We start from the raw sequence: 57,069 nt of genomic DNA, 5'->3' as shown, positions 1-57,069 counted from the left end.
CCATCCCCGCCGCCGGTCGTGGTTTTGATCAGGTAGAAGGTCAGGCTGGTCACCGCCGGGTCGCCGAAGTACATCGGCAGCTGCGCCGGCAGCCGGGTCTGGTCGATCGTGTAGCCGGCCGGCACGTTCTCGCCAATCTCCGCCGAGCGGGTCGCGAATTCCGTGTCGTAAGCGTCCGTCAGCTTCAGCGTTTTGATCAGCGCGTTGGTCGTCGTGTCGCGGTAGTAGATCGGAATCGTCACGTCGGCCAGCTTGCTCACGTAAAACGTCAGGCTGGTGACGCTCGGGTCGCCGAAGTACAGCGGCAGCTGCTCGGGCAGTCGGGTCTGGTCGATTGTGTAGCCGGCCGGCACGTTCTCGCCGATCTCCGCCGAGCGGGTCGCGAACTCCGTGTCGTACTGGTCAGTCAACTCGAATGTTTTAATTAGCGCATCGGTCGTCGTGTCGCGGTAGTAGATTGGAATCGTCACATCGGTCAGCGGCGTGACGTAGACGATGGCCGGCTGCGCGTCGCCGAACGCGGCGGGACCGGTGGCCGGCCGCGTGGTGTCGCGCCGGTAGCCGGCGGGAATGCCGGCGGTGATGGCCTGGGCAAAAAGGTCGAACGGGTCGCCAATCGTCCCGGTGACCTGAATTCCCTCCCCGACGGTGGCCTCGGTCGTCGCGTCGACGTAGCTCACCGTCACCGTCGCCGTGGTCGCCGCCACGTACAGCTGGGCGGTGTGAGTCTCCCCGGCGACGAAAAGCAGCGAGTCGTACTCGGCGCCTTCCTGCTCGCTCAGCGGCAGCAGCCGGTACCCGGCCGGCAGCTGCGGCGTGATCGCGTCAGTGAACTGGATCGTGAACTGTCCCGCCGCCGCGTCGATCCAGGCGGTGCCGTTTTCCCCGGTCACGGTGGCCGTGCCGACCGCGGTCATCTCCGGCAGCGTGGCGCCGCTCGCCTTGTCGCGGAAGGTGACCTGCAGGGTGCCGAGCTGCTCAGCCTGGGTCGCGGCCGGGGCCGGGGTGGTGGCGGCTGTCGGGGCCTTCGGCGTGGCCGGGGCCGCGGTCTCGGTCGGGGTTGGCGCCGGGGCCGTGGTTGACGCTGACGCCGCGGTCTTGGCCGAAGCTGCCGATGCCGGGGCTGATGTCGGCGCTGCGGTCTCGGTCGCCGTGGCTGCCGGGTTGGTTGCTGTTGCGGCTGCCCGGGTGGCTGCTGCCTCGGCCGACGTGGCCGCGGTCGTTTTTCCCGTCGCTGACGTTGACGCGGCCGCCGCGGTCGCGGTCCGGCCGCTTGCGGCCACCGCCGGCGTGGCGCCGAACACTGGCCCCAGCAGCAGGACGGCCGCCGCCCCGGTGGTCACCAGGCGGCGCGTGGTTGTGGTTGCGCGATGTGTCATGAGAACTCCTCCTTTGGGTTTGCCTTGCAACTCCCAGTATAGAGAAGCGGGTTTCGCCGGCGCAAAAATGGTGCCTCGCCAAAAAGCGGCCGCCGCTCGGACCATTGTCCAAGCGCCGACCGCTTCGTCGTGCGTCGCTCTCCACCAGTCGGGCCGTCGTGCGTCGGTACACGTCGGTCGGGTCGTCATGCGTCAGTCTGCATCGGTTGGGCCGTCAGTCTGCGGCCGTGCGTGGTCGCGGCAAGTCCTTGGCCGCCTCACCGTTACGGGTGGGGCCAGACTGCGGCGAGGGCAACCAGCTCCCACCGCGATTGGTGCCGCGCGGCTCGGGCTTCATCGCGGCCGCCGTCGTACCGCCGTGGGTCCCGCCGTGCTTGCCGTCGGGCCGCGAGCCGGGTCGAGAACCAGGCCGCGAACTGGCCGGCGAACCGGACCGTGACCCCGTTCGGCGGCCGCCTTGCCACACCTTGCCCTGCAGATCCGCCATGGTCATCGCCACCGCGTCCTGGGCCGCCCGGCGGCTGCGCCGCTTGCGGCGGTGAGGTGCCTCGATCGGTGGCGAGGCCGCATCGGCGATTGGCACGGTCGCATCAGCGGCGGGTGAGGCCGCACCTGCCGGCAGCTTGCCGGTCGCCTGCAGCGCGGCAATCAAGGCGTCCAGCCGGGCCAGGTCGCGGTCGGTCAGCGGTAGGTCGGCCTCGGCGCAGATCACGAGGCGCCGGGCCGCGACCGTGGTCAGCGTTGCGAAGGCCGGACTCTGGGCAATCGCCCAGCGATTTTTCCTGCGGGGGAAGCGGGTGCCGTTGCGGAACCGCGCGAGCATCGCGTCCATCTCGCGCTGCACCCGGTTGAAGTGGCCGAAGACCTCCTGGGCGATGCCGGCGGGAATGCCGAGGTGCTGGGCAAAATGTTGCGAGCCAAGCGCCACGCGGGTGTTCTTCCCGTCAACGGACACCAGCTGGTACTGGTAGCGCAGCGGCCGGCCGCAGACACAGCGCAGGTTGGCCGACCGCTCGGGGTGGCGGTGGCGGTCGGCCCAGCCGTAGTCGACGCGAATGCCGACGAAGCGCCAGTCCGGGGCGGCGGTGAAAATGCGGTTCATCACGCGATCGGAGAAGCTCAGCTGAAGCGTCGCCGCGTAGGCCGCTCGCTGCGCCGCGGTCATCGTCGCCAGAATTGCCTCCCGCTGCTTGGCCGAATAGGTGATGTCGGCCAGCCGCCGCGGCCGTTTGCCTGTCTGTGCCATGGTTCCCTCCTTGCCGCCAATGCGCGGATTTTCAGTGTAACACCCGAGTGTCGCGAGGGGAACCAGGGGCGAATATCGCGTGGAACATTTTAATTTTGGTTTAAGGTGGAGACCGAAGCCGCCGCCCACTCGCGGGGCGGTGGTCGCCACGTTCTTCGGCACGATTTTCTCGATTTTTTTCCGGAAACACCTAGCGCTTTTGCCGCGAATTGTTGTCTTACAAGTATAGGGCCGCCACAGTGGCGGTGCCGACAAGCAAAACCCCTCCCACCGCCAGGCCGCCACGCGTCCTGCCGGCTGCAAGGGGCAGCCTGACCCTTTTTCACAACAATTCGGAGGTGTTGAACATGTCACAATTTTACCAACTGCCAAGCCAACTCGGATCACAGATTGTCGAAGGCATCACCGCAGGCTACGCCGCCTACCTCGGCGAGCGCAAGCGGCTGGCGCAGAGGCTGACCGTCAGCGCGTCTCTGGTCTGGATGCGCAGCAACTTCATCGACTCCCACGTCGCCCAGGCCATCCAGGACTACCCGGGCATCAGCTACCGCCGCATCCTGCAGGCGCGGTCGTGGGAATACCTGCTGTTCAGCTACGAGGACAACGGCGAGACGACGCTGTTCCTGGTGAAAAACTACGCAACCGCGGTCCGCAACTTCTCGGGCAATCCTAAGGCGGGGCGGCCGAAGAACTACCTGTTCCGGCTGGCGTTCCTCAATGGGGATGAGGTGCAGGAGGAGACGGCCGCGGGTGATGGGACAGAGGCTGCGGCGGATGGGGCGAGCGGCACCACGCATGAAGTAGCCTTAGCGCTTGATGCGAAGGACGAGAGCGTGGCCGCGGCGCCTCTGGTGCCTAGGGACGACGGCGATGACGCGGCTCGGGATGAGGGGGCGGCTGGGGATGACGGCGATGACGCGGCCAGGGATGAGGGTGCGACGGCAGCGGTGCCAACCGACGATCCCGAGCGGATGGTTCTCCTGGCCGAGGCCGGACAGCAGCTGGAGTTGGTGACCGCAAATCGGTTCTACCTGGTGAATTACCTTGTTGATGAGATAAGGGAGCGGGTTGTTGGCGTCGAGGTCGTGCGACCCGAGTTTATGACGATGGAGATGCGGGAGGTGCAGGGACTGAGTGAATGGATACAATGAGCTGTGAGTTTTGCTCGTGACTGCGTAATTGGCCGTAACCAAGTCACGTGTCTATTCGATCATACGTCTAACGTAAAAAACAAATCATGCATAGTGTCGGATGTTTGCAACCTCGTGATATTCTTCCCGCCTTCATGTTTTTTCGCCACACTCGAAGATATGTAGTGGCTAACGAATCGTTCTGTCTGGCCAACTATCGACCCGATCTATTACCAGAATTAAATTTGAAAGCTCTAATCCAACGACAAACATCACGAAAGCCAGGTGTCCGGCCAAAGAAGCTGATGAATATTAGAAGAATTCCCACTCCAGAAATGATTGCATAAATCAAAAATCCAAGTAAATCCCTAGGAACATATATGCCCTCAATCTGCCACAGGACGCCTATCGTAATGAAATATGCAAAATAGAATCCTAATGTTCCAACTAGATATGAACGAACCGAACTTTTGAATCCATACTTAAACAGTAAATATGGTTCATACCATGCGATTACCAAGAGCGTCGAACAAATAGTGCCTAATAAAACACCATCAATAGAGAGATCCAGAACTTTCAGGAAAAACACCGACAAGCCAAGGTTAGTCACTGACTCAAACACCGGTTTCCATCGCTGCTGCCAAAACAGGCCGAAAGCCGAAATAAATGATCTTACAGTACCCTGAAACATTAATAGGAACAAGTATAACGACATTAGAAATACAGTGTGCTTTGGTAAAAGATACTTGGATCCAACCCAAATACGGACGAAATCATTCACAAGTAGAAAAACCGCAATCGCTGTCAGGTAAGAAACCGAGGAATTGATGAACCAATACCTATGAAAGATGCGCATTGTTTTCTGCCCAGATTTTTCAGCAATCAGGTTCCCAAAACTTGCAGTTAATGAGCCAGTCGCCTGTTGAACAAGGCTCCTTAGAGCGTTCGTTAGAAGTGTATAATTTGAGTAAATGCCGACCTCAGTCAATCCCACAAATGCTGAAATCAAAATGTTATCTGATCCGGTAACGACAATAGTCCCGATTTGTGAAGAGATATTTCCGATAACGTTTTTAAATAATCCTCTGACCGTTGTTGGATCCACGTTCTCGATGTTTTTTTCTAGTAAATACGGATATTGCTTATTCGCAATAGCCGTAATTGTGAGATTTGCTGTTAGAGTACCGACGATTTGTAGGACAAGGTAACCTGTATAACTTTGCCAGATAACCAACACGGAAACCTGAAAAGCGACGGTTACAGCGAACACCAAAAAATCATTAATAATAACAACGTAGTTCTTCTGGTCAGCATTCAATAATGATCTCTTATAAGTAAAGAAATAGCTGATGACAGAGTTCGCTAAAAAAAGTAAATAGTAGAGCAGATACGGAGCGTCTATTCCTCCCTTCATCATATAAGGTAAGATCGGCATAATGATAATCCCAAGAGCCCCAATAATTATGCCAATTATTCTATACGCTTTTCGATACAAATACATCAAAGATTTAATTGCTTCGAAATTTTTATTCGCAATTGGAGAGTATAATTCAAATGCAATCGAAGTTCCAAAGCCCAATTCAGCAAGCGAAAGGAAACTAAGTATGTTCGTAAACAAACCATTCAGTCCAAGATATTCAACGCCAAGCTGATGAATGAAGAAGGTTCTGGAGACAAATCCTAGTAGTATGCGAAGAAAATACATCAGAGTTGCAGCAGTTGTGTTAACAATTGACAAGTGAGTTCGTGATCTCATTGTCTACCCCCCACGGTGTTCGGAACTTAGTTTCTGTGTCTCTGCAACTTTAACTCGCAAGACTAGCAAAATTCTCGTTATAAAATTTTGCGAACCAATCCATCTCTGAATTTCTGGAAGTTCATTATACTTATCGCTATTGCTCATGAAGTAGAGGATTGTAGATTTTGACTGATTATATAACCATATTTGGCGCTTCAGTCCGGACATGCTCAGTTTTTTTGCAATTAATACCTTCTCATTCAAGTTTCTTACAATAAAGTCAGCTGACACAGTTTTTGTAATGTTACGCTGATGAACTCTGTAACAACCGATATATGTAGCATTAAGAACTGCGTCTCCCGAAATCAACGCACGTAAATATATAACCGTGTCATTCAGCATTTTAACCTCGGAGATTCCGCTTTTATAAAGCTTTTTTTTATTGAAAACGGCAGTAAATGTTGACTTTGGTTTGGGAACATCCAACATGAAATGTTTGATATAGTATTCTTTGCTTATATGACGAGTCTCTATGAAGCCACGTCCTTTAGTCTTTTCTCCTGTACGTTGGTTATAATCATACGCATTAAAAGCAACAAAGGCAATATTCTCCTGCTGATTCTCGAGGATGGATAATGCCCGGCTCACAAAACTGGTGTCTACATAGAAATCATCGTCGTCCATAAAGACAACAAACGCCGACTTACTGGCCGACAACCCTGCCTGACGTGAATAACCAGGTCCTAGATTCTTTCGGTTTTGTATATAAACAATTTTATCGGAGTTATAGGATTCTATTATTTTACTCGTCACACTATTATTCACAGGGTCATCATCAATAACAACTATCTCAAGATTTTTCTCGTCTTGATTTAGAACCGAATCTATTGCCTCTTTCAGAAAATCCGGTCGACGAAAGGTGGGAATTATAAAACTAACACGTGGGTTAATCATAAGTAAGACTACTCCTCGCTTTAATTATTGAGAGCACGGTCAGTATATTTGAATTGTCCAGAAGACTTTTTCCTCAATACATTTACTAGCTTTGAATCCATTGTGTTAAAGTTTCTAAGATCAACGCTGTCGATATTTTCAATAAAATTTTGTGGACTGAGACTGTACTGCGACTTCCAGAGTTCCGCTCGGACATGTTCAGTTTTTAGACTGTATGGAATGACTAATTGTGGAACTCCAAATACCCAACCTAGAATCATCGAATGGTAGCGGCTTGAGAGAAGATAATCTGCGTTGGAAAAAAGTGAAAAAATCTGATCAACACTTTGATAATTTACGATAGACGTAAACTCTTTTTCTCTTTTGTCAAGCATTTCAAATATTCGATTAGCAGCTTCTTCATCATTCTCATCACTACAAAAACACAAGATGACAGCCCTGTGCCCGCTTCTCACATGCCCAGCAATAAGCCGTGCCATGCATTTCTCATATTTGCTAGCGAGTCTCTGATCCGCTAAACTCTCTCCTTTCCGTGCCAGGTCAACTGGTACGGCGATCAATAATCCTGTGCCTCCCCCCAGTTTAAATCCCAACGTCTCAGGATTAATGCCAAAAACCACATCCGGGGCGACAGAGATTTTATAGCTTGCGTCAAATAACTTTGCTGAATAGCTATCTCGAAAAACCACACCACCAGTTTTTTTAAACAGAACATTATATCCGGAAACAAATCTGTTATCTTCATACGGTCCGAAGTTACTTCCAATAACAAAATATGGAATGCTCTTCCGAGTAAAGGCATTTCTCAAACCGGAGATACCCGGCTTTCCTGGAGCCTGCATAAAGATAGAGCCGCCTATTTCAATGATAGCATCATATTTCATTGCTCCGCTTACAAATGGTATCCACGGTATGCTTGCCAATAATTTCCGTGCAATAAAAGTCTTTTTGGTTGCGTTTCTCATCTTTAAATTGCTTATTGAAGTTAAAGTTTCCTGATATTTCTTTGGAACATCCGCAACAAAGTTCACGCTAGGATAGCGGCTGGATAAAACATAAAGGAATAAATCATCCCCTACGTTTTTTCTGAAGTAGGCATTGACATAAACTTTTTTTAGTTTGGACATTTCTCGATTTCCTTTAATAGACCTTTGATGAACTAAAGTGAGCGTTGCCGATTGAGCATCGCTTAGACCCCGTCCCATAGTCTCGATATGAGTACTCTACTATACCGCTTTAATTAATGCGTCGACAGTCGTATCTGGTGATCATGCTTTCTTGATTCCCTGACATCCATATTTTAGGATTGCTTTGAACATTTTGAGACAAATTCTTCTGATACCTTTCTTATAAAAAGATATTTTTCTAGGTTAATATTCTTTAATTCTTCTGGACTAGTAAAAATTCTGACTCTTCCTGGAATATATTCAAAATACGTTAAGTTGAGCATGGATTTCCCATCTAAGTGATCAAGTTCATTCACTGCATTTCCATCCAAGGTCCTCTCTCGAAAGGGCGAGTTATATATTATCGTTTGAAAATAGGTCTCATCAGCTGGAAATACTCTTCTAAAGTAGTGATTAAGACCGCTATTCTTCTTAAAAATTTGAACAATATACGCAACACAATCACGTGTTAATGATATATGTGCCCAGCCCCAAAAGACATCCATTCGTTGACAACTATTCGAATCAAAGTAAAATCCCTTCATGTATTTAATGCCAATCTTATTTACCAGAGACAGTAGTCGGGCAATAATGGTCTTAAGCGAAATTTTTGTCCGATCAACACCGTCAAACAAGTAATACCCGGCCGATTTCATATAGCTCTTTTTTCTTGATGAAACCGTCACATCGTATGCTTTAGCAAATTCTATCTTGGAATTCTCCTCAAAGAAGTTATGTATTTCTGCGTTACTTTTTAAAGGCCAATCATTTCCTTGAAGCACTACAAACCTATCACATCCCTGTTGTAATCCCATCTCCATAAGTTTTATGGTCGCTCGAATTGAACTAAATCCTCCCCAGTAAATTTTCTCTCGATCTGTAATCATAAAAACCTGACGGTTATTGGATAATCTTTGCTTAAATGGCTCAACGTCGGTTTTCAGATCAACATGCACGATTACTAAATCATCTGTACCTTCAGTAAGCTGTTCAGCAATCTGAGCAACAACTTCGGGGTGTTGATGTGCTAACATCAAATATGCTATTTTCAATTATATTCCTCTGTTGCTTGATATGCCGATTCATCTAAAAGATTTCTTTCAAAATTGCTTTGGAAAATGTTCTGGTTATACGTTAGTGAGCTTAGTAGGATTAACCCAAGCATTGGAAAAACATTTGTTATGTTCACAATATAGGCCTCTCCAATTGATCCTACCAGTATTGCAGAGAGTAAAGCGGCTCCGATGATTTTCTGGAGATGGTTTGCCTGAACTCTCAAATGTAGCCACAGATTACCGAAAATTGCCACATATCCAATGATTCCAGAAATTCCATTTTTGTAAAATAACAAAGCTGCGGCCATTTCGCCATGTGCACCATTCATATTACTCATATTTAAATCTGCGTTACTAACCATACCGTTACCAACCAACGCGGTTAAAGGTGTCGCCTTCATAAGCCCAAAGTTTAAACGAGACATGAATGCCACATCATTTAATAAATATGATTGAACAAAATTGACAGCAACCAGAGTAACCACGGGTAAGAGAGAAATGAGTACGAATAAAAACCACTTCTTTGAAACTCTTCGCAACCATTCTAGAGCCAAGAATCCTACGAACACGATCGTTGAAAATAATGAGGTTCTTGAATCAGAAACTTTGATAATGTATACAGACTGAACAGCTATAATTAACAGTGCGTACCACTTAATCGTTCGAAATATTTTTTTCCATTGAAGTATAAGTAAAGTCAAAGCGGCAAATATTAGTATTTCAGCCAGCGAGCCGATCATATTCGGGTGCGTGAACCCCCAGAACACCCTGACACGAGTTGAATACGGACTGGCCAGCTGTTGGGCCCGCAATGACCATGTCAAGCAGATGGTCATCAGCTCAGCGGCAAACAATCCAAACGTCGCCGAGGATAAATCAGACATATTTGAAATTATCAAGTCTCCAAACTGCGTCCATGAAATCAAAATAAGGTAAAAAAATGCGGAAGAGGCCTTATCTACAATGCTTGTCTGTTGAAGCATACAGCTGAAAATTAGAGCAAGCATTATTGGAATTCCAAATTTCACCCTATCCGCGGAAAAGCTGCCTCCAGATCTGGCTAGCATTATATAGAACGTAATTAGTATCGAAACATACTTTATCGATGAAACATGAAACGATGGCACGTAGGAAATAGTTGCCAAGAAAAACGCAACGAAGAGAAGTAGGCTATATATTTTGGATCTAGTAATGTGCCTCAGCATGATTAGACTCCTCTCCAAAAAAATATGAAAGAAACTGCCCGTTCTTTCAACATCGGTCAAATACACACCCGTTCCGATACGGATTCCGCAGTAATTTGAACGGATAACCTGCGGGTATCTACAGCCTTTGTCTCAGATGACATCGAGGCCTTTGCGCTAGCCTATCTAGATATGTCAGTTTTAATCGGCGACACCGATACTCTTCCTAGCGATTCTTGAATATAAGAACCCTTTTCGCTTCGAAGAATGGGCAGCTGCCTTCATGCCTTCAAAGACATCTTCGGATCCCGTTATCTCACCCAGCACATCAGTTAACTCCGTCACACTATCCTGACGCAAGAAGACGATATTTCCGCCAAGGTCCACGTGAGTGGTACCTTCCCAATACTTGCATATCATTGGGATTCCCATGCCTGCGACTTGTTCCCAATATACCGAGTGCCTGCCTGGAAAAACAACAAGATCGGCAGCGCTGAAGAAGTCATACGCCTGCGACCCCTTCGCCCAACCAATGTACTGAATCTGATGTCCGTCACAGAGTTCATCAACCTTATCCCTAATTTCCGAGCTAATCGACCCAAACACAATTAATCGCACATTCGGATTTTTCAATGCTTTAACTGCTTTCATCAAGTTCAGAGTCTGCCACTTTGCCGAATCAATCTTGCCGCCGGTCATTATCAGAAAATCGTCTGGTCGAATCGAGTACTGTCGCCGAATGGTGTCTCGCCTACCTTCTCGCTCCACACGCTCCAATTCGTCATCGTCGGCGCCCATGACGAGTAGTTCGCACTTCGTTTGAGGTAATCCATACATGTTAACTAACCAGTCGACTCTTGCTGGTAGAACACCAAAAAACTTTGTTACGTATTTGTTTAGCTTTTTAGCGTAATGTCGCCAAATTACAGGATGTAAGATTCTCCTTGAAAGTATGTTCTGTCCACTGTTGGAATAATCTGCATGATTATCGACATATACTTGTACTTTCTTATGCATATTCAGATACTTCAGCACAGCGATAATATTCCAAAATTGCAGACCATGAATATAGAGTATATCTGGTTTCTCCTGAGCAATACACTCGTATAAACCTTTGAACCTAAGAAGCGGGTTTCCGTACTCAGCATTCCACCTAGAAGCCAACCTGATCATCTTGATTCCGTCTTGGTTGAAATAATCACTCTTTTCAAATCGGACAATCTGGCCTTTTGAGTTAAAGACAAACTGCGATGTGATAAAGGTTACATCGAACCCAAGGCGTTTCTGGTACTTCGGCAACAAATTATCTTGATACAGGAACCCGTCAGTCACCGCTCCAGTAAGACATATTTCCACAATTTTCAATTGCTCACCCCTTTACTGATTTTTTCATCTTCAAGCCACGACTGCTAACCTCCGTAAGCAACACACGATAGGCGTCTTTTCGACTCTCCACCTGTGTATCTTGTGACACAAAGTCGAACGCGCCACGCACATAAATCTTAAATTGACTTGGCTTCATATCCGCAAACCAATCAAGCCGCTTTGCATAAGTTGCATAGTCCTGCAGTCCAATCGTAAATCCCGCATGCCATGCTTCAAGATCCCGCCAAGGCGTCTTATCACTAATTAGGCATGGACAACCCGCAGCCAAAGCCTCGTGAATCACATGGCCGTAATTTTCACCCAATGTTGGGAAAAGAAATACGTCCTGCTTTCTAAGCCTATCTGCCACATCCTCCGGAAGTACGGGGCCTTCATACGACCAGCTCACATTCGAGCGTAGGTCTGCCAACTTGCTCTGGCATAATCTCCAGTACTCTTCATCTTCTATCGGCCCGATTATGTTAAAGTGTATCCTCTTCTTCGTCCTCGACAAGATCTCGATTGATCCTAATAAATTTTTTTCTCGCGAAACGCGTGAAAACCAAACGACCCTTAATGCATTTCCCTTGATTTTATCTGGGCACGTTCCAGTCACTGCCGCCGGAATGTCTCCAGCCTCAAAGACATGTGATTCATCAGTCTTCACCCTAGTCAGCAAATCAGCTTTCTCGACTGGACTGCTGACGGACCAATAAATATTCCTGAACAGTCCGATAATATTTGCTGCATGCATGAATGCCTTTTTTTTAGCGGCTTTAATCTTAAACGCGCCAGGTGAGAACAAACCCATTGATGCCACGACGACCGGTGTCTTAATTATGCCGACTCGCTTTAACAAAAGCGTTTTTATTGCGTAAAGGTTGAAGCAGCCACAAATATACGTGACATCTGCTGCATTACTCAGCTGCTGAAGAACTTTGAAATCAAAACGATTAGGGCGAACATAGAAGACTTTAGCCTTTCCGACTAAGTTCCACTCTGAAACCCGTGCATTAGGATAAGGGGCCAAATCCCCGCTGTCACGATCTGTAGCCATGATACGAAAGTCGAAGTCGTCTCCCAAGCCCTCAACCAAATTTGCTATCGAACGAACAGGCCCCCCATCTTTAAAACCGGGCAGATATCGTCCCATTATAATCTGAACTCGAACCACTAGAAACTCCCCTTATGCTCGTTGACTTCGTACATCTTTGCATCCACCAAAAATCGGTACCAATACGCCTGCAAGAAGTTAAAAATCTTGCCTTCCTTGCCGTCTAGAAATCCTAGCCTAAAGTAGTACCGGTAAATGAAGTACAGATGCGCCCTGAAGAACAGCGGCAGTCGGTAATACCCGCCATCCTTGACCTTCCGCTTCACCTCAGCCTGCTTAGACGACTGAACTTTGTCGCTTTCGAGCTCAGCGCCTAACCCAGCCAATGTCCGCTGATGATCCTGCACTTCTCTTCCGCTGTACCAGTTATGCTTGTTGATCCACCACTCCAGAGACTTCTGGTTGCGATCGATGATGTCAGCCTTGACATTAACGATCTGGCCTTCGTGAATTATCAGATGCTCATCCATAATCCGGCTTTCACACCGCGCCTTCCCGGTTCGGAAGATGCGCAGCAGGTACTCTGGGTACCTGCCGCCGTGACGAATCCAGCGACCCATGAAAATCAGACGGCGACGAATCACAATACCTGAGACATCGGAGCTGACGTGATCAAGCTCCGTCTGGATATACTGAAGCAACTCCGGGGTCAGCTCCTCATCGGAATCCATTCGCATCGTCCACTCTGTCTCAATACGAGTTTCATCAAGCCCCCAGTTGAACTGCGTTGCGTGATTCACCCAGTCATTTTCGTAGAAGTCCAGTCGGGACCCTACCTTCTGCAGCTCCACGTTCAGCTGCTCGCACAGGGCCTTCGTTCCGTCTGTGCTGCGGCTATCCACGATCACGAAGCGCTTCGCGGCACCATGGAAAGACGTCACGCACTTGCGGAGGTTCAACTCTTCGTCCTTCGTTAAGATTACGACCGTTAGATCAGCCATTCACTGCCAGCCTCCGAATCACTCGTGCCGGGTTCCCTGCGATGACGCAGTTCGCCTCGAATTTACCACTGACCACCGCGCCGGCCCCAACCACGCAGCCATCTCCAAGCTCGGTACCCTTGAGAATCAGCGCGTTGCACCCGATGAAACAGTTCTTCCCGATGTGGATCGGACGAGTGCCGATTTTGCGGGTGTCATTGGCGAGTCGCGCCTCCGCCTCAATTGGGTGGAAGTCGTTGTCGAGAACCTTGGTGTTGCCACCGATCATCGTGCCTTCACCAATCGTAATCTCTTTTCGAGCGTAGATGGTGGCGCCGGAGATGCCGACGTTATCTCCAATCGCAATTCTGGCTCCCGCGACCCGTGTGACGATGATGGTTCGCGAGTAGAGGCCAACCAGGTTTGAGAGGAACGAGCTCTTAATCGTCACGCCGCTGCCGAGGGTCAGCTCGGCACCAGATTGATTGAAAATCACCGGAACACCTTTCAGCGTCACGTTACGGCCGATTTGCACTTTAGTCAGGCGCATCACGAGTTTGAACCAATTACTAGTCATCTTTTAGATGCTCCTTCCGTTGCACGACCTTACCTGGGGAGGGCAAGGTTTCTATTAAAGTGTTGAAATAACCTCGCTGTACCGCCTGACCGACGCATCTTTGGTCAGCCCATCTTCCAGCATCGCCCGGCTGCGCTTGCCCATCTCAGGCAACTCGGCGGGTGCGACCAGCAGCTGGCGAATGTTGGCGGCGACTTGCTTGTAGTCGCCCGGGGCGGCCAGGTAGCCGCCGCGGTGTTCGCGGATCAGGCGTTCGACCTCGGCGCCGGGCTCCAGCACCGCCAGCACCGGCTTACCGGCCGCGGCGATGCCGTAGAACTTGCTGGGGCAGCTGACGCCCTTGATGCCCTTGGCGTTGACGCACCAGTGAACATCCGCGGCGTTGAGGCTGTAAATCAGGTCGCTTTTCGGCTGGTAGGGAATGAACGTCACGTTCACCATCCGGTGAGCGGCGGCGTAGTCCTTCAATTGCTGCAGGACCGAGCCGGCGCCGACGAAGGCGAAAACGACTTCGCGGCCATCCGCGGCGGTGGTGCCGGCCGGGAACTGCTCAATGACCTTAATCAAGTTCTCGAGGTCGTAGTACAGGCCGATGTTGCCGGAGTACATGACGATGAACTTGTCCTCCAAGCCGTACTTTCGCTTGAAGGCCAGCACGTGTTCGTCCGTCGCCGGCAGCGGCCGGATTGCCTGCTCGTCGATCCAGTTGTTGATCATCGCGACGCGCGGCGCCTTGCCCGGCTTGAACCGGGCGTTCAGGGTGTCGACCAGGTCGCGGCCGACGGTGATCACTAGGTCGGACTGGCGGCAGCTGAACTTGTCCAGCGCCATCATCAACTTCAGAATCAGACCATTTTTGCTGTAACCGACGGCCATGGTCTGCTCGGGGTTGAAGTCTTGGATGTTGTAGATGAACTTCGCGTGGCGCATCCACTTGCCCCAGACGCCCAGCAGGCCGCCGAGGATTGGGGGTTGTGAGATTGAGAACACGTAGTCCTGATGGCCGACCTTGAACGTCGCCCAGGCGGCGCGGAAGAAGTAGGCCAGGATGTTTCGGACGCGCGAGCCCTTGTTCTGCTTGGAAAATTCCGGCACCCGGACGCGCAACACCTTAATGCCGTTGATCACTTCGCGGTAGTACTTGCGCTGGCGATACTCGGGCGCCACCTTGCCGGAGTAGGACGGCACAACGCAGATGACGGTGATGTCGAAGCGGTCAGCCATGCCCTCGGCGAGTTCGCGGAGGATCTGGCCGGTGGAGGCGACGTCCGGCGTGTAGTAATGGGCGTAGATCAGTAGCTTCTTCTTCATGCCTAGTCCCGCTTGAAAATGTCGCGGGTGTAAACCTTACCCATCACATCGCTCAGCTCCGCCCCGACGCGGTTGGCGATGATCGAGTGGCTGCGGCGCTTGAACGTCGCCAGGTCGTTGACGACCTCGCTGCCGAAGAACGTGGTGCCGTCTTCCAGCGTCGGCTCGTAGATGATCACCTTGGCGCCTTTGGCCTTGATGCGCTTCATCACGCCCTGAATGCTGGATTGGCGGAAGTTATCCGAATTGCTCTTCATGGTCAGGCGGTAGACGCCGACGGTGATGTCCTTTTCGGCGGCCGGGTCGTACTCGTTCTTGTCGTCGTAGTCGTAGTAGCCGGCAAGCTGCAGCACCCGATCGGCGATGAAGTCCTTGCGGGTGCGGTTGGAGGCGACGATCGCCTCGATCAGGTTCTCGGGGACGTCTTGGTAATTGGCCAGCAGCTGCTTGGTGTCCTTGGGCAGGCAGTAGCCGCCGTAGCCGAACGATGGATTGTTGTAGTGGGTGCCAATGCGCGGATCCAGCGACACGCCATCGATAATCTGCTCGGTGCTGAGCCCCTTCATCTCGGCGTAGGTGTCCAGCTCGTTAAAAAACGATACGCGCAGCGCCAGGTAGGTGTTGGCGAACAGCTTGACGGCCTCGGCCTCGGTGAAGCCCATGATCAGGGTGTCGATATTTTCCTTGATCGCGCCTTCCTGCAACAGGCCGGCGAAGGTCTCGGCGGCCTGCTGCAGCCGCGCGTCTTGCAGGTCCGTGCCGACGACGATGCGCGACGGGTAGAGATTGTCGTACAACGCCTTGCTTTCCCGCAGGAATTCCGGGCTGAACAAAATGTTCTGGGTGTTGAACTGCTCGCGGATTTTGGCGGTGTAACCCACCGGAATGGTCGACTTGATCACCATGATGGCGGCCGGGTTGACCTGCAGCACCAGCTTGATCACGGCCTCCACGGCGGAGGTGTCGAAGAAGTTCTTCTGGCTGTCGTAGTTGGTCGGCGTCGCAATCACCACGTAATCGGCCTGCTTGTAGGCCGCGGCGCCGTCGAGCGTCGCGTGAAGGTCCAGGTCGTGGTTGGCCAAGAAGTCCTCGATTTCACGGTCTTGAATCGGCGACTTGCCGGCATTGATCAGGTCGACCTTTTCTTGAATGACGTCGACGGCCTCGACGTGGTGGTGCTGCGACAGCAACGTGGCAATGCTCAGGCCGACGTAACCGGTCCCGGCGACCGCAATGTGTAGTGATTCACTCATCTAATAGTTTCCCCCATAAATTATTGGTGCTGATACACCAAGGAGTCTGGCCGAGCTCCCCTGCTCGGACCAGACTCCCATCCCAGAACTGACTGTTGCTGCAACCGCGACTCCCCACGAGCCGCGGGTCGGTGCCTGGCGCCGCCGCACTGGCACCACCAGGCACCGGACTGGTTTCTCGGCACGTTCCAGATCCGGCGGTCTTGAATCAAAACCGCCTGCCGGAACGTGCTAACTCCCGGCGGCCTTGAATCGCATCCGCCTTCTCGATACGGTCTAGATCCCGGTGGCCTTGAACACAATCCCGACCGTTTTGACCAGAATCACGATGTCTTCCCACAGGCTGCGATGTTCGATGTACTCGAGGTCCAGCGCGACCATGCCTTGGAAGCCGACGTTGTTGCGGTCGCCGACCTGCCACAGCCCGGTGCAACCGGGGGTGACGGCCAGGCGCTGGCGGTCGTAGTCGGTATATTCCACGACTTCGCGGTCCAACGGCGGCCGCGGCCCGACCAAGCTCATGTCGCCGCGCAGCACGTTGTAGAGCTGCGGCAGCTCGTCGAGGCTGGTGCGGCGGATGAAGCGGCCGATCCGCGTGATGCGCGGGTCGTCTTTCATCTTGAACATGGCGCCGTCGACCTCGTTTTGGTCCAGCAGCTGCTTGAGCTTGGCCTCGGCGTCGACGCACATGGAGCGGAACTTGAACATGCGAAAATGCCGCCCGTTTTTCCCAACGCGTGGCTGACTGAAGAACACTGGACCGTGGTCGTCCTTCTTGATCAGAAAGGCGAGGACGGCAAAAAGCGGCGACAGGACAATGAGCCCCGCCGCGCTGGCGACGATGTCAAAAACCCGCTTGACGAAGCGGTAGACATACTGGTGATCGAGGTCGACCACGTTAATAAGCGCTACGTCTTGCGCGTCCTGGTGCAACTCAGGAACAGGCGCAGACGTCACGGTGGTGATGTGCTGACTGTTTTGCATAACTGGCTCCCCAATGTCGTGTCGCGATTGTTCCCCAACAATCGCGCGTTCCCCCGGTACTCGGTAATCGTTAACGCACGGAACTAAAATACGTCTAATCTCATCATAAAGAAACTTTAACAAAAGTCAATCAAAAATCCGAAATAAATTCTTGCTGTCGCTTTCAAAAGTTTCGGAAAAATAAAAACTGTAATCGCTTCCCACTGGTCGTTGTCTTGACAGCCGTCCCTTCTCGCGGCCGAATGATGGGAATCGGAAGATGAGAACATTTAAGGCGAGATATTTTCTCATTTATTATCGCTTTTAGATGGACACATACTGTCTGGTCGCGACGTCAACCGCGTGTTACCGGGCCCGGCAGCGGTTTCGGGGCGGCGGTTCACCTGGCTCTCGGGCGCGATTTCTCTGATTTTTTCGCTGGGCCGAGGGCGGCGGCGCGGTGGCCTGACGGTGGTCGGTGATGCCGGGATCGGGGTCTGACGACGGGCGAAGGTGGTGGGGCTTGCGCCAACCGCTTTTTTCTGGCGGATTCGCGACACCTGGCGTCGCACCCACCTGATAGATTAGCGGGGTAGGTGGCAGAACTCGTGAATCATAAGGAGGAGCGCATGACATTATATGTAACGAACTTACGGTTGCAAGGCGACACCCGGCTGATCGCCGGCTTCCAGTACCGGCCGCTGGAACAGCAGGTTGGGCTGGTGCTGACGGCGGATGCGGCCCGGGCGATCACGGTGGTCACCGACCGCCCGGACCAGGCGGATCAGCGCGTCCGGCTGGTCCAGACGCTGATTCGCCGGCCGCGGCCCGACTCGCCGGTCCTGCCGTTCGAGGAGGTGGTGCGGGTGGCCGAGCTGGTCACCCGCCGCTGCGAGGTGGTCAGCCGCGAGCTCCCCGAGGCGGCGACCGAGGCCGACAGGCGGCTGCCCAACACGACCCAGGCGATCGGTGAGGCCTACTACGACCTCGACGCCTGGGGGGCCGACTGCCAGCTGAGCCGCAACGACAACCGCTTCGTCTCGCTGACCGGCCCGGTCGAGGCCCGGACGCTGCGGGTGCTGTCCGCCCGGCTGGTGGTCGACGCCGCCACCGGCACCCGCTACCCGGCGATCACGGCGGTGGCCGGCGAGAGCGGAGCTGCCGGGGACGGGGCTACCGGGGACGGGGCTGCCGGGGACGAAGCCACTGCGAACGGGGCGACCACGAACGTAGCCACCGGGGACGGGGCTGCCGGGGACGGGGCTGCCGGGAACGAGGCTGCCGGGAATGGAGCTACTGGAAACGAAGCTGCCGGGGACGAGGCTACCACGAACGGCGCGACGGCCGCCGCGGGGGGCGAGACCGCCGGGAACGTAACGGCGACTGAGGCCGCTCACGGGTCGGCAACCGCTGAAACCGCGGCGACCCCTGGGGAACCCGGGACGGCCGCCGTCCCGGAGCCCGGCGAGCCGCTTTTCTGGTCCCTGCCGGATCAGTTCGCCGACTGGCTGGCCGCCGCCAACGCCATGAACGTGCTGCCGGCGACGTTCGTTTTCAGCCAGGCCGCAGACGGCACCGCGCTGGTGGCGCTGCAAGGCGCCTGACCGTATAATAATAGAAAAAACGCAACCAGTGGCCGCGACCACCAGTTGCGTTCTTATTCTCACCGGTTTCGTTGCGCGAGACCGCGGCGCGGCCTCAGTCCAACGCGTAGTCAGCGTAATCCAGCGTGACCCACGGTAGCCCCGTCGCCCAGTCCGGTAGCTCGTAGGCGAGCGTCAGCCCGGCGACCTCAAGCCGGCCGGCTCGCTGCGGCGCCATGGCGTCTTTCGGCATGAAGCGGTAGGCGACGCCGTTCTTGCGCAGGCAGACCAACACATCCAAAAGCGGCCAGACGGACTCGCTTCGCACCTCGCCGTGGTCGAACGCGTCCGGCGCCAGGGCGACCAACCCGGGGCCACCGAAAATGGTGTCGCACAGCGCCTGGGCCTCGGCCCGGGCCGCCGCCTGAAACTCGCGCCAAGCGGCCCGGTTCTCGGCACTCGCCAGCTCCTCATCGGTGAGCGGAGAATCCTCGTACCAGCCCCACTCCAGCGGGTAATCGCGCAGCCACAGGCCAAAATCGCGCAGCCGTTGGTCGAGTGCCGGCACCGGCGTGGTCGGGTCGGCCGGTGTCCCGGTAGCGGGATCGGCTAACGACCCGGTAGTGGGACGGCTTAAAGACCCAGCGGTTGGTGCGGCCGCGGCCGCACCGGCGACCGCCTTGCCGGCACTCGGCGCCAACAGCGCGGCCAGGGCCAGCGCCTCGGGGCTGGGCAGCCGCGGCGGCAGCTTCCAGCCGGCGCGGTGCATGGCGGCCAGGGCCGCCCACTCGGTTTCGCTGGCCTCAAGCGGCGGCAGGCCTAGGGCGGTGTACTTTTTCAGGTAATAGTTGTGAACGGCTTGAAGCGAATCAACGTTGGGCATGGCGGGACCTCCTAGGTTTTGCCTTCATTATCGCCGCCAACGGTGTCACCTGCTGTCGCAATCTCACGAATTGGAGGGATTTCCATGACCTATCACACACGCATTCTAGACGAGCTGGTCCGGCTGATGCGCAACGAAAAACTGTCCCGCGAGGCGGAAACGGCCAGCGGCGACGTCAACGTTCGCACCTTCTACCGCGACATGGCGACGATTGGCGAGATTCTCGCCGATCACGGGCTGAGCCTGGCGCAAAACGGTGACACCTACGCGCTTGCCGGGACGCCGAGCGACCCGGAAGTGTTGGCCTTAGCTCACCTGGTGCTGGGCAGCGGCGCCTTCACGCCCGAGGAGGCCCAGCGGTTGGTCGCCGCCGTTTTGAGCCTGGCTCACGGTCGCGGCCAGGCCCGGCTGCGCAAGCAGCTGGCCGCCGCCACCGCGGCCTACCTGCCGCGCCAGCCGCTGACGCCGCTGCTCGACCTGATTGTTCAGCTCAGTGCGGCGGCCGCGGCCCGGCAGGCGGTGACCTTCACCTACCGCTCGACGCGCAGCCTGGAGCGGGTCGACCGCGACCGCATCCACACCGGCAAACCCGCGACGGTGTTCGTCGACCACGACCATTTTTACGTCGCGCTGTTCGAACACGCAACCACGCACGGGACGCCCGACCGCTACCGGCTGTACCGCCTCGACCGGATCCAAAAGCTCGCGGCGCCGCGGGTCAACCGCAGCCTGACGCCGCCGGGCTACGACCTGGCCGCTCACCGGCGCCAGTCCTACAAGCTGTCGGCCAGCACCCACGCGACGGTGACGTTGACCTACCGCGGCTACCCCGAGACGCTGCTGGACGCGTTTCCCACCGCCAAGCAGCAGGGCAAATACCCCGACCCGGATCATGGTTGGTCGTTCACTGTCCCGGACGTCGCGGAGGACGGCGTGAAGCTCTGGGCGCTAGGTCAAGGACCGCTGGTGACCATCACGGCGCCGCAGCGGCTGGCCGACGCCGTTCGCAAGGCCGCCCTCGCCACCGCCGCGCTTTACACAAAGGAGGCGCAATCATGAATTCATGGCTTGTGCTGCACGTTTTTGCCACCGATGAAAAAGTCACGCTGCCCGAGCTCAAGACGCTGTTCACGAGCTGGTTCCCGCTGGATGCCGACTGGATTCACGCGACGCTCGACATCGCGCAGCCGGCGTGGGACGGTCAGCGTCCCTATCTGATCACCACGCTGACCACGCCGGAGATGCCGGACCTCGACGTCGCGCTGTACAACATGACCCAGGGGGCGCCTCTGGACTACGAGATCCTGGCGGAGTACGAGTGGATCGGCGACGACGAGGACGAAGAAGAAGAGGAAGAGGAAAACGGGGAGAACGAAGAAGAAGGAGACGGGGCCGCTGGCGAAGGCGGCGACTGACGACCTGATCGGCGAGTGATGATCTGGTCGGCGACTGACGGCCTGGTCGGCGAGTGATGATCTGGTAGGCGGCGAAACCATGGCTGAAGGCGGCACCGGTCACTGACCTGAACCCAACCAGGCAACGGCGGCTGGCGACCCTGTGGCACTGTCAAAAGGACGCACCAAATCCGCCGGCGGGAAGTACCCCGGCGGCGGATCTGGGCATTGTGGTCACGTGGGTATCTACAAGGCGTTGGGTGGCTCGGCTCCTGTCCCACCGCGACGCTGCAGCGCCGCGCTGGGGCCAAAACCAGGTCCCGCACCTGTCCGGCACCGGCCGGCAGCTTGCAACTGCCGCGCGGTGCCGCCGTCCCAGGCCGCGCTGGTGGTTCGCGGGACTGGGGTCGTACCCTCCTGGCTCAGGACTGCGCCGTGCGGTGACATCCACACGCCTGAGCAGGCGGTCGTGCTTTGGCTCTAAAACGGGTTACGCCGCCTGAGCCAGCACACCTTCCGGGCCTCCGGAACGGTTTGTTGTGCTGGCCGGTACGCGTCCCGGCCGCCTCTCCCGCCCGCAGCTACCTCCGTACTTGGAGTTGGACGTTTGATGAAACTGCAACCGGTTATCCACTACGATTAATGATTCCCGCCCAAGGTACGACGGGTTCCACTGATATCATCGATGACGGGGCCGGGCTAGGGCCTGGTCTGCGTGAGGTAGCGTGGCGCTTGCCACTGGATCGCCGCCGAAGAAGGGTTTGTCACGGTGGCCGGCCACCGACCCCTATCCTAGTGATCACTTGAGTTTAGCTTAGCAGGTAAGCGATTACCTGGCAAATTTTAAGCTCGGTCTGGGCGCTTTTTTGTTTGTCATTGGTGTTCGGGTTCTAAACTGGTCGCAATCGACCAGTTTAGAACCCGAACATTAATTATTTTTCGGCCGACAAAAAAAACGACCCGCAAGTCTGCGAGTCGCCGTTCTGGGTGGTCAGGGGATCGAACCCTGGACCCACGGATTAAGAGTCCGTTGCTCTGCCAGCTGAGCTAACCACCCATTGCTGCATTGCCATTTGACAACTTAAATATATTAGCACATTCGCCGGGCGGGGGGCAAGCCCCTTTTTCGCCGACCGGGTTAAAAATAACGCGGGGCGGCGCGTGGTTAAGTCGCGAGTCCGCATTATAAATATGATATAATTACGGCGTTAAGGGTTATCATTCAATATTCTTGGAGGAGATAATATGACAAGAGCGGAGTTAAAGGGGCTGGCCAAGGCCCGGCTGGCCGGCAACTGGGGCTGGGCGGTCGGCCTGTCCCTGCTGGGCGCCATCATGGCCAGCATCATCGGTGGCTTCACCGCCGGCATCCTGGAGGCCTGGGTGATGGTCGGCATCAGCTTCTCGTTCCTGCGGTTCATGGACGATGAGGACCGTGGTAACGGCGTTTTCAACAACATTTTCAGCGGTTTCACCGGGTCGCAGCCCGTGGCGGTGTTCCTGAACACGCTGCTCGCCGGCATTTTCATGGCACTGTGGTCGCTGCTGCTGGTAGTGCCCGGCATCGTGAAGGCCTTCTCGTACTCGCAAGTTGACTACATTCTGAGCGATATGCAACGCGCCGGCCGCCAGATTGGCGCCACCGACGCGATCACCGCCAGCCGCGAGCTGATGGTCGGCCACAAGTGGGAATACTTCGTGCTGCAGCTGAGCTTCCTCGGCTGGGCCCTGCTGTCCCTCGTCACGCTCGGCATCGGCCTCCTGTGGCTGACGCCTTACATGCAGGCGACCAACGCGGCCTTTTACCGCAACCTGGCCGGCGACCGCTTCCGCACCCCGGAAGATGACATGACCGACGCTTACTAGTGATTTAGCCAAAACAAATCCCGGGTCCAACCGCATGACGTCGCGGTTGGGCCCGGGGTTTTTGGTGTCAGCCGCGTTTCACACGGTTAAGCACGGAATTTCAGCTATCAGCAGTGCTAGTCGCGCAGGTTCTTGAGCTTGTCCTTCACGGCGTCGGCGGCGTCTTCCACCTTGTCCTTGGCCGCCTCACCTGCGTCTTCCAGCTTGTCCTTGGCGTCGGCCACCTTGCCCTTGAGCTTGCCGCCGAGTGACTCGGCCTTGCCTTGTGATTCACGTAGCTTATCGCCGGTGACCTTGCCTTCAACTTCCTTGGCCTTGCCGGTGACTTGGTCCTTCACGCTGTCGAGCTTGTCATCGAGACTCATGTGCATTCCTCCTGTGAGTGGGTTTGGGGTTGCGGCATTTCCTGCCTGACCTTATTGTAAGCGATTGCTTGTGTACAATGCAAATTCAGCATTTGTAAAAATAGTTTGCCTGTTTTGTTGTTTACAATTAAATTTGTTATGACACAAAGAAGGACATCGCGCAGGCGGTGTCCTTCTTGTCGTGCTGTTCAGTTTTCGAGTGCGAAGCGCTACGGGTTACCGCTCGCGGCGCCGGCGGCCGAGCATGACGCCGGTGCCGGTCAGGCCCAGGAGCAAGGCCCCCATTGCCTGCAGCAACAAGTTGCGCTGGTCGCCGGTTTGCGGCAGCGCCTTCGCCTTCGCAGCGGTTGTTGCCGCGTGGCCACCGGTGACCGGCAGCTGCGTCGGCGCCGTTGTGCCGGCGTCGCCGTGATCACCCTTGACGTCGCTGGTCGGCTGCGTGGTCGGCTTAGCGGTCGGGGTAGTCGGGTCGGTCGTTGGTGTCGTCGGGTCCGTCGTCGGCTCGGTCGGATTCGTCGGCTCAGTCGGGTCGGTCGGCTCAGTCGTGGTGTGGCTGTAAACCAGGGTGATGGTCTGGCCGGCCTTGGTGAACTTGCCGGTCAGCGCTGCGGAGCCGTCGCCGAGGCCTACGTAGTCGTAGTCCTTGATCGTCGGTGCCGTCACACCGTAGCCGTTGCCGACGTAGCCGGACTTGACCGTCGAGGTTTGAATCTGGTTACCCTTTTCGTCGACGTAACGAATCGTCAGGTCGCCGGCGGTTTGCGGCTTGGCGGTTTCCACTGCCTTGTGGCTGTAAACCAGGGTGATGGTCTGGCCGGCCTTGGTGAACTTGCCGGTCAGCGCTGCGGAGCCGTCGCCGAGGCCTACGTAGTCGTAGTCCTTGATGCTTGGCGCCGTCACACCGTAACCGTTGCCGACGTAGCCGGACTTGACCGTCGACGTCTGGATTTGGTTACCCTTTTCGTCGACGTAGCGGATCGTCAGATCGCCAGCGGTTTGCGGCGTCACGGTTTCCACTGCCTTGTGGCTGTAAACCAGGGTGATGGTCTGGCCAGCCTTGGTGAACTTCCCAGTCAGTGCCGCGGAGCCGTCACCGAGGCCTACGTAGTCGTAGTCCTTGATCGTCGGTGCCGTCACGCCGTAACCGTTGCCGACGTAGCCGGACTTGACCGTTGAGATTTGGATCTGGTTACCCTTTTCATCGACGTAGCGGATCGTCAGGTCACCAGCCGCCTGTGGCTTGCCGGTTTCCACTGCCTTGTGGCTGTAAACCAAGGTGATGGTCTGGCCAGCCTTGGTGAACTTCCCAGTCAGTGCCGCCGAGCCGTCACCGAGACCTACGTAGTCGTAGTCCTTGATGCTTGGCGCCGTCACACCGTAACCGTTGCCGACGTAACCGGACTTCACCGTCGAGGTTTGAATCTGGTTACCCTTTTCGTCGACGTAACGGATCGTCAGGTCGCCAGCCTCAACCGGCTTGCCGGTTTCAACCTGCTTGTGGCTGTAAACCAGCGTAATGGTTTGGCCGGCCTTGGTGAACTTGCCGGTCAGCGCTGCGGAGCCGGCACCGAGGCCTACGTAGTCGTAGTCCTTGATCGTTGGTGCCGTCACGCCGTAACCGTTGCCGACGTAGCCGGACTTGACCGTAGACGTCTGGATCTGGTTACCCTTTTCGTCGACGTAGCGAATTGTCAGGTCACCGGCCGCTTGCGGCGTCACCACCTGAACCGTTTTGTGCCGGAAAATCATGGTGACGGTCTGCGCAGCGCCGGTGAACTTACCAATCAGCGCTGCGGATCCCTCTGCGAGGCCAAAATAATCGTAATTCCGAATGGTCGGGACCGTCACGCCGTAGCCGTTGCCGACATAGCCGTTTTTCACCGTCTGGGCCTGAATCAGGTTGCCCGAGGCGTCGACGCACCGGACAGTCAGGGCGCCGGCCGGCTGCGGGGTCCCGGTCTGGACCTCTTTGTGTTTGTAAACCAGCGTGATGGTCTGGGCTGCCGTGGTGAACTGACCCTTCAGCGGCGCTGAGCCGTCGCCGAGGCCTACGTAGTCGTAGTCCTTGATGCTTGGCGCCGTCACACCGTAGCCGTTGCCGACGTAACCGGACTTCACCGTTGAGGTTTGGATCTGGTTACCCTTTTCGTCGACGTAGCGAATCGTCAGGTCGCCGGCTGCCTGTGGCTTGGCGGTTTCAACCTGCTTGTGGCTGTAAACCAGCGTGATGGTCTGGGCTGCCGTGGTGAACTGCCCCTTCAGTGGCGCTGAGCCGTCGCCGAGGCCTACGTAGTCGTAGTCCTTGATGCTTGGCGCCGTCACACCGTAGCCGTTGCCGACGTAGCCGGACTTCACCGTGGCGGTCTGGATCTGGTTACCCTTTTCGTCGACGTAACGGATGGTCAGATCGCCAGCCTCAACCGGCTTGCCGGTTTCCACTGCCTTGTGGCTGTAAACCAAGGTGATGGTCTGGGCTGCCGTGGTGAACTGACCCATCAGCGGTGCCGAATCAGAACCCAAACCGACATAGTCGTAGTTCTTGATCGATGGCGCCACGACCTCGTAGCCATTGCCGACGTAACCGGATTTCACCGTGTTGGCCTGGATCTGGTTACCTTTTTCGTCAACATAGCGAATCGTCAGCGAACCCGCCTCAACCGGGGTGCCGGTCTGCGTTTCCTTGTGCTTGTAAACCAGCGTGATGGTTTGGGCTGCCGTGGTGAACTGACCCTTCAGCGGTGCCGAATCAGAACCTAAACCGACATAGTCGTAGTTCTTGATCGATGGCGCCACGACCTGGTAGCCATTCCCGACGTAACCGGACTTCACCGTGTCGGCCTGGATCTGGTTACCTTTTTCATCGACGTAGCGAATCGTCAGGTCACCCGCCTCAACTGGAGTAGAGGTTTGTGTTTCCTTGTGCTTGTAAACCAGCGTGATGGTCTGGGCGGCCGTGGTGAACTGACCCTTCAGCGGCACCGAATCAGAACCCAAACCGACATAGTCGTAGTTCTTGATCGATGGCGCCGTCACACCGTAGCCATTCCCGACGTAACCGGACTTCACCGTGTCGGCCTGGATCTGGTTACCTTTTTCATCGACGTAGCGAATCGTCAGGTCACCAGATTTGACCGGGGTCGAAGTCTGCGTTTCCTTGTGCTTGTAAACCAGCGTGATGGTTTGGGCTGCCGTGGTGAACTGACCCTTCAGCGGTGCCGAATCAGAACCTAAACCGACATAGTCGTAGTTCTTGATCGATGGCGCCACGACCTGGTAGCCATTCCCGACGTAACCGGACTTCACCGTGTCGGCCTGGATCTGGTTACCTTTTTCATCGACGTAGCGAATCGTCAGGTCACCCGCCTCAACTGGAGTAGAGGTTTGTGTTTCCTTGTGCTTGTAAACCAGCGTGATGGTCTGGGCGGCCGTGGTGAACTGACCCTTCAGCGGCACCGAATCAGAACCCAAACCGACATAGTCGTAGTTCTTGATCGATGGCGCCGTCACACCGTAGCCATTCCCGACGTAACCGGACTTCACCGTGTCGGCCTGGATCTGGTTACCTTTTTCATCGACGTAGCGAATCGTCAGGTCGCCAGCCGCAACCGGGGTCGGCACCTTGTGTTCATCGCGGGTGTAAGTCAGCGTGACCACCTGCGACTCCTTGGTGTAGGTGCCGGTAATCTGGCTGCCTTCCTTGCCCGGACCGGCGTAATGGTAACCCTTGATGCCGGGGATGGTCACGGCAAAATTGCTGCCGAGGTTGCCGGTCAGCGTGGTGCTTGGCTGCAGCTCATCCCCGTTGGCGTCGACGTAACGCACGGTCAGGTCGCCGGTGGTCTGGGCCGGTTTGTAAACCAGCGTGATGGTCTGGTCGCCGGCGATGAACTGGCCGCTCAACGCGGCGGAGCCGTCGCCCAGGCCGACATAGTCGTAGCCGTCAATGGCCGGGGCCGTCACGCCGTAACCGTTGCCGACAAAACCGTCCTTTTTGACCGTGTCGGCCTTAATGGACTGCCCGTTCTCATCGACGTAGCGGATGGTCAGGCTGCCGGCCGGCTGCGGCGTGGTTTCGCGGCCGGATTCCGCAAAGTAGACAAAGGTGATGGTCTGCGGCTGCGCCGTGAACGTGCCGGACAGCGGTGCGGAGTCCTTGCCCACGCCGACGTAATCGTAACCGGCGATCGGCGGCGCCATCTTGGTGTAGACGGTGCCGACCGGGCGGGTGGTCACGATGTCCTTGCGAATCTCGTGGCCTAGGCCGTCGACGTAGCGAACGGTCAGCGTCGCCTGTTTGGTGTAGACCAGAGTTACCGTCTGGGCGGCGTCTGTGAGCTGGCCAGATAGCGCGGCGGAACCATCCCCCAGCCCCGTGTAGTCGTACCCGTCAATGGTCGGGGCCGCGACGGTGTAGGTGTCGCCGACGTTGCCGCCCTGCGTGGTGCTCGGCTGCAGCGTGTTGCCGTCTTGATCCACGTAATTGACCGTGACGCCACCGGAGACGCGTGGCTTGGCCTTGTAGACCAAGGTGACCGTCAGCCCGGCGGCGAACTGGCCGCTCAGCGCGGCGGAGTCATCACCTAATCCCACGTAATCGTAGCCCTCAATGACCGGGGCCGTGACGGTGTAATCATCGCCGATCACACCTTTTTGAGTGGTTGGCTTCTGAATTTCCGTGCCGTCCTCATCGACGTACTTCACGGCCAGTTCGGTGTCCGGCCGGCTGAACACCAGCGTGACGCTCTGCCCCGCGGCCGTGAACGGACCGCTGACCGCGGCGGAGCCATCGCCCAGCCCCACGTAATCGTAGCCGTCAAGCGTCGTCGTTGCAGTGTAGGTGTCGCCGACAAAACCGCTCAGCGTAACATCCGGCTTCAGCGTTTGACCATTGCCATCGACGTAATGCACGGTGGTGGTGGCCGGCTGGCCGTAATTCAGCACGACCTGGTTGGCGTCCCCGGCCACGATATCGGCGAACTGTGTCCCGCGCAGGACGTAGCCGTCAATCGCAGGCACGGCGTAGGCGCTGGTCACGGCAAAACCGTCTGGCGTGGTCGTCGGCGCGGTGGTGCCTTCGGGGTAAAACGCGACGTGGTCGCCGGCCATCGCCTTGACGTCGGTCTGGCTCGGGCCACTGACGCCTTCCGGTAGTCCCGTGCTGCTGATCTGAAGCGAGGCGTCGGCCTGCTGGTACTGGTAACTGTTGAAGGTCGCGGTGTAGGCGGCGTGGGAGGCGGCGGTAGCGGCGGTCACGCCAAGCGTGTAGCCGCGACCAACCTGCGCATCGGTAATCGGCACAGTCCAGTTCTTCAGCACGTTTCCGCTGTCATCTGTCGTCACAACGGTCAGCGTTTTGGTCGCCGCGTCGTATTGCATGTCGTAGGTGAAAGTTAGGCTGCCGGTACCGTTTTGATCAATGTCTATCCCCAGGTCGGTTAGACCGTCAAGTGGTTTATTGTTGCCATTTGAACGATAGGCGTACCAATGGTTTTGCGGGCCACTGGTGAGGGCCCCAATCGCATTAGTCGATAAGTTAAAACTCATGGTGTCGGCCTTGGCAGCATCAATATCGGTCAACCCCAAACCGCCCCCGGTTTGGACTTTGTCTGTACGGAAGGCATCGGCCTGACTGAGCGGCTCAAAAAATAGTGCGGACCCATCGCCGCCAAGGTGGCCCATGGACGGATCCCATGCCACATTCATGGTGACATTCAGTGCAAAGTCAGTGGTAAAGTCAACCTGCTGATTGGCCAGCATCAGAATCATGCCGCTGGTCCAGGCAGGCTGACCAGGCTCGAACGGATTCTCGTGACCATTCGTCAGCTGCACCTTGGTCCCATCAAACGCCTTGGCCTTGCCAGCCACGTCCCGCACCGTGAAGTAATCCGCAATGTTGCTGTCTGAAATCGTGGTGACGGCCCCGGTCCCGGTGCGGTCCGGGTTGACCGACGCATTCCCGTTGCGGTCCTTGGTGGTCACCACCGGCGCTGCCGTGGTGGCCGTGGTCGTGCCGGTGGTCGGCTCGCCCTGCGTGGTCTGCGCCGCAGCGGTGCCGGCCTGAGCGGCGGCGGTCTGGGCGGCGTTGGCCGACTGGGCCGCGGTCGGCAGCGCCTGGCTGCTCAGCGCAATCGGCGTCGTCAGGACCGACGAGGCGGTGGCCTTGGCGGCACCAACACGCGTAGCCGGCGCCGCCGCGACTAACGCGACACCTCCGGCTACCATAACTGTGGCGCAGGCAACCCACAGCTTGCCTGCCTTATATAATTTCACACGACGAATTCCTTGACGCATCGATTAACCCTCCGTTTACACGGCTGGCAATCGGACCCATGCTGACGCAGTCGACCGGCATTCCCCCTGCCCGGTCGACGTGCTTACACGCCCTAATTATACCAATAAATCTTTGGAAAATGAAATGCACCTCATCGGCCAAAAAAAGCCGACCCACGATGCCGGGCCGGCCAATTCAGTGCGTTGCCTAATTCACAAAAGTCCTGGGTTGCTCAGCGGTTCGCGACCGCGCCGATGGCACTAGCTGCAGGTGCCGAGGAGCGAGACATCACCGCAACCCGGCGCCGGGCCTCAGACGCTCGCCGCCGAGCAACCCCGCTGCACCCGCGGCCGCCCCGGCCACCGCGGCCGCCGCGGCCCTCAATCCTGACTACTTCACCGCCACCGCGTCGAGCTTGTCCAGCCCGTAGCGCGTGATGCCGGCGATCAGGTTGGTCTGGTAGGTCGGGCTAGTCGCGTAGGCGGCAAGGCCGGACACCGCCTGCTGCCAGGTCGGCGCGTTCACGCGCAGGCAACCGGTGTAGTACGGGCTGGTCGTCAGCTTTTGCGCGTAGCCGATGATCGAATCGGCGAGGCTGTCGTACTTGCGGAAGGCGCCGATCACCTTGACGGCCTGACCGTCGAACACCTCGCCGGTCAGCTTCAGGTAGCTGGCGCCGGGCCAGTTGACGTCGGCCTTGACGCCGAAGTAAGCGTTGGCGTTGACCGCCAGCTCGCTGGTCCCCCAGCCGGACTCGGTGATCGCCTGCATCACCGCGATCGACGGGTACAGGCCGTACTGCTTGGCGACCGGAATCGCGATGCCGACCAGCTGGCGGAGAAAAGCGATCTGCGCCGCGGTCAGCCCGGTGGTTGTCACCCCGTACAAGTTGGCCGGCACGGCCACCGGCGTGACGCCGGTCGCGGCCGTCGTGGCCAGCGCGTTGACGATGCCCAGGTGCGAGCCGCCGGCGGTATAGAGGTCGTAGTAGGTCGAGCCGTTGAAGTGGCGAAAGCGTCGCTGCACCACCGCGGTTTGCCCGACCAGGCCGGTCGTGCTGCCGAGGCTTGCGCCACCCCAGTCGGCCAGCCGGTTGTAGCCGGCGCGTTGGATGGTCACCTGGGCGCTCATCGCAATCGCGGCGCCGGCGGCCGAGCCGCCGAGCGCGACGTAATCGGCGTCGACGTAGCCCAGCCACTGGTCGTTGTTTTGGTACAGCGAGTAGTAGGTGTGGCCGTCGGCGTGGTGGTACTGCCGCTTGGCCAGGAAGGTCTGATCCAAAAGCTGCGAGGTCTCGCTCTTGATGCCGGCAAAATCAAACCCGTCGTAAAGTTTCGCCCCGCTTCGCACGATGGTGGCGTAGCGGTTCAGCGCGATCGCCTTGCCCTGCGGCGCGGTCGTCTTCGTGACCGCCGCGGCGTTGATGTAGCCGACGAACTGGCCGGCCGAACTCAGCGCGTCGTAGGTCGAGCCGTTGTAATGGTGGTAAACGCCGGTCAGCTGGTAGATCTGACCCACCGTCGCGGTGGTGTCGGCCACCACTTTTTGGTCGAAGCGCAGGTTGTTCCAGATGGTGTAGCGCGGCTTGGCCAAGGTGACGTAGCCGGTGGCCGGCGTCGCCGTGCCGCCGGCGTCTTGTGCGACTGCCACGGCGGTCTGGTTCAAGTAGCCCTGCCAAGTGCCGTCGTGGTCGTACAAGGACAGGTAGGTCGCGCCGTTTTGGTGGTTGTATCGCCGACGGGCCTGGAAGGTGCGGCCGACAAGCGCCGTGCTGTCTTGCTTTTCGACCCAGTCGAAGCTGCGCCACAGCGTGTAGTTTTTCGCGGTGACGGTGACGTAGCGGCCGTCGGTGATGGCCGGGCCCTGAGGCGAGGCCGCGACCACTGCATCCGTGTTGATGTAGCCGACGAAGCGGCCGGCGTCACTCAGCCCGACGTAGGTTGAGCCGTTGAAGTGGTGGTACAGGGCCGTCTTCTGGTAGGTCTGACCAACCGTCGCGGTGGTGTCGGCCACCACTTTTTGGCCGAAGCTCAGGTTGTTCCAGATGGTGTAGCGCGGCTTGGCCAGCGTGACGTACCCGGTTGCCGCCTGGGCGATCCCGCCGGCGTCAGGCGCCACGGTCGCGCCGGTCTGGTTCAGGTAACCTTGCCAAGTGCCGTTGTGGTCGTACAAGGACAGGTAGGTCGCGCCGTTGCGATGCACGTACCGCACCCGGGCCTGGAAGGTCTGGCCGATAAGCGTCGTGCTGTCTTGCTTGGCGTTCCAGTCAAAATCGCGCCACAGCGTGTAGTTTGGGGCGGTGACGGTGACGTAGCGGCCGTCTTGAATCGCCGGGCCGACCGCGGCCTCTGCGGCGACCGCCGCGTCGTTGAGCAGCCCGAGGTAGGCGCCGTTTTGGCCGTAAATCGCGTCGTAGGTCTCGCCGTTGTAGTGGTGGTACTGGGCGCGAACCTGGACCTGCTGGCCGACCAGCGCCGTGGTGTCGCCGAGTTGCACCTGCCACTTCAGGTCGTTCCAGCGCGTGTAGTTGGGCTTAGTGATCGTGACCGTTTTGGCCACGGTCGTCGGCAGGCCGCCGGCGTCAGGCGCCACGGTCGCGCCGGTCTGGTTCAGGTAGCCCTGCCACTTGCCGGTGTGATCGTACAGGGACAGGTAGACGGACCCGTTGAAGTGGTTGTACTTGACCTTCGACAGGAAGGTCTGGCCGACCAGGTTGTGGCTGGCCTGCTTGGCGTGGCCGTCAAAATCGCGCCACAGCGTGTAGTTGTCCTTGGTCACGGTGACGTAGCGACCGTCTGTAATCGCGGTGCCCTGCGGCCCGGCGGCGACGGCGGCGCCAGTCGCGTTCATGTAGCCGACCCACTTGCCGGCGTTATCGTAAAGCGACAGGTAGGTGTAGCCGGTCGCCGGCTTGCGGTAGTGAACCCGCGCCTGCAGCGTCTGGTTCAGGTAGCTGGCGGAGTTGGCGCGAACCTGGGCGAGATCGAGGGCTTGGTAAATGCGGTAATTGGGCGACGTGATCCGCACGTACTTGTTATAGCTGATCGCGTTGGAGTTGGGCTGGGTCGCGACCAGCGGCTGGTAATACCGGTTGACCAGCGTCAGGAACTCGGGCAGCGTGTAGCCCCACTTGGCGATGTAGGCGTCCGGGTCGACGTGGTCGGTGCCGCCGAGCAGCGTCGAGACGTTGTGGTGCGTCCAGATGGTGCCTTGGCTGTTGGCCGGGTTGACCAGGCTCGGCTTCAGCCCGTAGCGAACCAGCATCTGCGCGGTGTAGCTGGCGGCGTTGGCGATCGACCGGGCGAACTCGTCGGCGTTACGCGCGGTCACCAACTCGAACTGCACGAACCGCGCGTTGGCCTTGGGCCCGGCTCCCCAGGCGCCGAGGTCGGGGTTGTGGATGTTCAAAATGGTGCGGGCATCGATGAAGTCGTGAACGAACGCCGAGGTCCAGGCGCCGCTGATCTCGTAATCGGCGCCGTCTCGCGCCGAGAAGCTGGTCGCGTTGTCGGTGTAGTGGAAAACCACCCCGTCCGGCAGCTCGGTGGCGGTGCCGTAGTTGAATTCCTCGAACGTGTGCCACTCCTTGGTGATCGGCACCGGCTGGATGTTGTGGCTGGCGATGTAGCCGTTGACGTCGCTCGTGGCGGCCGCAACGACCCGCGGCGCCGCGGCCGGGCCGCTCTGGCTGGCGATTGCGCCGGCGACCAGCACGACGGCGCTGCCGGCGGCGACCAGAATGCCGCGCCAAACCCGGCTTTTTGACAGTTGGTTAAACCCCTTCATCAATTGTCCTCCCTCGCGGCACCCCTACGCGCCGCTGTTATGTATGGGCTCCATTATACCGGATTCGCCGCCGCCTGGTTGCACCAATTTACCCGACCGGCGTTTTTTTTCGGCCGCAACCCGTATGTTACAATGGAAGCTTGGAGGTAGAGTGGATGATAAAATTGCGTAAGCAGGGGCTGGCGGCGCGGCGCGTGGTCAGCCAACCGGCCGGTGCCGAACCCGGCGTCAAACCCGGTCGGCGGTGGACCGCTCGACCGGCCGATGCTGGAGCTGGTCAGCAACTAGGCGGTCGACCGGCCGGCACCAGAACCGCCGGCGGTCGCGGTGGTCTCGGGCGGCGGCTGGCGGCGGCGCTGACCCTAGCGCTGATGACAATCGGCCTAAGCGGGTTGCTCGCCGGCTGCCGCGGCAGCGGCGACGACGCGGCGGCCGGCACCGCGACGACAACGCGCCAGGTCGCCAAGGCGGTGCGGCAAGACGACTACGCCAGGGCCGCCGGGCTCAACCAGGCGCTGACAAACGCCGGCGTCAAGCAGGCGACCAAGCGCCAGCCGGCCCTGGCGCTGGCGGCCAAGGCCCAGGCCGCGCTGACCGCCGGCGACTACCGCACCGCCGCCAGGCAGTTCAAGGCCGCACAGCAGGCGAGCGGCGACTGGTCGCTTTTGGCCAGCCACGCCGCCGGCAAGCGGAAGCTAGCGGCGCAGTACCGCGACAACGTGGCCGTGGCCCGGGCCAACGTGCTGGCCGCCCAAAAAATCGCCGACTCGGCGCCGACCAAGGCCCTGACGACGCTGGCTAGGGTGCTGACCCCCGCCTACGACCTGCCGGCCTACCGCACGGTGGTCCTGGCGGCGCTGCGGCTCAAGGCAACGATCCTGGCCGCCCAGGCGGCCGGTGATGCGGCGGCTGGCAGCGATACGGCGACCGGCGGCCAAACCGGTGACGCCACCAACGCCGAGACCGGCGACGCCAAGGCGAGCGGGGCGGCTGCGGCAAGCGGCACCGCCGAATCCGGCGGCAGCGCCAGCGGCGACGCCGTGACGGCCGCCCAGATTACCGCGGCGCGAAACCAGCTGCGCAAGGCCGGCACCGACCCGAGCTTTTGGAGCGACGCCGACATCACCACGGCGATTCGCCACGCCAGAAAGGCCGGCCGCAGCGTGATCACCGAGGCCGACCTGGAGTAAATCTAATTTGCGTGATGAGGTGAGCCGGGGGCGGCTCGCCTTTTTGCACCCTTCGAGGCGGCGTCTAAAGACTGCCGCCACTTCAAAGCCAGCGCTTCGCTCACTCACCGAATAGCGGGTCGCTCGCAGATTCAGCGAAGCCACCCCTTTTGGCGGCAACAAAAAACCGGCGCCGCAAGCCTAAACTTGCGACGCCGGTTCGTTCTGGGTGGTCAGGGGATCGAACCCTGGACCCACGGATTAAGAGTCCGTTGCTCTGCCAGCTGAGCTAACCACCCATGTGGTCGCCTTAACGACTAAATCATATTACCACCCCGGCCTTACGCACGCAAGGATTTCCGGCGAAAAAGTTTGAAATCTGGTAAGATTGAGGCAAACCATGGGAGGTTCAACATGTCACCAGACCGTCTTCTTCCTTTGCAAAACGCCCTCAACGTGCGTGACCTCGGCGGCTACCAGACCCAAGACGGCCGCACCGTCGCGTGGCGGCGGCTGGTTCGCGCCGGCAGCCTGAGCAACCTGTCACCGGCCGACGGTGCGGTGCTTCTCGACTACGGCGTGACCCACGACCTCGACTTGCGCAGCGACGCCGAGGTGCGACGCGCCCCCGACCAGCTGCCGGAGCGGATTCGCTACCGCCAGCTGTCCGTCTACCCCTTCGCCGACCGCGCCAGCCTCTGGACTCGGGTGCGGCGCCGCCTGAGCAAGGCGCCGACCGGCATGGTGGCCACTTACGAGAAAATGCTGACGGACAGCCACGCCAACGCGGTGTTCGGCGAGGTTTTCGCCACCGTGCTGGCCGCGGCGCCGGGTGAGGCCACCTTATTTCACTGCACCGCCGGCAAGGACCGCACCGGCGTCGCCGCGATGATGCTGCTCGGCGGCCTCGGCGTTCCCGCCGCCACCATCCAGGCCGATTACATGCTGACCAACCAGATCTACGACGCGGCGGCCACCGGCGTCGCCCCGAGCGGCAGCGCCACCGTCGACGCGATGAACGCCCATCCGGCCGAGGCCGCCAACTACCAGGCCGTGGTCGCCTTGCTGGCCAAAAACTACGGCGGCAGCTGGTCGCGCTACCTCACCCAGCAGCTGCGCCTGAGCGAGGGCGACCTGGCGGATCTGCGCCGCCTGTACCTGGTGTGAGCCAGCCGGTGTGGCAGCGTTTTCAGTCCCTGCCACGATTGCCCATCGCTCCGCCAACCAGAAAGCGTATTCACGAATACGCCAAAACACGCGCCGCTGCCCCCGGCCTCACCGGTGGCAACGACGCGTGTTTTGATGTCTACTTGAAGTCGAACAGCGGGTGAATCGACTGGTTGGTGGCGATCAGCTTGATCGCCTGGCCGATCATCTGGCCGACCGAGATGGTGACCATGTTCGGTAAGCGTTTTTCCGCCGGCAAATCGATGGTGTCGGTGACCACAATCTGACTCAGCGGCAGGTCGGCGAGGCGCTGGCTGGCGCCGCGGGAGAAAATCGCGTGGGTGGCGACGGCGTAAATGTCCTTGGCCCCGGCCGCGGCCAGCGCGGTGTAGGCCTCGGCGGCGCGGTCGCCGGTGTCGATCAGGTCATCGATGATGATCGCGTTTTGGCCGGCGACGTCGCCGATGATGCCGGCGTCGGCTTCCGGCCGCTTGTCGACGATGGCGATCGGCGCGTGCAACAGCTCGGCGAGCTCACGCGCATGCTTGGTGCCGGAGTGATCCGGCGCCACGACCACGACGTCCGGCAGGTTCAGCTTGCGGAAGTACTCGGCAAACAGCGGCAGGGCCCGCAGGTGGTCGACCGGAATGTCGAAGAAGCCCTGGAGCTGGTCGGCGTGGAGATCCACGGCGATGAAGCGGTCGATGCCGTCCATCGTCAGGAGGTTGGCCACCAGCTTGGCCGTGATCGGCTCGCGCGACCGCGCCTTGCGGTCGGCTCGCGCGTAGCCGTAGTACGGCACGACCACGTTGATCGTGTGGGCGCTGGCGCGGCGCAGGGCGTCGACCATGATCAACAGCTCCATCAGGTTCTCGTTGACCGGGTCGGACACCGGCTGAATCACGTAAACATCCGCGCCGCGAACGCTGTCGTCCAGGTCGATCGCGATTTCGCCGTCAGCGAAGTGCCGCACCGAGGCCGGGGATAGCGGCAGCCCGACCTCCTGTGCAATTTTTTGCGCCAGCGGCACGTTGCCGTTGAGCGCGAACAGTTTAACTCCTGCCATGTCGTCCTCCATTAAGTCGTAGTGTCAGGCCCATTATACCAAAAAGTGTTGCGGCCGTCGAAGTCCCGGGCGATTGCGGCGCAATTCGGCGGCGGCGGCGCTGGGCAGTGGCGGCGGTGCTGGGCGGTGACGGCGGTGCGGCGCGGTGGCAGCGGTGCGGTGGCGACGGTGCGGCGCGGTGGCGGCGGTGCGGCGCGGTGGCGGCGGTGCGGCGCGATGGCGGCGGTGCGGCGCGGTGACAATGCCGCGGTCGGTTCCACCGCCCTGGCCCGGTGGCAGCCGGCCGCAAGTGATGCCCCGCACCGGTTGCCGACCGACGCCGAGCGGCAAACTACCGGTTCCGCCGCTCACCCGCTATAATGGAAAACGGGAGGCGGTTTCATGACACCACAACGATTACTACCGATTCCAAACGCGGTGAACCTGCGCGAGCTGGGCGGCTACCGAACCAAAGACGGCCGCCGGGTCCACAACCGCAAGCTGCTGCGCTCGGGCAGCCTGGCGATGCTCGATACTGACGAGGCCAAGCAGCTTTACGCTTACGGGCTGCGCCACGTGGTCGACCTGCGCGGCCTGGACGAACGCGCCGGCTGGCCGGATGTGCTAGCCCCGGGCGTCGCCTACCACGTGCTGTCGGTGCTGCCGTTTGCCGACACCGCCCCGCTGCCCGAGCGTCTCTCGCAGTACCTCGGCGCGATGCAGGAGCCGCGCATCGCGCCGATGGCCGAGTACTACCTGCGGATGCTCACGGACGCGCATGCGCTTGCGCAGTGGCGAGCGTTGTTCGACCTTGTGGCGACCAACACAACGCCCAACGAGGCCGTCTTGTTCCACTGCGCCGCCGGCAAGGACCGCACCGGCGTGGCCGCGATGATGCTTTTGGGGATGCTGGGCGTTCCCGAAGGCACCATTCGCCAGGACTACCTGCTGACCAACGCCGTGTTCGCCGCCCCCGCCGCCCAGGTGACGCAGGCCCTGCAGGATCCCGGCAGCACCTTCGTCGCCGACATGAACCGCAACCGCGCCGAGGTCCAGTGCCAGCTGGCGGTCGCCGCCTTCATCCGCGGCGAGTACGGCGACTGGCCGCGCTACGTCGCCCGGGAACTGGGCGTGGACGCGGCGGCCCAGACCGTTTTGCGGGACCAGCTGCTGACCGCCGAAAAAAATTGCTGATATGTCTAGACCATTGTTGACAGCAACCCCGTGGCCGGTGTATATTGGACTAGACCAAACAAGGAGGGTTTTATGATGGAAGTAAAAATCGTTAAAGATAAAGCAGAAGGCGGCCAGGTCGCTTTTGACATCATCAAGGCTGGCATCGAACAAGGCGCCAAGGTCCTGGGCCTCGCCACCGGCAGCACCCCGATCACCCTGTACCAAGCCATGATCGCAAGCGACCTCGATTTCAGCAACTTGACTTCGATCAACCTCGACGAGTACGTCGGCCTGCCGGAGGACAACCCGCAGAGCTACCACCAGTTCATGAAGGACAACCTCTTCAACAAGAAGCCGTTCGCCCACTCCTACGTGCCGAATGGTAACGCCGCAGACCCTGCCCAGGCCGCCGCGGATTACGAGACAATCATCGCCGACAACCCGATCGACATCCAGATCCTGGGCATCGGCCGCAACGGCCACATCGGCTTCAACGAACCGGGCTCCGACCTCGACGGCAAGACCCACAAGGTTCACCTGACCGAATCCACGATCGAGGCCAACAAGCGCTTCTTCGACCGCGAGGAAGACGTGCCGCGCTACGCCATCTCCATGGGCATCGGCTCGATCATGAAGGGCAAGAAGATCCTGCTTCTGGCTTACGGTGAGGACAAGGCCGACGCGATCAAGGCCACCATCGAAGGCCCCGTCACCAACCACGTGCCGGCTTCCGTACTGCAAAACCATGACGATGCGATCCTCATCATCGACGAAGCGGCCGCAAGCAAGCTCAGCAAGTAATTTCACGATTAATAAAAATCCGCCAGGTCGCTGGCGGATTTTTTTGTGCTTTCGCTGCCGGCCGACTCGCCGTTTTGGGCCGCACCGGATAAAAATCCGCCAGATTGCTGGCGGATTTTTTGTGCTTTCGCTGCCGGCCAACTCGCCGTTTTGGGCCGCACCGGCCGGCATGCCGCGGCCGCATCACCCGCCACTGCAGGGCCGCGGCTGCCTGGGCAGCGCCTCGCGCGACCGGCCCGGCCCCTACTTCGCCGCCTCGCCTTGCGCGGCCAGCCACTCGGCGGCCGCCGGTACCTCGTCGACCGCCGACACGGCGAACATGTTGCACAAAAACGACAGGTTGCTCGCCGGCTCGTCCAGGTAGCCGTGAATCGTGCGGTCGCACCGCGCGATGGTGGCCGCCGTCGCCTGCTGGTCGGCCGGCGCCAGGTACAGCCGCGCCGTCAGGTCCAGGCTGGCGAAGGCCACGCTGTAAGCGACCCAGAGGCGATCGGGCGTCAGGTTCGCGGCGGCCTCCCGCAGCGCCTTGATGTTGGGTACATCCGCCGCCTTCGCCAGCGCCGACATCGTCTGCATCGCGGCGTCCGTGGCGGCGCTGAAGCGGCCGGGCTCGAAGGTCGCGCGAGCAAACAGCCAGCGCCACGCCGTCATCACCTCCGCCGCGTTGAACCACGTCAGACAGTCGAGCAGCGCGATCATGTCGGACACCTGTCCCCGCGGCATCGCGGCCAGCGCCTGCAGCGCCGACGCGGCGATCTGGCCACGCGGGAAAAAACGTTCGCAGCGGTCTTCCGCAATCCCGCGGCCCTCCATCGCCAGGCGGGTCCGGCCGCGAAAGGCCGCGCCGGCCAGGGTCGTTCGCGGCGAGCCGCCGGCCGGCAGCTGCGCGGTGGCAGCCGCAACCGCGGCCAAAAACTGCGGTCCGTCGTCTTCGGCGTCAACCGCCGCCAGCCGCGCATCCAGGTCGGTGTAAGGCAGCGGGAACAGGTTGGCGTAGAAAATTTTCACCTGCAGCAACAGCGCGTCGGCCAAGGCGCAGGCGTCGCGGAAGCCCAGCTGAGTCTTGCCGTTCTCAAACCGCGATTGCGTCGCCGGACTCCAGGCCACCGCGACGTCGTCCAGGCTCAGGTGGTAGCGCCGCCGCAGCCAGCCGATGGTCGCCCCCGTGAACGCCCAAGCCGCGGGTGGTGCAACCGGCGGCACCGCATGCACCGCCAGGCCGCGGTCGTGCCAGCGCGGCGTTCCCGCCAGCACCCGGGCTTGCGCGGCCTCCAGGTAATCGGCCAGGGCCGTCGCCGTCAGCAGGCGCAGGTCCTCCAGCTGCGGCGCCAGCGCCGCGGTGGCGGCGATTGTGCCGGTCGCAGTGGTGGCAGCGATTGTGCTGGCCGCGGCGCCGGTGCCGGTCGCGCTCGCGCTGGCGTCTGCGGCAGTGCCGACCGCGGCGGTACCTGAGGCGATTGCGGCGGCGTCTGCGCTGCCGGCGGCCGCGACCGCCGCGGCCATGGTCTGGACCGCGGTCACAATCGGCGCCGAGTTGAGGACGCTGACGCCGATCACGCCGACCTGCCGCAGGTCGCGCCGCAGCCGGTGGTAGCGGGTCATCGCCGCCACCACCGGCTGGGCCTGCGGGTGCCGCGTCGCCAAAAGCGGCAGCGCAAGCCAGGCGAAGTCGCTGGCGTTGACCGCGGATTGGGCGATGTTGGTCGCGTCAAACTCCGCCGCGTAGTTGATGAAGCGTTCCGCCAGCGCGTCCAGCAGCTCGAAGCTGCCGAACCGCACCCCGGCGGCCAGCCCCAACGTGTGAACGCTGTGCCAGCCGGGCCCGGGAACCAAAAACTGAGCAAGCAGCTGCTCTTGTGCGGTGGTGAGCGCCACCGGCTGTTCCGCCGGCGCCAGCGCCAGCCGGTAAACCAGTGCGGTATAGGCCGCAGCCGGGGTCTCCAGCCGCGGATGCGCCTTGGCGAACGCCGCCTGCTGCGCGGTCAGCGCGGCCACGTCGCCGGCGATGAAGGCCGCCAGCGCTTCGTGGGTCATCGCGCCGGGCCGGGCCCTGGTGTAGGCGAGAAAATCATGCGCCGTCAGCTGCAGGTTGGCCAGCAGCCGGCCAACCGTCGCCACGCTCAGGTCGTTTTGGTCGCGTTCGAAGCGCGACAGGGCGGCCGGCGAACACCCTGCCCCGGCCGTCGCCGCCTCCAGCGTGATGCCGCGGTCCTTGCGAAATTGCCGGAAAAAGCCGCCCAGCGTCTGTGCGGTCATGTGACCCCCTCCTTTTGCCTCAATTGTATCGGTCGTTCGGAAAAAAAGATACAGGCAAGTTCGCGGTGTCGCCGGGCCGAGTCGCCGGCAGCGAAGCGGTCGCGCGGCCCGTTCGCAACCGGGCGGCCCGGGCTCAGGCCCCGCTCCGGCCACCGCCGTTCTCCGTCCAACGCCCGAGGCCACCTCCGCACTGCGAGCGATGCGCCGCCGCGACCGACCGGGTAAACTAAAGGCATCACAACCACTTGGAGGAGAAATCACATGCAATTACGCAAATCATCAACCGACCGCGTTTTGACCGGCGTCTGCGGCGGCCTCGCCGAGGCGCTGGGCATCGGCAGCATCTGGGTGCGGCTGCTGTTCGTGTTCGGCGGCGGCATCCTGTTTTGGGTCTACCTGGCGCTGGTGTTTCTGATGAAAGACTGATTCGACTCGTCCCCCCGCCTCGGCGGTGGGGGACTTTTTCATGCCATGGCCAACAATTGCTTGCATTGTTGGCTTGTGCTACAATTGGAGTACAGATTGGAGGTGTTGCAGATGATCAGTGATGATCGAATCCAGGTTCGCATTGACCACAAAACCAAGATGCTAGCCGAGTCTCGGCTGAAGGCGCAGGGACTCACGCTCTCAGAGTACACACGCATGATGGTGACCAACGTGGCTTACAGTGGCGTCAAGGTCCACTTCGAGACGCCAAACACCAAGCTGAACGGCTCAATCCAAGAAGCCGCCGATTTTCTCGATGGTAAGGCGACGCTTCAGGGTTACTCAAGCGCCGACGCCTTGGAAAAAGGCTTAATGGACGACTGAGCGGATGGGTAACGAACTTTTCCCAACCAGAAGCTTCAGAAAAAACTTCAGGCGCGTCAAACAGGATCCGCGCTGGCGAGCAATTTTTTCCAAGCCTTCGCGTTACGAAGGCACCACGTTGCCACCATGGGAATTCATTCGCAATTGTCTGCTCAACAATGTTCCAATTCCCAGCTACTTCTACCCGCATCCCATCACCCCACCGAAGCGCTTGGTTCAACAGATTAAGGCCGCAGTTGGTCACAGTGGTGAGGTTCGCGTAATTGATTTACACTTCGATGGCCACAATGGTGATCATCTGCTTGTGTACTGCGACGTGCCAGATAGACATGCCGTTGTCCTCATCAACATTGGCACTCACGCCGATTTATTCCGCTGAGGCCATTCGACTCGTCCCCCCGCCTCGGCGGGGGGACGTTTTTTGTTTCACGTGGAACGTCCCCAGGCGCAATTGAGGATGATTTGATCGACCTGGGTGTACCTGATCTGAATGCGACCAAATGCTCGTTTTTTTAGCGGCGGCTCTCAATGACTAACGGTGGCCACTGCGAATCACCGCTACCATCACAAGGTAAACCACCAGCTCCCCTGCCCCAACCCAGCTAAAAATCAGCCAGCTTGTGTGGCTGAACGTCGCAAAGAAGAACGTCCCAACCGGCATGAACAGAATTGCCACGGTGAAAATCACGCTGAACACACGCCCCAAGTATTCGGCCGCCACCGTGGTTTGCAGGCTTGAGAACATCTGCACGTTAAACACGGTCATGAACCCCGAAGACAGGCCGCACAACACCACCGGCACCAGCCAGTGGAAGCTGACGAACGGCAGGATGACAATCGGTAGCGCAACCCCTAGCAGAAAGTGACTGTATTGCCGCAAGCTCAGGTCCTTGCCCCACAGACCGTTCAACGTGGCGCCAATGATGTTGCCGACCGACTCCGCAATCAGAATGTAAGCGTAAAGATGCGCAAAGTGGCCCATCTGGTTCGTGAAAGGCAGCGCAAATTCGTAACCGGCAAAGAAAAAGTTAATCAGCGAACTCGCCACCAGCACGACCATCAGCTCCCGGTCGTGCCAGATGTAGCCGAAGCCCTGGCGCATGGCAGCGAGCGTCGAGCGCTTGAGAGCGGACCTTGGCTTGGGCGTGACGATTGGCTCGAAGCGCCACTCGATGGCCGCGGAGATTAGGAAGCTGGCTGCGTTGACCAGCATCCCAGCGCGAAAGCCCAGCGCCGAGATCAGAAACATCCCGAGCAACGGGGACACCACGCTGATGAACTCCGAAATCGTTTTGGAGTAGGAGTTGTATCGATAGATATTCGCCTTGCTCAGCAAGTCCTTCACAATCGCCTTGTACGTCGGGCTGTTGAAGGCGTACAGAATGGCCAAGACGATGTTGACCACCACCAGCAGGGCCGCGTTGCGCGTTGAGAACAGCAGCCAGACGATGAACGTCGCCAAGGCGGCCAGCAGGTCGGTAACCACGAGGATACGTTTGCGGTCGCGCGTGTCTGCGAACACCCCGCCGATCAGGTCGAAGATGATGCCGACAATGGTTTCACCGGACTGGTACAAGCTCATATAGAAGCCGGCCTTGGCTCCCAGCCCGGCAATCAGCAGCTTATTCCCATAATCGTAGACCAAATTGCCGAATTTATTCGTCTGACCACGCGCAATCAGTCGGACAATGTTGCGTGATTCCTTAGACATAATCGAACCTCCTAGTACTCGGGTACGCGATTTCTCAGGTCCCGGCGTTGCCACCAATGGTACAATGGCCACTAGCACTGAAAATTCAAATGTTGCGTATCTCGTCATTGATTGGAGGCACTCATGACCCACGGCGAACTTATCCGGCAGTTGCGCCAGGCGCGTGGCCTGACTCAGGCCCAGCTTGCGGCCGGTATCACCCACCGCACCACGCTGCTCAGCTTTGAAACGCACGGCACCCGGATTGATTTTGAGACGATGCAGCAGTATGTGGAGCGACTCAATGTCACGCTCGATGAGTACACCGTCTTGTACAACCAGGCCAACCCCAGCGAAAAGGAAGCCGTGCGGCGGCTGTTCGCCGGACTCGCGCCCAAACTTCATCAGCCGGCCGCCCAGGACTGGGCTGATGTCTTTCTCGCCCGGGCGGACGCCGACTACCAAGCGACCCAAGATATTTTCTATGCGGCGCTGGCTGCCACGGTTCGCCTAACCTACGCCTACCGCACGAACCAGTTTGACGCCAACGCCCCTGCGACTCAACAGGCCCGGGAGTTGATTCAACACTACCTCGGCGGCATTGCCGACTGGGGGCGCTTTGAGCTGTCGCTATTCATCAACAACTTGTTCGTCTTTGACGCCGACTTCGTGATGGCCTGCTTGAATTCCACCTTTCACTCGGTCATTAACTACGCCACCAGTCGCTTTTTCCGCCACGACTTGCCGCCGCTATTCAGCAACCTGCTAATTTACTCGGTTAAGGCGAATAACGCGGCCATCTTTGGCTTCACGCAACAGGCGTTGGCCAGGCAGCTGCGCCACGACCGCGTCGCCGACCTGGTGGTCCTTTCGCACCTGTTCGATTTCATCACGGCTTACCGGGCCGGCCACCGCGACACCACCACTCGGGCGGCCTTGATTGATCACCTGCACTGGCTGGGCAAAACCGGCATGGTTAATCTGGTCGAGCAATACTTTCCAGCCTAAACCGTGACCAGTTAATCTGTGTGGTCATGCAATTAAGGATGAATTAAGGATTCCTTCACGCCACGGTTAAGGAACGGCAGGTATGCTTGTCCCATAGAAAGGCGGTATGACTATGGAAAATGCAGTCCTAACCATCCAAGACGTCAGCAAGCGCTTCGGCCACTACCAGGCGCTAGACCACGTGTCCCTGACCATTCGGCGCGGCGACGTCTACGCGCTGGTCGGCGAGAACGGCGCCGGCAAAACCACGCTGATGCGCATGATCACCGGCTTGTCCCCCATCTCACAAGGCGCCATCGTGCTGCTGGGCGAGAACGCGCGGCACTACCAGATGGCGCTGAGCCGCATCGGGGCGGTGATCGAAACCCCGGCGGCCTTCGACAAGCTGACGGTGGCGCAAAACCTCAGGCTGACGGCGATTCAGCACGGCGTCACCCGAGACGCCGACATCGAAGACGCCATCGGCTTCGTCGGCTTGACGGCCAAGCGCGACGTCAAGGCCAAGAACCTGTCGCTCGGTCAACGGCAGCGGCTGGGCCTGGCCACCGCGATTCTGGCCCATCCCGATTTTCTGATTCTCGACGAGCCGATCAACGGCCTGGACCCGACCGGCATCGTCGAGTTTCGCGAGCTGCTGCACCGGCTGAACGTGGAGAAGCAGACCACCATCCTGATCTCCAGCCACATCCTGTCGGAGCTGTACCAGGTCGCCACGCGCTTCGGCTTCCTGCACCACGGCACCATCATCAAGGAGGTCACCCGTGCGGCGCTGGATGCGGAAAACAGCGGCGGCCTGCAGGTGACGGTGGACGACGCCGCCAAGGCCGCGCAGGTGCTGGATGCGGCCGGGCTCAAGGGCCTTCACGTCAGCGATGACCAGCACCTGACGCTGGCCGGGGCGGCCGCCGACTCGGCCGCCGTGAACCGCCTGCTGGTCCAGGCCGGCGTCGCCGTGGTCGGCATCCGCGTTCGCACCACGTCGCTTGAGGACTACTACACCCGGCTGCTCGCCAGCAAGGAGGACGCACAATGATCAATCAGATTCGGGCGGATTTTTACCGGCAGTCGCACACGCGCGGGGTCTGGCTCACCGCGCTGTTGACCGTCGCCTACAGCGCGGCCATCTGCTGGTTCCAGGCACCGGGCGGCATCATGGTCAACGCCCCGCAGCACATGCTGCAAGACCTTGCGACCAAAAAATGGACCGTATACGACGGCATTCGCAGCGCGATGATCTCGAGTTCCGTGCTGGTTTACCTGTTCATCGGCCTGTTCGTCATCGTCATCGGCTACGAGTTCAGCCAGCACACGTACAAGAACACCCTGCTGACCGGCATCTCGCGGCTGGGCTTCATCCTAGGCAAGTACGTGACGCTTTTGGCCGATCTGTTTTTGGGCATGGCCCTGTACTTCGCCACGGCGCTGGTCGTTGGCCTGCTTCACGGCCTGCCCGGCGGCGACTGGACCGCAACGGCCAAGCTGGTCGGCGGTGGCGTCGTGATGAGTACCTTTTTCGTCAGCGTCGTGTTCAGCCTGGCGCTTTTGTTGCTAATTCTCACCCGCTCCACCGTGATGGCCGCGGTGTTCATCGTGGTGTGGCCGCTGGCGATCTCGCTGTTGTCCATCGCGACCGAGTGGCACTGGCTGTCGTACTTCGACTTCTTCAACACCGAGTCCGGCATCGCCTTCAAGCTGATTGCGCAAGGTGATATCTGGCGGTATATTCTAGTCAGCGCCGTCGTGCTGGTCGGCAGCATCGGCGTCGCCACCGTGCTGATTCGGCGCCAAGAACTGTAGTGACGCCACTGCCGCGCCGCGAGAAGGAGTAACATGGCCACCATTTTGATTGTTGAAGACAACCCAGACATACAGGCCCTGCTCAAGGACGTGCTGACGCCCGAGTACGACCTGCAACAGGTCACAGACGGCAGCCAGGCGCTGCCGCTTTTGCGTGACAGCCAAGTGGACCTGGTCATCTTGGACCTGATGCTGCCCGGCGTCAGCGGCGAAAGCATTCTAACCACCCTGCGGCGCAGTGCCGCCACGCCGGTGTTGGTGCTGACCGCCATTCAAGACAAGGCCCACATCGCCGCGGTGCTGGAGGCCGGCGCCAACGACTACCTGACCAAGCCATTCGACATCGACGAGCTGATCGCGCGGGTCCACGTGCAGCTGCGCACGATTGAAACCGCGCTGAGCGTCGCCGGGCTGAGGCTTGACCCGCAGACCTACGCGCTGACCTCCGATGGCCAGCCGGTCGCCTTGCCCAAAAAAGAGTTCGAGCTGCTGACCGTTCTGATGCAGCATCCCCACCAGGTGTTTCAAAAGGCCGCCTTGTACCAGCAGGTCTGGCAGGAACCTTACCTCAACGCGGAGAACACCCTGAACGTTCACCTCAGCCACCTGCGCAACAAGCTCAGCACCCCGCAGCATTCGTACATCACCGCGGTGTGGGGCATCGGGGTGCGGCTGCTGTAACGTCGCCCGGCCCCTTGGAGGTTGCCATGTTCTTATTTGTGCTCAGTGCCTTACTGATTGCGACCCTGGCGGCGCTTGCGCTGCTTTGGGCCGAGCTGCGCCGCGTCACCCGCGAGCTCACCTACGTCAACGCCCATTCCACCAACGCGGAGCTAACCACGGCCACCCGGTGGCGCCCGGTTCGCAGGTTGGTGGCGGCGATCAACGTCAATCTGCGTGAGAACCGCACCCTGCGCGAGCAGCGCATCCGCCAAGACGCCGAGGTCCACCAGCTTTTGACCAACCTGACGCACGACATCAAGACGCCGCTCACCGTCGCCACCGGTTACGTCCAGCTGCTGCGCCAGCGCACCGACTCGCCGCAGCTGGTGCGGATCGCCCACAACCTCACCGCGGTGAACTACTACCTGCACTACCTGATGGACTTCAACCTCACCCAGGAGGCCGGCCGGCCGCTACAGTTAGCCACAGTCGACCTCACCACCCTGGTCGAAGGCCAGCTCTTCGACGCCTTCGACGAACTCGCGGCGCGAGGCCTCGAGGTCACCCCGCAGCTGGCCGCGGTCACCCTGATCACCGACCCGGCGCTGGTGCGACGCATCTGCCAGAACCTCATCGGCAACTGGCTCAAGTATGCGCAAGGCGCCGCCTCGGTAAAGCTTTGGGAAAAAGACGCCAACCACGTCTCCCTGCAGTTCGCCAACCAGCTGCCAGCTGGCACCACCCTGGACGTCGACCACCTGATGACGCGGTTTTACACCGGTGACCCGGCGCGGCGCGACAGCACCGGGCTGGGCTTGAGCATTGTGGCGGCGCTAGCGACGCGGCTGGGCGGCACCCTGAGCCTGACCAGCGACGCCGGCTGGTTCACGGCCACCGTCACGCTGCGGCGCGAGACGGCGGCCTAGCCGACCCCAAATAGGCGTTCCGCAACGCTACCGTCGCGGGACGCCTATTTTGAACCGTTCACCTGAACCGTTCGCCTGAACCGTTCGCCCGTTCGCCCGTTCGCCGGGCCATTCGCCGGGCCGTTCACCTGAACCGTTCGCTGGGCCGTTCGCCTGAACCGATTGCCGGGCCGTTCGCCGGGCCGTTCGGCGACTACCGCGCAAGCGCCGCGCGAGCCGCGGCCGGCACCTTGGCGGCTGGCACGGCGGCATAGGTGGTGACGTACGCCCCCTTGCCTTGAATCTTCAGGTACTTGCCGGTGGTGAAGACCTTCATGCCGGTGAACCGCAGCGGCCTTGTGTGGCCCTGCGCATCCGCGGCGGTTTGCTCATAAATGGGCGTGTTGTGCTCGCCCATGGTGGCCGGGGCCTGGGTGATAACGAAGTAGGGCTTTGCCTTCACCAGCGGGTTGAGCTGATCGACCTCGCCGGCCAGCTCGCTGCTACTTTGCTGGGTCGCAAGCTTCGCACCCTCCAGCGCCAGGCCGTAGACCGCACCGATGCCCAGGCACCAGATCAGAAGTTTCTTCATCGTGTATTCGTCCTCCAAAATGTGATGACCCTAGCTTACCAGCCAGCCGGACCCGGCACCATTCGGCCGGCGGCGGAAAGAGCCCTCGGTCGCACGGCCGAACGCGACTCGGACCAAGGCGGCTGCGCAGCCACCGCAATCCCGATTTCATGCTTGCCTGTTGGCATGCCAGCTTTCGCTCAGTCATTTTCTACGCCGCCAGTCGCTTTGACCACCATAATTGATCGTCGCCGTTCGCCATCAGGCTGAACAATGGTCATTTTCATCGCAGCTTACCGAGCCAGACAACATCTTGATTGCGCATCTGAAGTGGCTGGGCCAAACGGCCTAGTGGCTTGCTAGTGACCAATCCAGTGCGTCAGCTGCAAGCGCACCAGCTCCCCAGATTGTAATATCCTGATTATAAATGTCACTTTTAGGACCGCCTTGTGAATCAGAAGAAGATTGGTTCGCCTCATACTGTGAAATACTGTGTTCGACTAGACTGGTATACTTTACGACTGCGTCCAAGACTGCTGTGTTATACTCTTCTGGTGTGACACGCGCGTTAGATCGCCAAAGCGCCATCGATGACTCAATCATTGCTTCCGTTTCCGGGTACTGTTCGATCAGAGCATCTACTTTCTCTTGAGTGGTTGGATTGAGCTGATAGTTGTTAGCGGCTTTTACAACTTGTGGCTGGCCGACGCTCAGATAGGCAACAAAACTGAGAACCGTCAAGATAACAAGCGCGATGGCCTTTGCATGGCTCGATTTGATCATGTGAACACAACCTTTCTTAGGGAGAGTATGCGATGAAGCGGGAGATTGTTCGGTGTTTAAGAAGCTTTTTCTCTTTGAGCATGATTGTTGTGCTGGGACTCGTTCTTTTGTTTCCCACCCTATTAATATCTCAGGATACCTCGACAAGCACGTCGGGAATGCTGACGAACGGTATTGGTAGCGTCATTATCCTAATTGCTGAACTTGTTTTTTGCCGCAGCTTGTTTAAGGGCTCGAATACCGCCAATCCGTTTGTTTTTCTGGCCAAACTGCTGGTGGTTGCGCTACTGGCCGCAGGGACCGCGACCTTTTACCAGCACCACTCATCTTTTGAGGGCACAGTTTTTTTTGAAGGTGGCGGTGAGATCCATGTCCACACCTCTCGCGGGGATATGGTCGTGACGAACGTACCGCCTTCTGAGAGGCCAACTAACAAGGTCAAAATCCAGACCCGTTGGCCAGTGTTCATCTGGACTGACGAAACCGTCCTTCGTCCGGCTAGCGTGACTTATGTGAAGTAACGGTCAAGAAACTGCCAAATGCAGTCGTTGCTCAAAAACGTAATGCCATACTAGGACGAGTGTGTATCACCGGCCGGCAGCTCTTCCTGTACCTAAAACACCAGCACAGCGGCTTATTTTTTGCAAGCGCTACACATAAATATTTTTAACTCATTTGATTATAACGATGCGTAACCCGCGTAGAACGCTTTCTGTTATATAACAAAAGACACTAGTCCTGGTCTAGTGTCTTTTGTTTGTGCGTGTTATCAGTCAATCGTGCAGGGCTTGTTTAGACAAATCCGTTGACACCATCAGATGCCACAAACGCGTCGGTTAGTGCAGGCGATGATTAGACGCAGTCGCCCTCGCGTTGCCAATCGCAAGACGACAACTCAGCTTTCCCCAGCACCGCCTGTCGTGCTAGAATACGCCACAAGGAGGTGCCGCGATGAAACTTCTCAATTGGCTGGGCCGCACGGCGGCCTTCGCCGGCATCGTCGTGCTCATGTTCACCTACCAGCTGCCGATGGACCTGACCATTCGGCTGAACCACTGGACCGCCGCGGCAGGCGGCCACGACGCGCTTTTGGCGCTGACCATCGCCGGACCCGGGGTGCTAGTTGGCGCGATTTTGTGGTGGCTGTACCGCCGCCAGCTGCGGCGCAAGAATCCCCTGGGCATCGGCCGCACCCCGCTGACCATCAAGGGCGGCCTGTTCGTGGCCGCGATGTACGGTTGCGTCTTGTTCCTGAACGTTCTGGTCGCGCAGTTCGGCATTCCGCAGAACCAAGAAACCGTACTGACGATGCAAAAGGCGTGGCCGCTAACGCTTTTCCTGATGGCCGCCTTGATTGCCCCGGCGCTGGAGGAGCTGACCTTCCGTGGCCTGTTCATGAGCCTGTTTTGGCGCCGCGACAACCCGGCCAACACCATTGGGGCCATCGCCACGTCGGGGCTGGTGTTCGGCCTGGCGCATGAGCCGCGGCTGTCGATTTTTCTGGTGCTCTACGCCGGCATGGGCGTAATTCTCGCCTACGTCTACCGCCGCAAGCGCGATCTGCGCTACTCGCTGGCACTCCATATGATCATCAATTTCCTGCCGTCATTGGTCGGCTTTTTCAGGTGAAAAAGCGTCGTTTCAGAACAAATGTTCGGAGGCCCTTGTGAAGCCACAAGCGACCAAAATTTTCCCGCAAAAATATTTATTTTGGCTGGCAACGGCCCTTGCCACGTGCTTTCAGCCGCTTGATTCGGGTCTTTAACCAAGTTGGGGCTTGACACACTCCCGCCTACGCCAGCGCCGCCCGGTCGCTTGTGAACCGAGTTTCACAAACTTGGCGACCGGAATTCTTCCCGCAAGTCTGCTATAATTGGTTTCACACACGGACCTGGTTGCGGCCGCACGGGATCCGGCGTTTGAACATTGGAGGATTTGCGATGCAAGAGCTAAGAACTGCTAACCCCGTCGTCTGGCTGGACGACACGAAATTCATTTCACTTATTCCCGACGCGGCTTACAACCTCGAGGTGTGGGAGATCACCAAGGAAGACCGGCGGCATCGCATGGCGCGGATGGACTACAAGTACCACCGCGACACCTTCGCCGGCTTCATCTACCGCCTGATTCCCACGATCGACCTCGTGAAGATCCACGACCTGCAAAAACGGATCAATCCCTACTTCGACCTCGAAGTCTGACTCAGAAAGGATGGGCGCCATGTCTGTTGTTGTGAAACTGATCATCATGGTGGTCGCCGCGCTGATTGCGACCGGCAGCTTAATGGTTGTGGAGTGGCGAGCCCACCAGGCCAGCCGCGCCAACACTGGGGCCAAGGCCGCCCTGGCCGTCGTTTTGGTCGGCCTCTTGGTCAGCCTGCTGACCCATCCCTGAGGTGCTTAAAAATCTCCTACGATTGCCGAATGCCGCCGCCGATGCGCCGGCATTTTTCTTATACTGAAGGCAAACTGACTTGGGAGGGCCATCATGCTTAGGCGCTACATCACCCCGTTACTGAAAATCGCAACCGCGGTGCTGGCGGTTCTGGCCGCCACCTGGATGGCGCTGAACGTCGTCATGCCGCTGACCACGCGCCACTTCGGCGACCTGACCGCGACCTGGCGGGTGATCACCGTCGCCGGCATCGCGATGATCGTGCTGTTGATCCTCGAGGCCAGCGCCGTCACCCACCCGCCGCGGCCGCTCTGGGCCGGGGTGCTGGCCGCCTTGACGCTGCTGGCGACGTTGGTGTGCTGGCGCCTGTTCACCGTCGCCCACGCGATTTACTGGCTGGCCCTCGCCGCCTCACTGCTGTTTTTCGCCACCGCCTGGGTGGTGCGAGAAGACTGACTGGGAAACTCCCGGCAACGCAGATTTCCTGCGCTGCCGGGAGTTTTTGATGCAACCCACGGTGGTCAGACGACGGCGTCTTGTGTTAAGATATATGTCGTAAGAAGTAAGACGTTTGACGAAAGGAGACGCCATGTCTAAAAATACCAGTACAATGTCTTCTCGCGGTCAGATCGTCATTCCGGCCGAGCTGCGTCACATGCTCGGGCTGACTGAGGGGACGCGCTTTATCTTTTACGCTGACGATGATGGCCGCATCATCATGGATCGCGTGCCAACGATTAGCGACTGGGAGAAGCTCACGGCCGATCTACCAACCGAGGACGTCAAGATTGACGCGAGTGGCCATTACGACGCGACGCAATCCCCCCATTTTGACCACTGGATGAAGGAGGGCTAGCGCGTGGCACTCGCATCGATGCAGCTCTACCTCGCCGACGTCCCGTTCGACGATGCGGGAACGACTAAGTATCGCCCCGCGTTGATCATCGTTCCCGGCCGCGATACCTCGCGCATTTTTAAGGTGACATCCCGGTTCAATTCAAAATCGGCCACCATCCAGGCCGTGTACTTTCCACTTCAGGACTGGCAGGCCGCTGGACTAAAGCGGCCGTCATGGGTCGACTGCCACCGACTTTACAACATCGCGACGGCGCAGCTGGTGCGGCGGCGGCTGATTGGCCAACTAAGTGACGCGGATACTGCGCGACTTTTTCGGTTCGTCAAAGATCATCGCGCCGCCATCCAACATGTGCAAAACCGTGACTAGCTCACACAGACCATGTGCAATTGCATGCGGTCTTTTTTTGTCGCGCCGTCAAAAAAATCACCCGCGAAGCCAGTCAGTATCGGCGTTCGCGGGTGACACATGTCAGATTTCTACCCTTGTACCTTGGCGATGCGGCCCTGCTCGATGTACACGGACAGGATCGCGACGTCGGCCGGGTTGACGCCGGAGATGCGGCTGGCCTGGGCGATAGTCGCCGGTTCAATCTTGCTCAGCTTCTGCCGCGCCTCGGTGGCCAGGCCGTTGATTGCCTGGTAATCGATCCCAACCGGAATCTTCTTGGCCTCCAGCCGGTGCAGCCGCGCGATTGCGGCGGTTTCTTTATCGATGTAGCCGGCGTATTTGATCTGCACCGTGGCCTCCTCGGCGACGTAGCGGCCGACCGGGGCCGGCGCCGGGGCCAGCTGAACCAGGTCGTCGTAGCTGACCTCGGGGCGGCGCAGGAAGTCGGCGGCCAGCACCCCGTCCTTGAGCGGGGCCAGGCCCCGGGCCTCAAGCCACGGGTTGGCCTCCTTGGGCCGCAGCCGCGTGGTCTGCAGCCGCTTGATCTCGGCTTCAATCGCCTGCTTCTTGGCGGTGAAGGCGGCGAAGCGAGCGTCGTCGATCAGCCCCAGGGCGTGACCCTTGGCCGTCAGCCGCAGATCCGCGTTGTCGTGGCGCAGAATCAGGCGGTACTCGGCGCGGCTGGTCAACAGGCGGTAGGGCTCGTTGGTACCCTTGGTCACTAGGTCGTCGATCATCACGCCGATGTAGGCATCCGACCGCTGCAGCGTGAAGCCCGGCTTGCCCTGGGCCCGAAGCGCGGCGTTGATGCCGGCGATCAGCCCCTGACCGGCCGCCTCCTCGTAGCCGCTGGTCCCGTTCATCTGACCGGCGGTGAAGAGGTTTTGCACGACCTTAGTCTCAAGCGTCGCGGTGAGCTGCCACGGCTCGATGATGTCGTACTCGATCGCGTAACCCGGCCGCATCAGCTCGGCCTGCTCGAGGCCGGCGACGCTGTGGAGCATTTTGAGCTGAACCTCCTCGGGCATCGAGGTGGAGAAGTCGCCGACGTAGTACTCGTCGGTGTCTTTGCCCTCGGGCTCCAGGAACAGCTGGTGGCGCGGCTTGTCGGCGAACCGCACGACCTTGTCCTCGATGGACGGGCAGTAGCGCGGCCCCACGCCCTTGATGACGCCGGAGAACATCGGCGCCCGGTCGAGGTTCTCGCGGATGATCGCGTGGGTCGTCGCGTTGGTGTAGGTCATCCAGCAGGACAGCTGGTCCTTCAGGAACACCGAATCCGGCGTGGTGAAGGAAAAATGGTTCGGTGTGGTGTCGCCGGGCTGTTCCTCGGTTTTGGTGAAATCAATCGAGCTACCCAACACGCGCGGCGGCGTCCCTGTCTTGAAGCGGCGCAGCTTGAAGCCGTTTTGCTCCAGGCTTTCGGACAGCCGGATGCTCGGCAGGCTGTTGTTCGGGCCGCTGGAGTACATCAGCTCGCCGATGATGATTTTGCCGCGGCTGGACGTGCCGGCCGTCAGCACCACGCTCTTGGCCCGGTAACGGGCCCCGGTGGCGGCGACGACGCCGACGCAGGTGCCGTCTTCGACCAAAAGCCGCTCGACCAGGCCCTGGCGCAGGTCGAGGTTGGCCTGCCGCTCGATGGTCGCCTTCATGCTGCGGTGGTAGGCCGCCTTGTCGGCCTGGGCGCGTAAGGCGCGAACCGCCGGCCCCTTGCCGGTGTTCAGCATCCGCATCTGAATGTAGGTCTTGTCGATGTTCTTGCCCATTTCACCGCCCAGCGCATCGATTTCCCGTACCACGATGCCCTTGGCGGGACCGCCGACGCTGGGGTTGCACGGCATGAACGCGAGCATCTCCAGGCTGATGGTGATCAACAGCGTCTTTTGCCCCATTCGGGCCGCGGCCAGCGCCGCCTCGCAGCCGGCGTGACCGGCCCCAACAACGACGACATCGTAGGTCGCCGCCTCGTACTCTTTCACTTCTGGCATAACGTCTCCTTCTGATATTTCCCGGGAAATAACCCGGCGTGTACCGCACGAACCGGCCGGACCGCCTACTTGCCCAGGCAAAACTGACTGAACAGCTGCGTAATCAGCTCGTCCGGGGCGGCATCCCCGGTGATCTCACCGAGCTTGTCCCACGCGGCGGTCATGTCGATCTGCACGAGGTCAATCGGCATCCCCGCTTCGATGCCTGCCAGGACACTTTGCAGGCTGGCCTTGGCCTGGCGCAGCAGCCCGATCTGCCGGGCGTTGGTCACCATCACCGTGGCCTGCGAGTTCTCGATGCCGGCGTTGAACAGCCCGGCGATCTTAGTGTCCAGGGCCGCCATCCCCGCCCCGGTGGTGATGGCGGTGCGAACAATCTGGCTTTCGGGAATCAACGCCGCCGCGGGGCCGGCCGGAGTGGCGGTGTCGGCGGTAGCGGCCTTTGCGCCGGTCGCAGGCGCCGAAGCGACCGCACCGGTTTCGGCCACGGCGGCGGTTGCGGTCGCGGAACTGGCCGCGTTCCCGGCCACGGTCGCCGTTGCGGGGCCGGCCGCAGTCACGGCGGCGTCAGCCGCGGCAACGCGCAGGTCCAGCCTTACCGGCAGGTCCTGCTTGTTCAGCACCACGATGCGGGGCTTTGCGGCCGTGGCCGCGATCAGCTCGCGGTCTTCTGCGGTCAGCGGCCGGCTGGCGTCCAGTACCAGCAGGACCAGGTCGGCCTGGGCCAGCGCCTTGCGCGAGCGTTCCACGCCGATTTTTTCGACCTTGTCGTCGGTGTCGCGAATGCCGGCGGTGTCCAGCAGCCGCAGCGGCACCCCCCGCACGTTGACGTACTCCTCGAGCACGTCGCGGGTGGTCCCCGGCACGTCGGTCACAATCGCCTTGGCCTCGTGAAGCATGTAATTGAGCAAGCTCGACTTGCCGACGTTGGGCCGGCCGACGATGGCGGTGGCCAGGCCGTCGCGCAGCACCTTACCCTGGGTGGCCGTCTGCAGCAGCTCGGAGACGCGGTCCAGCACTAGCTTGGCCTTTTCCCGCAGCAGCTGCGTGGTCATTTCGTCGGTGTCGTACTCGGGGTAGTCGATGTTGACCTCGACTTGGGCCAGCACCTCCAGGATGTCCTGGCGCAGGTTCGTGATCAGCGTGTGGAGGTTGCCGTCGAGCTGATCCACGGCGACCTGCAGCGCCCGGTCGGTTTTGGCCCGGATCAGGTCCATCACGGACTCGGCCTGGGTCAGATCGATGCGCCCGTTCAAAAAGGCGCGTTTGGTGAACTCACCGGGCTCGGCCAGCCGGGCGCCGGCGCCCAACAGCAACTGCAGCACCCGGTTGGTCGGCACGATGCCGCCGTGGGTGTTGATCTCGACCATGTCCTCGCGCGTGTAGGTCTTCGGGGCCCGCAAGACGCTGACCATCACCTCGTCGACCACCGCCCCGCTGTCCGGGTCGATGATGTGGCCGTAGTTGATGGTGTGGCTGGCCACCTTCGTGAGGTTTTTCCCCTTGTACACGGCCTGTGCGATGGCGAGCGCATGCTCCCCGCTCAGCCGCACAATCGAAATCGCGCCTTCGCCAGGCGGCGTCGAGATTGCCGCAATCGTGTCGTACTCTGTGACTGTCTGTGCCATCGTTATCCCTTTCCCAAACAAAAAAGCGCAGTATCCGCCACTACCCCCAGGGGCCGCGACGGACAAAGCACTTTGACTACTTCATCGTAAATATTGACTGTATTGTACAAAACCTGACCGCGTTTGTCAAAACCGCGGCCGGCCACGCGCCGCAAAAAAACCGCCGCAACCCAAAGGTTGCGGCGGCCGCGCCGAAGCCACCGGACTCACACTGTCCGGTGGCCTTGGCCTAATTCGGTTAGGATTCTGTCTTCGTCTTACCAGCTTCGTGTGGCGGGCGGTGCGGTGGTACCCCACCGGTCTGATCGGGGCCGCAGCTACCTCGCATTGCGAGTAGGCGCCAATCTGGTGCGACCAGTGGGTGGAGATCCGGGTCCCTGGTTTCCCCTCGTTTGGTTCCGGGGTTGCACTAAAACTCTCGAGTTTAAAGTCGTGTGGCAATACACTGCGACTTGGCATGGGCTAG

General features: G+C 59.3%; 50 protein-coding genes and 2 tRNA genes (1 of these 52 only partly in view). 25 read left to right on the top strand and 27 right to left on the bottom strand.

The genetic code is table 11. The features are described from left to right. Nucleotides 1–1,379 carry the 5' portion of a MucBP domain-containing protein gene (locus tag NUH19_RS11030; protein ID WP_262316612.1) on the bottom strand. 376 nt of this gene lie to the left of the window's left edge, so only the first 1,379 of its 1,755 coding nucleotides appear in the window; its start codon is at nt 1,377–1,379; its stop codon lies off the left edge, out of view. Nucleotides 1,380–1,593: 214 nt separating this feature from the next. Next, entirely contained in the window at nt 1,594–2,625 is a 1,032-nt protein-coding gene (locus NUH19_RS11025; protein ID WP_262316611.1) for a hypothetical protein, read from the bottom strand. A gap of 347 nt (nt 2,626–2,972) precedes the next feature. Here NUH19_RS11025 and NUH19_RS11020 point away from each other — a divergent pair, with 347 nt between their 5' ends. Continuing rightward, nucleotides 2,973–3,776: a hypothetical protein gene (locus NUH19_RS11020; protein ID WP_262316610.1), complete on the top strand. Its 804-nt coding sequence runs from the start codon at nt 2,973–2,975 to the stop codon at nt 3,774–3,776. 193 nt (nt 3,777–3,969) lie between these two features. Here the strand turns inward: NUH19_RS11020 and NUH19_RS11015 are convergent, their stop codons facing one another. The 12 genes from NUH19_RS11015 to NUH19_RS10960 all read right to left on the bottom strand — a co-directional run bounded on the left by NUH19_RS11015 (nt 3,970) and on the right by NUH19_RS10960 (nt 17,376). Then, nucleotides 3,970–5,511, bottom strand: coding sequence for a lipopolysaccharide biosynthesis protein (locus NUH19_RS11015; RefSeq protein ID WP_262316609.1), 1,542 nt, complete (start codon nt 5,509–5,511; stop codon nt 3,970–3,972). A gap of 3 nt (nt 5,512–5,514) precedes the next feature. Further along, nucleotides 5,515–6,447 carry a glycosyltransferase family 2 protein gene (locus NUH19_RS11010; protein ID WP_262316608.1) on the bottom strand — a complete coding sequence of 311 codons (933 nt, stop codon included), beginning with the start codon at nt 6,445–6,447 and terminating at the stop codon, nt 5,515–5,517. Nucleotides 6,448–6,467: 20 nt separating this feature from the next. Beyond that, nucleotides 6,468–7,574, bottom strand: coding sequence for a polysaccharide pyruvyl transferase family protein (locus NUH19_RS11005; RefSeq protein WP_262316607.1), 1,107 nt, complete (start codon nt 7,572–7,574; stop codon nt 6,468–6,470). Between the two features lie 173 nt (nt 7,575–7,747). Beyond that, nucleotides 7,748–8,665 (bottom strand): beta-1,6-N-acetylglucosaminyltransferase, encoded by a 918-nt coding sequence (locus tag NUH19_RS11000; protein ID WP_262316606.1) that lies wholly within the window; start codon nt 8,663–8,665, stop codon nt 7,748–7,750. Then, nucleotides 8,662–9,675 (bottom strand): hypothetical protein, encoded by a 1,014-nt coding sequence (locus tag NUH19_RS10995; protein ID WP_262316605.1) that lies wholly within the window; start codon nt 9,673–9,675, stop codon nt 8,662–8,664. Before NUH19_RS10995 ends, NUH19_RS11000 begins: the two co-directional genes overlap by 4 nt. A 378-nt stretch (nt 9,676–10,053) precedes the next feature. Then, entirely contained in the window at nt 10,054–11,217 is a 1,164-nt protein-coding gene (locus NUH19_RS10990; protein WP_262316604.1) for a glycosyltransferase family 4 protein, read from the bottom strand. A gap of 4 nt (nt 11,218–11,221) precedes the next feature. After that, nucleotides 11,222–12,391 carry a glycosyltransferase gene (locus NUH19_RS13110; protein ID WP_262316603.1) on the bottom strand — a complete coding sequence of 390 codons (1,170 nt, stop codon included), beginning with the start codon at nt 12,389–12,391 and terminating at the stop codon, nt 11,222–11,224. After that, nucleotides 12,391–13,272 (bottom strand): glycosyltransferase family 2 protein, encoded by an 882-nt coding sequence (locus NUH19_RS10980; protein ID WP_262316602.1) that lies wholly within the window; start codon nt 13,270–13,272, stop codon nt 12,391–12,393. Before NUH19_RS10980 ends, NUH19_RS13110 begins: the two co-directional genes overlap by 1 nt. Beyond that, complete coding sequence (locus NUH19_RS10975; protein ID WP_262316601.1) at nt 13,265–13,828, bottom strand: acyltransferase; 564 nt, start codon at nt 13,826–13,828, stop codon at nt 13,265–13,267. Before NUH19_RS10975 ends, NUH19_RS10980 begins: the two co-directional genes overlap by 8 nt. 54 nt (nt 13,829–13,882) lie before the next feature. Continuing rightward, entirely contained in the window at nt 13,883–15,139 is a 1,257-nt protein-coding gene (locus NUH19_RS10970; protein WP_262316600.1) for a glycosyltransferase family 4 protein, read from the bottom strand. A 2-nt stretch (nt 15,140–15,141) separates the two neighbouring features. Next, nucleotides 15,142–16,392: a nucleotide sugar dehydrogenase gene (locus NUH19_RS10965; RefSeq protein WP_262316599.1), complete on the bottom strand. Its 1,251-nt coding sequence runs from the start codon at nt 16,390–16,392 to the stop codon at nt 15,142–15,144. Between the two features lie 276 nt (nt 16,393–16,668). Further along, a complete protein-coding gene (locus tag NUH19_RS10960) occupies nt 16,669–17,376 on the bottom strand; it encodes a sugar transferase (protein WP_262316598.1) in 708 nt (235 codons plus the stop codon). A gap of 608 nt (nt 17,377–17,984) precedes the next feature. Between NUH19_RS10960 and NUH19_RS10955 the strand changes: the two genes are divergently transcribed. Beyond that, nucleotides 17,985–18,959, top strand: a complete 975-nt coding sequence (locus NUH19_RS10955; RefSeq protein WP_262316597.1) for a hypothetical protein — start codon at nt 17,985–17,987, stop codon at nt 18,957–18,959. Nucleotides 18,960–19,053: 94 nt separating this feature from the next. Here NUH19_RS10955 and NUH19_RS10950 read toward each other — a convergent pair whose 3' ends face one another. Beyond that, the gene (locus NUH19_RS10950; RefSeq protein WP_262316596.1) at nt 19,054–19,821 is read right to left on the bottom strand and encodes a hypothetical protein; all 768 of its coding nucleotides are present in this window, start codon (nt 19,819–19,821) and stop codon (nt 19,054–19,056) included. An 84-nt stretch (nt 19,822–19,905) separates the two neighbouring features. Here NUH19_RS10950 and NUH19_RS10945 point away from each other — a divergent pair, with 84 nt between their 5' ends. Both NUH19_RS10945 and NUH19_RS10940 read left to right on the top strand, forming a co-directional pair. Continuing rightward, nucleotides 19,906–20,880, top strand: a complete 975-nt coding sequence (locus NUH19_RS10945) for a helix-turn-helix transcriptional regulator (RefSeq protein ID WP_262316595.1) — start codon at nt 19,906–19,908, stop codon at nt 20,878–20,880. Beyond that, on the top strand, nt 20,877–21,236 hold the full coding sequence (locus NUH19_RS10940; RefSeq protein WP_262316594.1) for a hypothetical protein: 360 nt from the start codon (nt 20,877–20,879) through the stop codon (nt 21,234–21,236). Before NUH19_RS10945 ends, NUH19_RS10940 begins: the two co-directional genes overlap by 4 nt. Before the next feature lie 963 nt (nt 21,237–22,199). Here NUH19_RS10940 and NUH19_RS10935 read toward each other — a convergent pair. Beyond that, nucleotides 22,200–22,272 (bottom strand) — tRNA-Lys (locus NUH19_RS10935). A 188-nt stretch (nt 22,273–22,460) separates the two neighbouring features. Between NUH19_RS10935 and NUH19_RS10930 the strand changes: the two genes are divergently transcribed. Further along, the gene (locus NUH19_RS10930) at nt 22,461–23,081 is read left to right on the top strand and encodes a DUF975 family protein (protein ID WP_262316593.1); all 621 of its coding nucleotides are present in this window, start codon (nt 22,461–22,463) and stop codon (nt 23,079–23,081) included. Nucleotides 23,082–23,197: 116 nt separating this feature from the next. Here the strand turns inward: NUH19_RS10930 and NUH19_RS10925 are convergent, their stop codons facing one another. The 3 genes from NUH19_RS10925 to NUH19_RS10915 all read right to left on the bottom strand — a co-directional run bounded on the left by NUH19_RS10925 (nt 23,198) and on the right by NUH19_RS10915 (nt 33,503). Continuing rightward, nucleotides 23,198–23,446, bottom strand: a complete 249-nt coding sequence (locus NUH19_RS10925) for a CsbD family protein (protein ID WP_262316592.1) — start codon at nt 23,444–23,446, stop codon at nt 23,198–23,200. A 216-nt stretch (nt 23,447–23,662) separates the two neighbouring features. Next, nucleotides 23,663–29,737, bottom strand: a complete 6,075-nt coding sequence (locus tag NUH19_RS10920) for a MucBP domain-containing protein (protein WP_262316591.1) — start codon at nt 29,735–29,737, stop codon at nt 23,663–23,665. A gap of 370 nt (nt 29,738–30,107) precedes the next feature. Beyond that, nucleotides 30,108–33,503 (bottom strand): glucosaminidase domain-containing protein, encoded by a 3,396-nt coding sequence (locus tag NUH19_RS10915; protein ID WP_262316590.1) that lies wholly within the window; start codon nt 33,501–33,503, stop codon nt 30,108–30,110. A 155-nt stretch (nt 33,504–33,658) separates the two neighbouring features. On the opposite strand from NUH19_RS10915, the gene NUH19_RS10910 reads away from it, so the two are divergent. Further along, complete coding sequence (locus NUH19_RS10910) at nt 33,659–34,693, top strand: hypothetical protein (protein WP_262316589.1); 1,035 nt, start codon at nt 33,659–33,661, stop codon at nt 34,691–34,693. A gap of 205 nt (nt 34,694–34,898) precedes the next feature. Here NUH19_RS10910 and NUH19_RS10905 read toward each other — a convergent pair. Continuing rightward, nucleotides 34,899–34,971 (bottom strand) — tRNA-Lys (locus NUH19_RS10905). Between the two features lie 115 nt (nt 34,972–35,086). Here NUH19_RS10905 and NUH19_RS10900 point away from each other — a divergent pair. Beyond that, nucleotides 35,087–35,839, top strand: coding sequence for a tyrosine-protein phosphatase (locus tag NUH19_RS10900; RefSeq protein WP_262316588.1), 753 nt, complete (start codon nt 35,087–35,089; stop codon nt 35,837–35,839). Between the two features lie 139 nt (nt 35,840–35,978). On the opposite strand, the gene NUH19_RS10895 is transcribed toward NUH19_RS10900, so the two are convergent. After that, nucleotides 35,979–36,905: a ribose-phosphate diphosphokinase gene (locus NUH19_RS10895; protein ID WP_262316587.1), complete on the bottom strand. Its 927-nt coding sequence runs from the start codon at nt 36,903–36,905 to the stop codon at nt 35,979–35,981. A gap of 21 nt (nt 36,906–36,926) precedes the next feature. Between NUH19_RS10895 and NUH19_RS10890 the strand changes: the two genes are divergently transcribed. The 3 genes from NUH19_RS10890 to nagB all read left to right on the top strand — a co-directional run bounded on the left by NUH19_RS10890 (nt 36,927) and on the right by nagB (nt 38,861). Beyond that, the gene (locus tag NUH19_RS10890; RefSeq protein WP_262316586.1) at nt 36,927–37,265 is read left to right on the top strand and encodes a hypothetical protein; all 339 of its coding nucleotides are present in this window, start codon (nt 36,927–36,929) and stop codon (nt 37,263–37,265) included. A gap of 21 nt (nt 37,266–37,286) precedes the next feature. Then, complete coding sequence (locus NUH19_RS10885) at nt 37,287–38,078, top strand: tyrosine-protein phosphatase (protein ID WP_262316585.1); 792 nt, start codon at nt 37,287–37,289, stop codon at nt 38,076–38,078. 75 nt (nt 38,079–38,153) lie between these two features. Next, nucleotides 38,154–38,861 carry a glucosamine-6-phosphate deaminase gene (nagB, locus tag NUH19_RS10880; protein WP_262316622.1) on the top strand — a complete coding sequence of 236 codons (708 nt, stop codon included), beginning with the start codon at nt 38,154–38,156 and terminating at the stop codon, nt 38,859–38,861. A gap of 243 nt (nt 38,862–39,104) precedes the next feature. On the opposite strand, the gene NUH19_RS10875 is transcribed toward nagB, so the two are convergent. Next, a complete protein-coding gene (locus NUH19_RS10875) occupies nt 39,105–41,117 on the bottom strand; it encodes a helix-turn-helix domain-containing protein (RefSeq protein ID WP_262316584.1) in 2,013 nt (670 codons plus the stop codon). Nucleotides 41,118–41,378: 261 nt separating this feature from the next. Between NUH19_RS10875 and NUH19_RS10870 the strand changes: the two genes are divergently transcribed. The 3 genes from NUH19_RS10870 (at nt 41,379) to NUH19_RS10860 (ending at nt 42,306) form a co-directional block, all read left to right on the top strand. Next, complete coding sequence (locus NUH19_RS10870) at nt 41,379–41,543, top strand: PspC domain-containing protein (RefSeq protein WP_262316583.1); 165 nt, start codon at nt 41,379–41,381, stop codon at nt 41,541–41,543. Between the two features lie 111 nt (nt 41,544–41,654). Further along, nucleotides 41,655–41,927, top strand: coding sequence for a type II toxin-antitoxin system RelB/DinJ family antitoxin (locus NUH19_RS10865; protein ID WP_262316582.1), 273 nt, complete (start codon nt 41,655–41,657; stop codon nt 41,925–41,927). A gap of 4 nt (nt 41,928–41,931) precedes the next feature. Then, nucleotides 41,932–42,306, top strand: a complete 375-nt coding sequence (locus tag NUH19_RS10860; protein ID WP_262316581.1) for a type II toxin-antitoxin system YafQ family toxin — start codon at nt 41,932–41,934, stop codon at nt 42,304–42,306. Nucleotides 42,307–42,459: 153 nt separating this feature from the next. On the opposite strand, the gene NUH19_RS10855 is transcribed toward NUH19_RS10860, so the two are convergent. Then, nucleotides 42,460–43,638 carry an MFS transporter gene (locus NUH19_RS10855; protein ID WP_262316580.1) on the bottom strand — a complete coding sequence of 393 codons (1,179 nt, stop codon included), beginning with the start codon at nt 43,636–43,638 and terminating at the stop codon, nt 42,460–42,462. A 123-nt stretch (nt 43,639–43,761) separates the two neighbouring features. On the opposite strand from NUH19_RS10855, the gene NUH19_RS10850 reads away from it, so the two are divergent. From NUH19_RS10850 to NUH19_RS10830, 5 genes are all read left to right on the top strand, one after another. Next, complete coding sequence (locus NUH19_RS10850) at nt 43,762–44,625, top strand: Rgg/GadR/MutR family transcriptional regulator (protein ID WP_262316579.1); 864 nt, start codon at nt 43,762–43,764, stop codon at nt 44,623–44,625. Between the two features lie 112 nt (nt 44,626–44,737). Then, nucleotides 44,738–45,658, top strand: coding sequence for an ATP-binding cassette domain-containing protein (locus tag NUH19_RS10845; protein WP_262316578.1), 921 nt, complete (start codon nt 44,738–44,740; stop codon nt 45,656–45,658). Further along, nucleotides 45,655–46,422 (top strand): ABC transporter permease, encoded by a 768-nt coding sequence (locus NUH19_RS10840; protein ID WP_262316577.1) that lies wholly within the window; start codon nt 45,655–45,657, stop codon nt 46,420–46,422. The genes NUH19_RS10845 and NUH19_RS10840 overlap by 4 nt, the downstream gene beginning before the upstream one ends. A gap of 33 nt (nt 46,423–46,455) precedes the next feature. Continuing rightward, on the top strand, nt 46,456–47,103 hold the full coding sequence (locus NUH19_RS10835; RefSeq protein ID WP_262316576.1) for a response regulator transcription factor: 648 nt from the start codon (nt 46,456–46,458) through the stop codon (nt 47,101–47,103). A 26-nt stretch (nt 47,104–47,129) separates the two neighbouring features. Beyond that, nucleotides 47,130–48,011, top strand: coding sequence for a sensor histidine kinase (locus NUH19_RS10830; RefSeq protein ID WP_262316575.1), 882 nt, complete (start codon nt 47,130–47,132; stop codon nt 48,009–48,011). 193 nt (nt 48,012–48,204) lie between these two features. Here the strand turns inward: NUH19_RS10830 and NUH19_RS10825 are convergent, their stop codons facing one another. Together NUH19_RS10825 and NUH19_RS10820 are read right to left on the bottom strand one after the other, a co-directional pair. Beyond that, nucleotides 48,205–48,582, bottom strand: a complete 378-nt coding sequence (locus tag NUH19_RS10825; RefSeq protein WP_262316574.1) for a YxeA family protein — start codon at nt 48,580–48,582, stop codon at nt 48,205–48,207. Between the two features lie 327 nt (nt 48,583–48,909). After that, on the bottom strand, nt 48,910–49,344 hold the full coding sequence (locus NUH19_RS10820) for a hypothetical protein (RefSeq protein ID WP_262316573.1): 435 nt from the start codon (nt 49,342–49,344) through the stop codon (nt 48,910–48,912). Nucleotides 49,345–49,376: 32 nt separating this feature from the next. On the opposite strand from NUH19_RS10820, the gene NUH19_RS10815 reads away from it, so the two are divergent. The 7 genes from NUH19_RS10815 (at nt 49,377) to NUH19_RS10785 (ending at nt 52,963) form a co-directional block, all read left to right on the top strand. Then, on the top strand, nt 49,377–49,865 hold the full coding sequence (locus NUH19_RS10815; RefSeq protein ID WP_262316572.1) for a hypothetical protein: 489 nt from the start codon (nt 49,377–49,379) through the stop codon (nt 49,863–49,865). A 430-nt stretch (nt 49,866–50,295) separates the two neighbouring features. Beyond that, the gene (locus tag NUH19_RS10810; RefSeq protein WP_262316571.1) at nt 50,296–50,973 is read left to right on the top strand and encodes a CPBP family intramembrane glutamic endopeptidase; all 678 of its coding nucleotides are present in this window, start codon (nt 50,296–50,298) and stop codon (nt 50,971–50,973) included. Nucleotides 50,974–51,284: 311 nt separating this feature from the next. Continuing rightward, the gene (locus NUH19_RS10805) at nt 51,285–51,545 is read left to right on the top strand and encodes a hypothetical protein (protein ID WP_262316570.1); all 261 of its coding nucleotides are present in this window, start codon (nt 51,285–51,287) and stop codon (nt 51,543–51,545) included. A gap of 19 nt (nt 51,546–51,564) precedes the next feature. Then, a complete protein-coding gene (locus tag NUH19_RS10800) occupies nt 51,565–51,738 on the top strand; it encodes a hypothetical protein (protein ID WP_262316569.1) in 174 nt (57 codons plus the stop codon). A gap of 93 nt (nt 51,739–51,831) precedes the next feature. Next, a complete protein-coding gene (locus NUH19_RS10795) occupies nt 51,832–52,194 on the top strand; it encodes a hypothetical protein (RefSeq protein ID WP_262316568.1) in 363 nt (120 codons plus the stop codon). Between the two features lie 133 nt (nt 52,195–52,327). After that, nucleotides 52,328–52,594: an AbrB/MazE/SpoVT family DNA-binding domain-containing protein gene (locus NUH19_RS10790; protein ID WP_262316567.1), complete on the top strand. Its 267-nt coding sequence runs from the start codon at nt 52,328–52,330 to the stop codon at nt 52,592–52,594. Between the two features lie 3 nt (nt 52,595–52,597). After that, entirely contained in the window at nt 52,598–52,963 is a 366-nt protein-coding gene (locus NUH19_RS10785; protein WP_262316566.1) for a type II toxin-antitoxin system PemK/MazF family toxin, read from the top strand. Between the two features lie 110 nt (nt 52,964–53,073). Here NUH19_RS10785 and mnmG read toward each other — a convergent pair whose 3' ends face one another. After that, nucleotides 53,074–54,975: a tRNA uridine-5-carboxymethylaminomethyl(34) synthesis enzyme MnmG gene (mnmG, locus tag NUH19_RS10780; protein WP_262316565.1), complete on the bottom strand. Its 1,902-nt coding sequence runs from the start codon at nt 54,973–54,975 to the stop codon at nt 53,074–53,076. Nucleotides 54,976–55,040: 65 nt separating this feature from the next. Continuing rightward, nucleotides 55,041–56,603, bottom strand: coding sequence for a tRNA uridine-5-carboxymethylaminomethyl(34) synthesis GTPase MnmE (gene mnmE, locus NUH19_RS10775; RefSeq protein WP_262316564.1), 1,563 nt, complete (start codon nt 56,601–56,603; stop codon nt 55,041–55,043). Between the last annotated feature and the right edge of the window lie 466 nt (nt 56,604–57,069).

Source organism: Lacticaseibacillus parakribbianus (assembly GCF_025490915.1).
GTDB lineage: Bacteria > Bacillota > Bacilli > Lactobacillales > Lactobacillaceae > Lacticaseibacillus > Lacticaseibacillus parakribbianus.
The sequence above is the reverse complement of the archived record's forward strand: the minus strand, read 5'-3'. Positions and strand labels throughout refer to the sequence as shown.

What these genes read in the sequence shown, in the direction of transcription:
- NUH19_RS11025 (WP_262316611.1), bottom strand. Translation starts at nt 2,625, where the DNA reads ATGGCACAGACAGGCAAACGGCCGCGGCGGCTGGCCGACATCACCTAT.
- NUH19_RS11020 (WP_262316610.1), top strand. Translation starts at nt 2,973, where the DNA reads ATGTCACAATTTTACCAACTGCCAAGCCAACTCGGATCACAGATTGTC.
- NUH19_RS11015 (WP_262316609.1), bottom strand. Translation starts at nt 5,511, where the DNA reads ATGAGATCACGAACTCACTTGTCAATTGTTAACACAACTGCTGCAACT.
- NUH19_RS11010 (WP_262316608.1), bottom strand. Translation starts at nt 6,447, where the DNA reads ATGATTAACCCACGTGTTAGTTTTATAATTCCCACCTTTCGTCGACCG.
- NUH19_RS11005 (WP_262316607.1), bottom strand. Translation starts at nt 7,574, where the DNA reads ATGTCCAAACTAAAAAAAGTTTATGTCAATGCCTACTTCAGAAAAAAC.
- NUH19_RS10995 (WP_262316605.1), bottom strand. Translation starts at nt 9,675, where the DNA reads ATGCTTGCTCTAATTTTCAGCTGTATGCTTCAACAGACAAGCATTGTA.
- NUH19_RS10980 (WP_262316602.1), bottom strand. Translation starts at nt 13,272, where the DNA reads ATGGCTGATCTAACGGTCGTAATCTTAACGAAGGACGAAGAGTTGAAC.
- NUH19_RS10975 (WP_262316601.1), bottom strand. Translation starts at nt 13,828, where the DNA reads ATGACTAGTAATTGGTTCAAACTCGTGATGCGCCTGACTAAAGTGCAA.
- NUH19_RS10970 (WP_262316600.1), bottom strand. Translation starts at nt 15,139, where the DNA reads ATGAAGAAGAAGCTACTGATCTACGCCCATTACTACACGCCGGACGTC.
- NUH19_RS10965 (WP_262316599.1), bottom strand. Translation starts at nt 16,392, where the DNA reads ATGAGTGAATCACTACACATTGCGGTCGCCGGGACCGGTTACGTCGGC.
- NUH19_RS10960 (WP_262316598.1), bottom strand. Translation starts at nt 17,376, where the DNA reads ATGCAAAACAGTCAGCACATCACCACCGTGACGTCTGCGCCTGTTCCT.
- NUH19_RS10955 (WP_262316597.1), top strand. Translation starts at nt 17,985, where the DNA reads ATGACATTATATGTAACGAACTTACGGTTGCAAGGCGACACCCGGCTG.
- NUH19_RS10950 (WP_262316596.1), bottom strand. Translation starts at nt 19,821, where the DNA reads ATGCCCAACGTTGATTCGCTTCAAGCCGTTCACAACTATTACCTGAAA.
- NUH19_RS10945 (WP_262316595.1), top strand. Translation starts at nt 19,906, where the DNA reads ATGACCTATCACACACGCATTCTAGACGAGCTGGTCCGGCTGATGCGC.
- NUH19_RS10940 (WP_262316594.1), top strand. Translation starts at nt 20,877, where the DNA reads ATGAATTCATGGCTTGTGCTGCACGTTTTTGCCACCGATGAAAAAGTC.
- NUH19_RS10930 (WP_262316593.1), top strand. Translation starts at nt 22,461, where the DNA reads ATGACAAGAGCGGAGTTAAAGGGGCTGGCCAAGGCCCGGCTGGCCGGC.
- NUH19_RS10925 (WP_262316592.1), bottom strand. Translation starts at nt 23,446, where the DNA reads ATGAGTCTCGATGACAAGCTCGACAGCGTGAAGGACCAAGTCACCGGC.
- NUH19_RS10920 (WP_262316591.1), bottom strand. Translation starts at nt 29,737, where the DNA reads ATGCGTCAAGGAATTCGTCGTGTGAAATTATATAAGGCAGGCAAGCTG.
- NUH19_RS10915 (WP_262316590.1), bottom strand. Translation starts at nt 33,503, where the DNA reads ATGAAGGGGTTTAACCAACTGTCAAAAAGCCGGGTTTGGCGCGGCATT.
- NUH19_RS10910 (WP_262316589.1), top strand. Translation starts at nt 33,659, where the DNA reads ATGATAAAATTGCGTAAGCAGGGGCTGGCGGCGCGGCGCGTGGTCAGC.
- NUH19_RS10900 (WP_262316588.1), top strand. Translation starts at nt 35,087, where the DNA reads ATGTCACCAGACCGTCTTCTTCCTTTGCAAAACGCCCTCAACGTGCGT.
- NUH19_RS10895 (WP_262316587.1), bottom strand. Translation starts at nt 36,905, where the DNA reads ATGGCAGGAGTTAAACTGTTCGCGCTCAACGGCAACGTGCCGCTGGCG.
- NUH19_RS10885 (WP_262316585.1), top strand. Translation starts at nt 37,287, where the DNA reads ATGACACCACAACGATTACTACCGATTCCAAACGCGGTGAACCTGCGC.
- nagB (WP_262316622.1), top strand. Translation starts at nt 38,154, where the DNA reads ATGGAAGTAAAAATCGTTAAAGATAAAGCAGAAGGCGGCCAGGTCGCT.
- NUH19_RS10875 (WP_262316584.1), bottom strand. Translation starts at nt 41,117, where the DNA reads ATGACCGCACAGACGCTGGGCGGCTTTTTCCGGCAATTTCGCAAGGAC.
- NUH19_RS10870 (WP_262316583.1), top strand. Translation starts at nt 41,379, where the DNA reads ATGCAATTACGCAAATCATCAACCGACCGCGTTTTGACCGGCGTCTGC.
- NUH19_RS10865 (WP_262316582.1), top strand. Translation starts at nt 41,655, where the DNA reads ATGATCAGTGATGATCGAATCCAGGTTCGCATTGACCACAAAACCAAG.
- NUH19_RS10860 (WP_262316581.1), top strand. Translation starts at nt 41,932, where the DNA reads ATGGGTAACGAACTTTTCCCAACCAGAAGCTTCAGAAAAAACTTCAGG.
- NUH19_RS10855 (WP_262316580.1), bottom strand. Translation starts at nt 43,638, where the DNA reads ATGTCTAAGGAATCACGCAACATTGTCCGACTGATTGCGCGTGGTCAG.
- NUH19_RS10850 (WP_262316579.1), top strand. Translation starts at nt 43,762, where the DNA reads ATGACCCACGGCGAACTTATCCGGCAGTTGCGCCAGGCGCGTGGCCTG.
- NUH19_RS10845 (WP_262316578.1), top strand. Translation starts at nt 44,738, where the DNA reads ATGGAAAATGCAGTCCTAACCATCCAAGACGTCAGCAAGCGCTTCGGC.
- NUH19_RS10840 (WP_262316577.1), top strand. Translation starts at nt 45,655, where the DNA reads ATGATCAATCAGATTCGGGCGGATTTTTACCGGCAGTCGCACACGCGC.
- NUH19_RS10835 (WP_262316576.1), top strand. Translation starts at nt 46,456, where the DNA reads ATGGCCACCATTTTGATTGTTGAAGACAACCCAGACATACAGGCCCTG.
- NUH19_RS10830 (WP_262316575.1), top strand. Translation starts at nt 47,130, where the DNA reads ATGTTCTTATTTGTGCTCAGTGCCTTACTGATTGCGACCCTGGCGGCG.
- NUH19_RS10825 (WP_262316574.1), bottom strand. Translation starts at nt 48,582, where the DNA reads ATGAAGAAACTTCTGATCTGGTGCCTGGGCATCGGTGCGGTCTACGGC.
- NUH19_RS10820 (WP_262316573.1), bottom strand. Translation starts at nt 49,344, where the DNA reads ATGATCAAATCGAGCCATGCAAAGGCCATCGCGCTTGTTATCTTGACG.
- NUH19_RS10815 (WP_262316572.1), top strand. Translation starts at nt 49,377, where the DNA reads ATGAAGCGGGAGATTGTTCGGTGTTTAAGAAGCTTTTTCTCTTTGAGC.
- NUH19_RS10810 (WP_262316571.1), top strand. Translation starts at nt 50,296, where the DNA reads ATGAAACTTCTCAATTGGCTGGGCCGCACGGCGGCCTTCGCCGGCATC.
- NUH19_RS10805 (WP_262316570.1), top strand. Translation starts at nt 51,285, where the DNA reads ATGCAAGAGCTAAGAACTGCTAACCCCGTCGTCTGGCTGGACGACACG.
- NUH19_RS10800 (WP_262316569.1), top strand. Translation starts at nt 51,565, where the DNA reads ATGTCTGTTGTTGTGAAACTGATCATCATGGTGGTCGCCGCGCTGATT.
- NUH19_RS10795 (WP_262316568.1), top strand. Translation starts at nt 51,832, where the DNA reads ATGCTTAGGCGCTACATCACCCCGTTACTGAAAATCGCAACCGCGGTG.
- NUH19_RS10790 (WP_262316567.1), top strand. Translation starts at nt 52,328, where the DNA reads ATGTCTAAAAATACCAGTACAATGTCTTCTCGCGGTCAGATCGTCATT.
- mnmG (WP_262316565.1), bottom strand. Translation starts at nt 54,975, where the DNA reads ATGCCAGAAGTGAAAGAGTACGAGGCGGCGACCTACGATGTCGTCGTT.
- mnmE (WP_262316564.1), bottom strand. Translation starts at nt 56,603, where the DNA reads ATGGCACAGACAGTCACAGAGTACGACACGATTGCGGCAATCTCGACG.